The sequence below is a fragment of the Aeromonas sp. A35_P genome (genome assembly GCF_002259925.1).
GTDB lineage: Bacteria > Pseudomonadota > Gammaproteobacteria > Enterobacterales > Aeromonadaceae > Aeromonas > Aeromonas dhakensis.
The window spans coordinates 1-45,846 of the sequence record NZ_NEVB01000077.1; the positions used below are offsets into that span (position 1 = coordinate 1).

Sequence of the window (45,846 nt, forward strand, 5' to 3'; positions counted from 1 at the left end):
TGTACAGATCTAGTTATCACCTGACACCGGCCTCAAACCGGTGTCTTGTTTACGCTACTTTAGTGCGCACTTCCTTCGGTATCAATTTCAGACCCTTCTTGAACATGCTGTAAGGCGTCTGTCCCTCCATCATCCTGCCCTGATGTGGCCGCTGGGTGTTGTAGTGCTCCAGGTAGCTATCCAGGTCTGTCTGCATCTGCTCTACCGATTCATACCAGGTCGTCCTCCCCTTGATACGGAAGTGTTCATCCAGCAGTGTGCGATGCAGCCGTTCGATAAAACCGTTGCTCTGCGGCCTGCGCACCTTGGTGGTTCTGTGCTCAATGCCCTCCAGTTGCAGGAACAGCTCGTAGGGGTGATGGTCAGGACGTCCGCAGAACTCGCGTCCGTTATCCGACAGGATGGTATAGACCCGTGCCTCATGGGCTTCGAAGAACGGCAGCACCGCTTCATTGAGCACATGAACCGAGGTCACCGGCAGCTTGCTGGTGTAGAGCCGTCCCCAGGCGTGGCGGCTGTAGCAGTCCAGCACGGTTTGCAGATACACCTTGCCAACCCCCTTGAGCGCCCCCACGAAGAAGGTGTCGACCGCCACCAGTTCCCCGGTGTAGTGGACCTCTATCTGGCGTTCTCGGAACTCGGGGCTGAAGCGCTCGAGCAGGCGAATTTGCTCGTCATTGAGCTCAATGCTCTGCTCCCGGTGGGTTTTCTCGAGGCGCAACAAGCGGTCATGTTTGGAGAGCAAGTCGTGACGTTGCCACACGCCACGCACACCGCCGGCACTGACGTTGATACCCTGCAAGGCAAGCTCCTGCGCCACCCGTAGCGGACCATGGGTAGGTCTGGTGAGGGAGTAATCGAGGATGGCCTGCTCAATCTCGGGAGCAACTCGGTTGGGATGCGCCCCTTTACAGCCCGGCAGTTTGTCGAGCAAGCCCTCGGCCCCATAGGTCTGGTAGTTGCGCCGGATTTCGTAGAACTGCTGACGGCTGTAGCCGATGAGCTTGCAGGCTTTGCTGACGTTATTGAGCTCTTTGGCGAGCTCTAGCAGGCTGAGTTTGCGACGTGCTACTTTCTCGTTGGTGGTCATACGGTGACTCCAGATAACACGGTAGGGGTACCGTTTTGTTATCCGGTTTGAAGCCGTATGACCACTCCCTTTTGTGGGCAACTGTCAGGTGAATACCATCTCCATACAGATGGAGGGCAGAGAAGGGGGCTCACAGGCTGAAAGCCTTTCAATCAGCGGAGGAGCCGCTCCGCCAATTGCATGGTTGCTTGCCGCGTAAACAAGAGGGGAGCTATTCCTCGATCGACTCTTGTTCGTCGTCAATCACCTCATCGGCGCCAGCCTGATACCAGCCGGTCAGCGTCTGGGCCAGCTTTTCCACTCCGATGTTGTTCAGCGAGGAGAAGGCTTCCACCTGGATATGTGGGCCCAGTGCCGCCACGGCCTGACGTACCTTGATGACCTGATTGTTGCGCGGACCCGGACTCAGCTTGTCGGCCTTGGTCAGCAGCAGCATGACAGGCAGTGCGCGGTGGGCGCTCCACTCCAGCATGTTCATGTCAGTATCTTTGAGCGGATGACGGATGTCCATCAGGATCACCAAGCCTTTCAAAGACTCGCGACGCTGCAGATATTCAGCCAGGGACTTTTGCCACTTAAGCTTCATTTCCAGCGGAACTTGCGCATAACCGTAACCCGGCAGGTCGACCAGACGCTTGCCCGGCTCCAGCTCGAACAGGTTGATCAACTGGGTGCGACCAGGGGTCTTACTGGTACGCGCCAGGTTCTTGTGCTTGGTCAAGGTATTCAATGCAGATGACTTACCGGCGTTGGAACGGCCGGCAAACGCAATCTCGACACCCCCATCATTTGGCAGGTGACGGATGTCGGGTGCGCTGGTCACAAAATGCACCTTATTGAAATTCAGAGTTTGTGTATCCAACGTAAATTCCCCATAGAGATAGAGGGTTATAGAGTTACTTTTTTGTGAAATCGTGTAAAATGGCGTCGCTTAAACGCGTTTATTTTAACATGCCTTCAGCGGCATGGGATCTGGAAGCCTAATAACGAGAAGTTGGAACGCCATGAAGAACCTAGTCATTACTCTTGCTCTGATGGTTGGCGTAACGGGGATGGCACAAGCCAAGGGCGATGCCGCTGCGGGACAAACCAAGGCTGCCGTTTGCGCGGCCTGTCACGGACCGGACGGAAACAGCCTTGTCGACATGTATCCCAAGATTGCTGGTCAGCACGCATCATATATCAAAAAGCAGTTAGTTGAACTGAAGGCTGCAGCTTCCGGCCAAACTGGTCGGGTTGCTCCCATCATGGGGCCGATGGCGCTTCCCCTGTCCGAACAGGATATGGAGGACCTGGCTGCCTACTTCTCCAGCCAGAAGGTGACGCCGATCGCCGTGCCCGATGATGCTGTGGCGGCAGGCAAGGCGCTCTACATGGGGGGCGACATGAGCCGCGGTCTGGCTGCCTGTACCGCCTGTCATGGTCCTCGCGGTTCCGGGGTCGAGCAGGCCAAATATCCGAGCCTCTCCGGCCAACACCCCGCCTACATCAAGGCTCAGCTCACCGCCTTCCGGGCTGCTGCTCGTGACAACGATCCGAACGGCATGATGCGGGACGTGGCCAAGATGCTGACCGATCAGGATATCGAAGTGCTGTCCAAATATGTGGCGGGTCTGCACTGATTGCGGTCGTTTATCCAATCCGTTGATATTGACGAGGAGCCAGCGGCTCCTCGTTTCTTTTTGGCCTTTAACACCATTTGGCCAATTTTTTCTCGCATTGTTGTAAGAGATCTCCCATTCATGAGCCTGGCCAGGGCTTAAAAATTTCGGGAATAATGCTTAGTAATTCATTAATTTCAATATGTTAAATGACAATAGATGGGTTATCCCCATTTGAAAACGTTCCCGGTGGATTGAGCCACTTTATTTAATTGATACAGTGGATGCATGGAGTGGCCCGCAGGGCAGTTCACGACAGGGATGACGTGAAAGACAGGATGTCGAGGCGGCAGGACGCCATGGAGCCATGCAAGTGGCAGGCAAAGGATTGAAAAACCAGGATGGTGACCGTTCAGGAAGAGCGGGGCTGCGGGAAGCAACCACCCCAGAAGATGACTGGACGTCGTCGGCATGGGTCAGGCAAGCACACGCACATTCAGGATCGACCAATTAAGGTCAGGACGACCACACAAAGATATGATGCGCAGACGTATCACCACGGACAGGGTGATTTGCAGCCAGGGATGGGACTCGCATAAACATATCAAGGCAGCTTCGGCTGCCTTTTTTCTTTTGGGTCATTAACCCGCCCGGTCATTCTGTGTCAAAATACCAGCAACATGCCCAGAGGATGCCGATCCTGCGGTATTTGGCGGTCATTCATGGCCGGATGGGTGCGGGATCCCACTTTTTGTTTCTCGTCCATCACTCCCGGTATCAGCATCCTCCTCGGCCCACATCAGGCCGGGAACGGGTTTCAATCCAGTTATTTGTCGGAGTCAGTCATTCATGTCGGCTAAACAACCCAATCGCAAGCCCGCCGGTAAGCGCAAAGAATCAGAGGCCAGTGCCCAGGAAGGCCGTGAGCGCAAGCGCGCCGCCAAGCGCAAGGGCTTGAAGGCCGGATCCCGCCAGCAAGTCGAGCAGAGCGGCAAGAAAGGCGGTACCAAGCAGGCTAAGGACCCGCGTATCGGTTCCCGCAAGCCCGTCGCCCTGATCGTGGAAGATAAGGGTGGCAAGCCGGTGGCGCCCAAGCCGGCCAAAGAGAAGAAGCTGGTGATGACCCCCGAGCAGGAGCTGGCCTCCATCGAGAATGATGATCGCCTCAATGCCCTGCTGGATCGTCTGGATGCCGGTGAAACCCTGGAAGCGACCGAACAGGCCTGGGTCGATCAGCGGGTCGATCGCTATCAGGAGCTGATGGACGAGCTTGGCATCATCGACAACGATGACGACGAAGACGACATGGACTTTGATGATGCCGACTTTGACGAGCCAAGCCAGCCAGCCTCCGAAGAGGAGCTGTGGGATCGTTTCACTCAGGTTGACTATCAGCCGGAGCCCAAGCCCGAGCCGAAGAAAAAGTGATGAGTGGATGGATGCTGGCCGCCCTGTTGGGCGGCCTGATTTTGTTGGGGCTGGCCTTCTATGCCGGTTCCCTTCTGGCCCGTCTCAAGCGCCAGCACGACAGCCAGCAGCAGGCCATCGCGGCCCGCAATGAGCGTATTCTCGAGAGCGTCAGGGTCATTGCCCACGCGGTACGAGATGGCCAGTGCGACTACTCCGAAGGTGCCATCCGGCTGACCAACCTGCTGGATGCACTGCAGATCAAGGGCGGTCGTGCCTTTGCCGGTGAATTTCCGGGTCTGTACGGTCTCTACGAGAAGGTGAAAGAGATGCCGACCCATGAGGCGAGGCGGGCCCTCAAGCGCAATGAAATCATGAAGATGGATCTCGAACGCAGTGGCTATGAGGCCGAGTTGGAGGCGCAGATCCTCAAGGATGTGGCCCGACTGAAGGATTTTCAGTTAAGCCGGTGAGCCAATAACAACAAGAGGAAGCAAGCGTGCAAGCAGAACAGATTGTGTGGGATCAGGCCCTGATCGAAAAATATAATTACAGCGGCCCGCGTTATACCTCCTATCCCACTGCGCTGGAGTTCAACGAGGGCTTCGGTTATCCGGACTTCGTCCAGGCCGCGAGCCAGTATCCGGCGCGCAACCTGTCGCTTTACGTGCACATCCCCTTCTGTCACAAGCTCTGCTACTACTGCGGCTGCAACAAGGTGATCACCCGTCACCGCCACAAGGCTGACCAGTACCTCGATTACCTCGAGCAGGAGATCAAGGCACAGGCCCCGCTGTTCAAGGAGCGGCTGGTGACCCAGCTGCACTGGGGCGGCGGCACGCCCACCTATCTGGATGAACCCCAGACCCGCCGACTGATGACCATGTTGCGGGAGCACTTCCATTTCGCCGAAGAGGGAGAGATCAGCATCGAGGTGGATCCCCGCGAGATCGAGCTCTCCATGCTGGACGTACTGCGGGAAATCGGCTTCAACCGCATCAGCCTCGGCGTGCAGGATTTCAACAAGGAGGTCCAGGTCGCGGTCAACCGCGAGCAGGACAACGACTTCATCCGCGCCATGCTGGAGCGGGCCCGCGAACTGGGTTTTCGTTCCACCAACCTGGATCTCATCTACGGTCTGCCGCACCAGAACCGTGAGAGCTTCCATCACACCCTGGAAGAGGTGCTCAAGACCGACCCGGCGCGCCTCTCCATCTTCAACTATGCTCACCTGCCGAGCCGTTTTGCCGCCCAGCACAAGCTGAAGGAGACGGACATGCCGGCGCCGCAGGAGAAGCTGGCCATGCTGCAGGACACCATTGCCTTCCTGACTGGCCGCGGTTACCAGTTCATCGGCATGGATCACTTCGCCAAGCCGGACGACGAACTGGCGGTGGCCCAGCGTGAGGGCAAGCTGCATCGCAACTTCCAGGGCTATACCACCCAGGGGGATTGCGACCTGCTGGGGCTGGGGGTCTCCTCCATCAGCATGATCGGCGACGCCTATTCCCAGAACCAGAAAGAGCTCAAGGCCTACTACGCCCAGGTGGAAACGCTGGGGCACGCCCAGTGGAAGGGGTGTTCCCTCAACCGGGACGACCTGATCCGCCGCGAGGTGATCAAGCGCCTCATCTGCGATTTTTCCCTGAACTTTGCCGCCGTCGAGCAGGCCCATGACCTGGTGTTCAAGGAGTACTTCGCCGAGGATCTCAAGCTGCTGCAGACCTTCATCGATGACGGACTAGTGCGCATGACCGAAGAGGGGCTGGAAGTGGTCTCCACCGGTCAGCTGCTGATCCGCAACATCTGCATGTGCTTCGATGTTTACCTGCGGAGCAAGGCGCGCCAGCAGCAGTTCTCCCGGGTGATCTAAGCCGGTTGATGCTGTTGGAAAACAAAAAAACCGCCGAGAGGCGGTTTTTTTGTTGGGCCTGGCAGTACTCAGCGCTGGGCTGCGTGGGCGCTCAGCTCGGCCTTTTCGCTCTCGCTCAGGAAGGCCAGGGTCAGACCATTCTGCTGGGCGGTGCGGATCTCGCTGGCGGTCATGCCGGCGGCTGGAGCGGCTACTTCATATTCGTGGGGCAGGTCGATGCCTTCTACCGCCGGGTCGTCGGTGTTGAGACAGGCCAGCACGCCGGCGGCCAGGAACTGGCGGATCGGGTGCTCGCTTAGGCTCGCCACCGTAGTGGTCTGAACGTTGGAGGTGAGGCAGGATTCGATGCCGATGCGGTGCTCGGCCAGATAGGCCATCAGGGCCGGATCCTGAATCGCCTTGACGCCGTGGCCGATACGCTCGGCCCCCAGCTCGCGAATGGCCTGCCACATGCTTTCGGGGCCAGCGGCTTCACCGGCGTGCACGGTGACGCGCATGCCCGCATCACGCACCCGGCGGAAGTGCTCGGTGAACAGCTCGCCCGGGAAGCCCAGTTCGTCACCGGCCAGATCGATGGCAACCAGCTTGTCGCGATGAGCCAGACAGGCATCCAGCTCCTGCTTGCACTGCTCGGTGCCGAAGGTGCGGCTCATGATGCCGATCAGGTTGGTCTTGATGCCGAAGTCACGGCTACCGGCCGCCACGCCATCGATGATGGCTTCGACCACGCCCTGCGGGTGCAGCTTGTGGGCCATCGCCATGTAGGCCGGGCTGAAGCGCAGCTCGGCATAGTCGATACCGGCGCGCAGCAGATCTTCCACGTTCTCGTAGGCCACCCGGCGGCAGGCATCGTAGTCGGCCAGCACAGCTACGCCCCAGTCCAGTTTCTTCAGGAAGGCGACCAGGCTCGGCTCGTTCTCGACGATCTGCACGTGCGGGCGCAGCGCTTCGAGTTCGTCTGCCGGCAGCTGGATATTGTGCTGACGTCCCAGCTCGAGGATGGTCTGCGGACGGATGTTGCCGTCCAGATGGCGGTGCAGGTCGGTCAGGGGAAGAGATCTGTCAATCATGATGGCGCCTTCTTCGAGTCGGGTTGGAAAGCCTGCCATTCTAGGCGGGGCTTCCAAAAAAGATACCCCGTTTGAAATCAAACGGGGCCTTATTGGTCGGCGATTTGCCAAGGCGTGATGGGAATCGTTTTTCCTCGGGACTCAGGAGAGGTCGAGTTCCTTCAGCTTGCGGGTGAGGGTATTGCGTCCCCAACCGAGCAGCCGTGCCGCCTCCTGTTTGTGACCATGGGTGTGATCCAGCGCGGTTTCCAGCATGATCCGCTCGAACTGGGGCTGGGCATCGGCCAGGATGTCGGTCTCCCCCAGCGCCAGCTTGGCGGCGACCCAATCCTGCAATTGCTGTTGCCAGCCGCCGGACAGCGCCGGCTGGCCCGGCTCGGCGGTGCTGGTGATGGGGGTCAGCAGCTCGGTGGGCAGGTCGCTCACCAGCACCTCCTGCCCCGAGGCCATCACGGTGAGCCAGCGACAGACGTTCTCCAGCTGGCGCACGTTGCCGGGCCAGGGCAGGCGGCTGATATAGGCCTGGGTATCCGGATGCAGGCTCTTGGCCTCCACGTTCAGCTCCTTGGCTGCCCGCAGCAGAAAGTGACGGGCCAGTTGGGGAATGTCTTCGCGCCGCTCCTTGAGGGCGGGAATGTGGATGCGGATGACATTGAGGCGGTGGAACAGGTCTTCCCGAAACTCGCCGTCGGCCACCCGCTTCTCCAGGTTCTGGTGGGTGGCGGCGATGATCCGCACATCCACCTGCACCGGCTGATGGCCACCGACCCGGTAGAACTGGCCGTCGGCCAGTACCCGCAGCAGTCGGGTCTGCACGTCCAGCGGCATGTCGCCGATCTCGTCGAGAAACAGGGTGCCGCCGTCGGCCTGTTCGAAGCGGCCGTGGCGGATGTTGTTGGCACCGGTGAAGGCCCCCTTCTCATGACCGAACAGTTCCGATTCGATGAGATCTTTCGGGATGGCCGCCATGTTGAGGGCGATGAAGTTCTTGTGGGCGCGCGGGCTGTGCTTGTGCAGGGCGTGGGCTACCAGCTCCTTGCCGGTGCCGCTTTGGCCGTTGATCAGCACCGAGATGCTGGAGCGTGACAGCCGGCCGATGGCGCGGAACACCTCCTGCATGGCCGGCGCCTCGCCGATGATCTCCGGGCTGCTGGCCGGATCCTGCTGGCGTGCCTTGCGCTTGGTACGCTGCTCCTTGAGGTGATCCTCGGCGCGGCGCACCAGGGTGACCGCTTCGTCGATATCGAACGGCTTGGGCAGGTATTCGAAGGCACCGCGCTGGTAGGCATTGACCGCACTGTCGAGATCCGAATGTGCGGTCATGATGATGATAGGCAGGTCGGCCTGGCGGCGATGGATCTGCTCAAGCAGGCTGAGGCCGTCGATGCCGGGCATGCGGATGTCGGAAAGGATCACGTCCGGCGAGCGCATCTCCAGCGAGCTCAGCAGCGCCTCGCCATCGGCGAAGCTCTCGCATTCGAAACCTTCACTGCCCAGGGTGCGCTCCAGCACCCAGCGGATAGAACTGTCGTCATCGACGATCCACACTTTTGCTGTCATGACGTTCCCTTATTTGCGAAGCGGTAGAAAGATGGTGAATTCGGTGTGACCTGGCCAGCTGATGCAGTCGATCCGCCCCTTGTGCTGGTCGATCAGGTTCTGGGCGATGGAGAGGCCGAGCCCGGTGCCCCCCTCCTTGCCGGTGATCATGGGGTAGAAGAGGGTGTCGCGGATGGCATCCGGGATGCCGGGGCCGTTGTCGATGATCTTGATCTCGGCCGCCAGCCGGTAGCGCTGGCCGTGGATGGTGATCTGGAACGCGGTGCGGGTCTTGATGCGGATGAGGCCGGTCTGCTCGCCGATGGCCTCGGCGGCGTTGCGCACCATGTTGAGAAAGGCCTGCTGCAGCTGGTCCGGCTCCATCTCGAACTCCGGGATGCTGGGATCGTAATCCCGCTCGATGCGTACCGTCGGCGGCAGCTCCAGCTCCACCAGCCGACGCACCTGCTCCAGCACCGAGTGCACGTTGTGCATCTGGTGGCGACCGGGGCGCTGGGGGCCGAGCAGACGGTCGACCAGCACCCGCAGCCGATCGGCCTGTTCGATGATGATGCCGGTATATTCGCGCAGGGCGGGGTCGGGCAGCTCCTTTTGCAGCAGCTGGGCCGCGCCGCGCAGACCGCCGAGGGGATTCTTGATCTCGTGGGCCAGGCCGCGTACCAGCTCCTTGGCCGCCTGCTGCTGGGCATGTTGCTGCAACTCCTGGCTGATCTTCTTCTGCTGGTCGATCTTGCGCAGCTCCACCACCATCAGCCGCTGTTCGTGGTCGGCCAGCGGGCTGACGCTCATCTCCACCAGTCTGGGCTCCCCTTCCACCACCAGGGTGACTTCGCTGTCGGTGAAGCCCTGCCCCGAACTGAGGCACTGCTTGAGGCGCTGTAGATCGAGGGAGATATGTTCCAGCAGATGGGGCAGCTCGATGCCGATCAACCGGCGTTGACTGAGGGAGAGCAGCTGCTCGGCGGCGGGGTTGACGAACTGGATGCAGAGCCGTTCATCCATCAGGATGACGGCAGTCAGCAGGTTGTCGAGCAGTATCCTGGCTTGATCCGGGCGGGTTGGCACTGGTTTCTCCCTAAAACGGTGCTATACACCAGCTATGCACCAATGTGGTGCATTTAGTCTACCCGTATCGAGGCACAGGATCACCCCTTGTTGTTGAGCGGGGTCGCTTTGGGGGCTGAATTGATGCTGGCACGGTGCAGGTAGAAGGTGACTGCCTTGGATTTAGCAAGGATCGTACCGTCTTTGGCGAGCAGCTCGAGCTGGGCCTCGTGGGCACCGCGATCCAGGTTTTCGACCCGGATGGCGAGGGCGTTGTTGACGAGGGGGGCCGCCTTGCCGTCCAGGGTGAGGCGCACGTCATACTGGGTGGGCGGCTGAGGCCTGACCTGGCCCTGGAACACCACGTTGCCTGTGTTGTCGCGCAGGGTGCTGCCCTGTTCGGGGGAGAGCAGTTCGATCACCAGCTTGGCCGCTTCCTTCTCTTTTTTGGCATCGACACCGGTCAGGCTGTTGAAGTTGTCCACCTGGACCGAACGGGGGGCAGTGCCGATGAAGGGGGCAACGCGCAGATCGACCTCCTTGGCCTTCTGTCCCGGGGGCGGTGCATCCGTGTAGTGGACGACCCCCTGGTTGTCGGTCCAGGAGTATACCTTGGCGGCCTGGGCTGCACTGGTGGCCAGCAGCAACAGGCTCAGCATCCATACTGGGTAGGCGGTTTTCATCCATCTCTCCTTGACGGGATTCTGCTTAATCCTATCAGAGAAAAAACCCGCCTGTCGGCGGGTTTGGTCAAGTTCTGAGCTGAGATCCGGATTAAACGGAGTAGTACAGTTCAAATTCCAGCGGGTGCGGGGTCATGCGCACGCGGTCAACGTCCTGCTGCTTCAGCTCCAGGTAGGAGTTGATGAAGTCGTCGCTGAACACGCCACCGCGGGTCAGGAACTCGCGATCCGCATCCAGCGCGGCCAGGGCTTCGTCCAGAGAGCCGGCCACGGTCGGTACTTCGGCAGCCTCTTCCGGCGGCAGATCGTACAGGTTCTTGTCCATGGCATCGCCCGGATGGATCTTGTTGATGATGCCGTCCAGACCGGCCATCAGCTGGGCAGCGAAGGCCAGGTACGGGTTGGCAGCCGGATCCGGGAAGCGGACTTCGATGCGGCGCGCTTTCGGGCTCGGTACCACCGGGATACGGATGGAGGCAGAGCGGTTGCGGGCGGAGTAGGCCAGCATGACCGGTGCTTCATAACCCGGTACCAGACGCTTGTAGGAGTTGGTGGTCGGGTTGGCGAAGGCGTTGATGGCCTTGGCGTGCTTGATGATGCCGCCGATGTAGTGCAGCGCCATCTCGGACAGACCGCCGTACAGGTCGCCGGCGAACAGGTTGACGCCGTTCTTGGCCAGAGACTGGTGGCAGTGCATGCCGGAGCCGTTGTCACCGAACATGGGTTTCGGCATGAAGGTGACTGTCTTGTTGTAGGCGTGGGCCACGTTGTGGATCACGTACTTCAGCACCTGTACTTCGTCAGCCTTCAGGGTGAGGGTGTTGAAGCGGGTGGCGATCTCGTTCTGACCGGCAGTGGCCACTTCGTGGTGGTGAGCCTCAACGACCTGGCCCATCTCTTCCAGCACCAAACACATGGCGGCGCGGATGTCCTGAGAGGAGTCGACCGGGGCAACCGGGAAGTAACCGCCCTTCACGAACGGACGGTGGCCTTTGTTGCCGTGCTCGTAGTTGGTACCGGAGTTCCAGGCGGCTTCTTCGGATTCGATCTTCACGAAGCTGTGACCCATGGTGTTCGAGAAGGTGATGTTGTCGAACATGAAGAATTCCGGCTCCGGCCCGAACAGCACGGTATCGGCGATGCCGCTGGCTTTCAGGAAGTCTTCGGCACGCTTGGCGATGGAGCGCGGATCGCGGTCGTAACCCTGCATGGTCGCGGGTTCCAGCACGTCACAGACGATGTTCAGAGTGGTCTCTTCGGTGAACGGGTCCAGCTTGGCGGAGGCGGGGTCCGGCATCAGCACCATGTCGGATTCGTTGATGCCTTTCCAGCCGCCGATGGAGGAGCCGTCGAACATCTTGCCGTCTTCGAAGAAATCTTCGTCGACCTGGTGGGCAGGGATGGATACGTGCTGCTCTTTACCCTTGGTATCGGTAAAGCGCAGGTCGACAAACTTGACTTCGTGTTCCTGGATCAGGGCCAAAACGTTCTGGGCTGACATGCTAAGTAACCTCCGGTGTTAAAACTCTTAGGGTGAATGCGTCATCACATTCACATAAGCCAGTATCGTGCCAAGTTTGTGACAGCTTGATTTCAGGGCATTTGCGACTACGGGCCTGCCCCAAGACTCGCTATCTCAGCGCGTTACGCCTCAAAGTAGTGCAACCTTGGATCGTTTTGGTGCACTAAAATGGTGCGTGGTATACGGTCGGCCCCTATCTAAGCAGGCTTTGATGAGAAGGTCTATGATCCTGATCCCCTGTTATGCGCGAATGTACTGCAATTCTGCTAGGCAGATCACAAAGGCGAGAGTACAATTAGCGCCCAATTTTACCCGGTGATTTGAGGCGAGAATGTTAGAGAATTTACGCAATATTGCGATTATTGCGCACGTTGACCACGGCAAAACCACGCTGGTGGACAAGCTGCTGCAGCAATCCGGCACTCTGGATCGCACCAGCGAAGGTCAGGAACGGATCATGGACTCCAATGATCTGGAACGGGAACGTGGCATCACCATTCTCGCCAAGAACACTGCGATCCGCTGGAACGACTACCGCATCAACATCGTAGATACCCCGGGTCACGCCGACTTCGGTGGTGAAGTTGAGCGCGTGCTCTCCATGGTTGACTCCGTATTGCTGCTGGTTGACGCCGTTGACGGCCCGATGCCGCAGACCCGTTTCGTGACCCAGAAGGCGTTCGCCCAGGGTCTGAAGCCGATCGTGGTCATCAACAAGATCGACCGTCCGGGTGCTCGTCCTGACTGGGTAATGGATCAGGTCTTCGATCTGTTCGACAACCTGGGCGCCACCGATGAGCAACTGGACTTCAAGGTTGTTTACGCCTCTGCACTGAACGGTTGGGCCACCCTGGATCAAGACGTCGAGTCCGAGAACATGGAACCCCTGTTCCAGGCCATCGTCGACAACGTGGAAGCGCCTGCCGCGGACACCGACGGTGCCTTCCAGATGCAGATCTCCCAGCTGGACTACAACTCCTACGTGGGTGTTATCGGTATCGGCCGCATCACCCGTGGTCGCGTCAAGACCAACCAGCAGGTGACCGTGGTGGGTGCCGATGGCAAGACCCGTACCGGCAAAGTTGGCCAGGTGCTGGGCTACCTGGGTCTGTCCCGTACCGAAGTGGCCGATGCGCAAGCTGGCGACATCATCGCCATCACCGGTCTGGGCGAGCTGAAGATCTCCGACACCATTTGCGACAACGGTGCCGTTGAAGCGCTGCCGCCGCTCTCCGTTGACGAGCCGACCGTGAACATGACCTTCCAGGTCAACACCTCTCCGTTCGCCGGTAAAGAGGGCAAGTTCGTGACCTCCCGCAACATCCTGGAGCGTCTGAACCAGGAGCTGGTCCACAACGTGGCCCTGCGTGTTGAAGAGACCGACGATCCGGACAAGTTCCGTGTCTCCGGCCGTGGTGAACTGCACCTCTCCATCCTGATCGAAAACATGCGTCGCGAAGGCTACGAGCTGGCGGTATCCCGTCCGGAAGTTATCCTGCGCACCGTGGATGGCGTTCTGCAAGAACCGTTCGAAACCGTAACCGTGGACGTGGAAGAAGCGCACCAGGGTTCCGTGATGGAGCAACTCGGCCTGCGTAAGGGCGAGATGACCAACATGACCCCGGATGGCAAAGGTCGTGTCCGTCTGGACTTCATGATCCCGAGCCGTGGCCTGATCGGCTTCCAGACCGAGTTCATGACCCTGACCTCAGGTACCGGTCTGCTGTACCACACCTTCGACCACTACGGTCCGCACAAGGGTGGCAGCATCGGTGAGCGTCAGAACGGCGTGCTGATCTCCAACGCTACCGGCAAGGCGCTGACCTATGCCCTGTTCGGTCTGCAAGACCGTGGTCGTCTGTTCATCGGTCACGCGACCGAAGTGTACGAAGGCCAGGTGATCGGTATCCACTCCCGTTCCAACGACCTGACCGTCAACTGCCTGAAGGGCAAACAGCTGACCAACATGCGTGCCTCCGGTACCGACGAAGCCCAGGTGCTGACTCCGCCGATCCGCATGTCGCTGGAACAGGCTCTGGAGTTCATCGACAACGACGAACTCGTTGAAGTCACTCCGAAGAGCATCCGTATCCGCAAGAAGCTGCTGACCGAGCTGGACCGCAAGCGCGCCGGTCGTGCTTGATCCGCTGCATCAGCGATGAAAAGAGGCCTGCGGGCCTCTTTTTTATGGTCGCTTCCAGCAGAAGGGGCCACATTCGCGCCCGGACGAGTCGCATCCAGCCGGCTCGCGGGTGGTCAAACGGTGACGGGATCTGACACAATGTCGACATGATGAAGACATCGGGAAGCACAATGCAGCTGAAATCCGGTGGCCGTCTCGGTCACGCCCTCTCTTTCTTGCGCCATGATGGGCGCCATTTCGCCCAGTTCGTCTGGGGCCGTTTCCAGCAGGACAGGCTGACGGTCACCGCCGGCTATCTGGCCTATGTCACCCTGCTCTCCCTGGTGCCCATGATCGCCGTGGTGTTCGGCATGATGTCGGCCTTTCCGGTGTTCCAGAGCCTGAAGCAGGCGATGGAGCAGTTCGTCTATCACAACTTCGTGCCCACCGCCGGCGAGATGCTCAAGGAGTACATCGACGGCTTCGTGGCCAACGCCACCAACACCACGGCGGTCGGCATCGGCGCCCTGATCGTGGTGGCGCTGATGCTGATCTCGGCCATCGACAAGAACCTCAACTATATCTGGCGTTCGACCCGGAGCCGGCCGCTGGCCCAGGCATTCGCCATGTACTGGATGATCCTGACCCTGGGCCCCGTGCTCATCGGGGCCAGCATCGCCATCTCCTCCTATATCTTCTCGCTGCGGCTGTTCGGGGCCGAAAGCCTGTTCGGTATCGGCTACCTGCTGCTGCGCGGCCTGCCGTTCCTGTTCTCGGTACTGACCTTCCTGTTGGTCTATACCGTGGTGCCCAACTGCAAGGTACGGCTGACGCACGCCTTCATCGGGGCCCTGGTGGCGGCCACCCTGTTCGAACTGGCCAAGCGCGGTTTTGCCATCTACATTACCCACTTCCCCTCTTATCAGGCCATCTATGGCGCCCTGGCGACCATCCCCATCCTGTTTGTCTGGGTCTACCTGAGCTGGTTGGTGGTCTTGCTTGGCGCGGAAACCACCGCCTGTCTCGGCGAATATGAGCGACCGGGTACCGATGAGTTGGCCTGATCCGGCCTCTTGCTGTTAGCATCGACGACCATGCTGTTTGTCTGGGCCTATGCGGACGACCTGAGCTGGTTGGTGGTCTTGCTTGGCGCGGAAACCACCGCCTGTCTCGGTGAATATGAGCGACCGGGTGCCGATGAGTTGGCTTGATCCGGCCCCTTGCTGTTAGCATCGACGACCGCCCCCATCAGCAGATGGGGGCGGTCGTTCCGTTTTGAGAGGAGAGGGATGTGATTGCACTGATTCAGCGGGTCAGCGAGGCCAGCGTAACGGTAGAGGGCGAGGTGACCGGGGTCATTGGCCAGGGTCTGCTGGTGCTGCTCGGAGTGGAGCAGGGGGATGACGAGGCCAAGGCCGACAAGCTGCTGCACAAGGTGAGCGGCTACCGCATCTTTTCCGATGAGAACGGCAAGATGAACCTCAACGTAAGCCAGGCCGGCGGCAGCCTGCTGGTGGTCTCCCAGTTCACCCTGGCGGCGGATACCAACAAGGGGATGAGACCCAGCTTCTCCGGCGGCGCTCATCCGGTCGAGGCCGAGCGGCTGTACGACTACTTCGTGGCGCGAGCCGCCGCCAGCGGCATACCGACCGCCACCGGCCGCTTCGCCGCCGACATGAAGGTGGCGCTGGTCAACGACGGCCCGGTCACCTTCTGGCTACAGGTCTGACGCCAGCGGATCGCGCGGGCTGGTGTGCAGCAGTATGTTGCGCAGCCCCGGCACCGGGTAGGGGATGGTGGGGCCGACCCACTGCTCCAGCAGCATCAGCACCCGGGTCAGCTCGAGGCGGGTGCGCGGCAGCAGGTTGATGATGAGCTCGCCGTTGAGGCGGGGGGCCAGCGCCTGATAGATACGCTCCTAGAACAGCAGCGGCGGATTGCCGTCCTGGCTGAACAGATCGAGCAGAATGAGGTCGTACTGCGCCTCGCTCTGCTCCAGAAAGGCGAGGGCATCGGCCTGGTGCAGGGTCGGCGTACGCTGGCTGCCTTGTTCGGGCTGAAAGAACAGCTGATAGAGGGTGATCACCTCTTCATCGAGGTCGACGCACTCGTGGCGGGCATCGGGCCAGCGTCGGCGCAGATGGCGAGTGAGATCGCCGCCCCCGAGCCCAAGTTCGAGAATGCTGACGGCCTGTTCGGGCAGCAGGCAGGCGATCACCTGCTGGTGCGGCAGGCAGAGGGTGGCTGGCTCGGCCAGGGACATGGCCGATTGCACCACGCCGTCGATCTCCAGCCAGCGGTGATGGGCATTTTCCTGCACGGTGAGCCGGCGCTGGGGCTTGGCGCTGAGGTGCAATAAGTGGTCGGCTTGGTACGCTTGCAGATTGAAGTCCATGAATTTGCACGGCAAGATGGTTTTCGACCAGTGTAACTCAAGGATGGAACTATGTACCGGGTGGTCACCCCCCAGACGGCAGCCGAGCTGGATGCCCATTATCAGTTGAGCTGGGAGGCCTGGGTGCGCAAGCCCTTCACTCTGTCCGTCGGCGCCAACTCAAGGATCGCTTTATGTACCGGGTAGTCACCCCTCAAACCGAAGCCGAGCTGGATGCCCATTATCAATTGAGCTGGGAGGCATGGGTGCGCAAGCCCTTCACTCTGTCCGTCGGCGCCAACTCAAGGATCGCTTTATGTACCGGGTAGTCACTCCTCAAACCGACGCCGAGCTGGATGCCTACTACCAGTTGCGCTGGGAACTACTGCGTAAACCCTTCAATCTGCCTCTCGGTTCCGAGCGGGACGAATACGATACCGTCGCCATTCACCGGCTGATGCTGGCCCCTGACGGCACGCCCATCGCGGTGGGGCGGCTGTTTGTCGGCGGTGACGAGGCCCAGATCCGCTTCATGGCGCTGCGCCCCGAATTTCGCGGTCAGGGGCTGGGTGCCCGCATGGTGCAGGATCTCGAACAGCTGGCCTGCAGCGAGAAGGTGAAGCGACTGGTGATGAATGCCCGCCAGGAGGCGGTGGAGTTCTACCGCAAGTGCGGCTTTCTCGAGGTGGGGGAAGGCCCCGTCTCCTTCGGCCGCATTCCGCACCGCCAGATGATCAAGTCTCTGAGCCCGCTGCAGACCATCCAGTACCGCCCCGAGTGGTGCCAGGATCTCACCACCCGCTGGTCGCAGGGCATTCCCATCAGCGAGAAGATGGGGGTGCACATCACCCACTACGACGGTCAGACCTTCCACCTCAAGGCCAATCTGGCGGCCAACCTCAACGTGCATGACACCATGTTCGCCGGCAGCATCTACAGCCAGTGCGTGCTGGCGGGCTGGGGCCTGATCTGGCTGCAGCTCAAGGAGGCGGGGCTGGTGGGGGATACGGTGCTGGCGGAGGGCAACATCAAGTACTACCGGCCGGTCAAGGAAGAGCCGGAGGCGCGGGTGGCTCGCGAAGGCATGCCCGCCGTGCTCGAGCCGCTCAAGGTCGGTGAGTCCGCCAGGTTCAGCCTCAAGATCAAACTGTTCAGCGGCGACAAGCTGGCCGCCGAGTTCCTCGGTCACTACGTGGTGCAGCCGGTCAAGCGGCCGGGCCAGTAGCGGCGCGCGGGATCCCATCAAGCAACAAGGCCTCATCACGAGGCCTTGTTGCTTTTTGCCGGTTAGCCGTTGGCCGCCTGTGCGGCCGGGGCCTTCGGCGCCGGTCGCCAGAGCGGGCTGCTGTTGCCCTGGGGCGGGTAGCGCACCCCTGTCTCCCAGCCACAGCCGTCCGGCTTCTGCTTGAAGTCCCAGCTGAGGGTCGGTTCGGCGAGCGGCCCGCGCCACTGACCGAGCAGCTCGGCACAGTGCTGACCGTTGAGGACGCCCAGATCCAGCTGCCACTGCTCATTGACCAGATCGACGCTGCCCTGCACTCCCAGCAGGTGGGTGATGGTAGAGGCGCCGGCCTGTTCGATCTTCAGCTGGCCCTGCGCCACCTTGCCCTGCAGCTTGATGCGGTAGAAGGGGGTGTCGCCCTCCTGCATCGCCTGCCAGAGTTCGGCCGGGGTGAGGGTCGGCGCCGCCGCCTGCTTGAACCACTGATCCAGCAGCGGATCTATCTTCACCTTGTCCCAGAAGGGCTCGGTGGCATCGAGGGCAACATTTCCCTGCAGGGAGCTGCGCCAGGCGCCCGGGGTGCCGCCGTGCAGCGCCTGTAGATCGGCGCTCAGATCCAGCTTGCCGGCGAAGGAGACGGGGGAGTGGAGGATCTTGCCCCACAGCACCAGATCCAGCTTCTCGCCCTTGAGCTGCACGCGGCTGGTCTGGCCCGGCTCGCGTCCCCACTGGCCGCTCAGGCTGAGGCTGCCCTCATCCGGCAACGAGCTGGTGAGCTTGTTGAGCTGCCAGGAACCGGCCGTCAGCTCGCCATCCAGCTCGCCATTGCGGGCGCTGAGGCCGTCCCACACCAGCTCGAACCAGGCGCTCTCGAGGCGGGCTCGGCCCAGCAGCGGTCCCGGCTGGTTGCCGCGCAGGCTGAGGTCGGTGAGATAGAACTGCCAGCCGGTCAGGGAGAGGGGCAAGGTATCGTCAAAGGAGAGCACCTTGAGCTTGTCGAAGGCCAGCTTGCGGATGTCGATCTGCTGCGGGCGCCAGCGCTGCCAATCCTGCCACCACCCTTCCGGCAGGCTGATGTCCATGCCGCTCAGCGCCATGTCCTTCAGGGTCAGCTTCTGCTGCAGGGGATCGAAGGATAGCTCCAGGTTGAACTCCCCTTCATAGGCCTTGCCCTGCAGCTCCGCATCCAGCTGCTGGGGCGAGAAGGCGACTTTGCCCTGAATGGCCTCCAGCTGGAACAGGCCGCGGCCGAGATCGCCGAGGGTCCCCGAGAAGTAGCCACTGGGCGTGCTGCCAGCCTGCCAGTTGAAGGCGGTCAGCTGGCCGCTGAGGTTGTTGAGGGCCAGCTCCTGCTCGATGTCGTTGAAGCTGAGATCCCGGATCTGGCCGAGATCCAGGCTGACCTGGCGCAGGGGGGATTCGGCTTTGGCAAGGGTGCCCCACTCGATGCGCATGCCTTGAGTCTTGAGGTTGTTCAGCCGCAGGCTGCGGGCGGGCCAGTCCAGCACCATGCCGGTTTCGAGCAGACCGTCGAACAGGTTGGCGGTCAGCTTGTCGGTACTCAGCACCTGCCCCTCCAGTCGACCGGCCAGGTTGAGGCGGGAGAGGGCCCAGGCCGGGGTAGCCAGCTCAGTGATGTTGAGGGTCAGGTTGGCCTGGGGCGGGCGCACCGGGTTGAGCAACTGCCAGTCGCTCAGGGTGGCGTTGAGGCCGCGCAGGGTCAGCCCGTCGCTCTCCAGGCTGAGCCTGTCTATGGTGCTGTCGGCGATGGTGAGGGAGTGCACCGGCAGGCTCGGCAGCTGGTTGGGCAGCGGCAGCTTGATGGCCGGGCGAATGAGGTCGAGATGGGCGATGCGCACGTCCCGGTTCAGCCAGTCGATGCTCTCTATCTCGAGATAGATCTTGTCGAGGGTCACGGCGTTGCCGTAACTCACCTGCTCCGCCAGCAGGGTGTAGGGGTGGAGCGGGTTGAATACCAGCCGGCCTATGGTGACGGGCACGCCGGTCTGCTGGCTGAGCCAGCCGGCGATGGGCCCCTTGGCCCGCTCGGCGTCGAACAGGCCGAGCCCGACCCAGACAAAGAGCAACAGGAAGGCAAGGGTGTAGAGCAGGCCGCGCAGCCAGGAATTCATCAGTGCTTTCCTCCTGTTTCTGTTGTTTGGTCAAGCAGTGGCGTAGTGATCCCGCAGGCCGAGCCAGCGCCGTATCAAGGGTTCGACATGGCCTGGGTGTCTATCCAGCAGGCAATGCGCCCATCTTTTGCCTCTGCCTTGGTCAGGCATTGGAGTAGTGATCTCGCAGGCCGAGCCAGCGTCGTATCAAGGGTTCGACATGATCTGGGTGGCGGTCCATCAAGAAGCGCGCCATCTTCTGCACCTGCGGGATGAGCGATTGGTCGCGTACCAGATCGGCGATCTTGAGGTCAGCCAGGCCGGTCTGGCGGGTGCCGAGCAACTCGCCTGGGCCGCGCAGCTCCAGATCCCGCTGGGCGATGAGGAAGCCGTCGTTGGTCTCCCGCAGCACCCCGAGCCGGCTCTGGGCTGTCTTGGACAAGGGAGCATGATAGAGCAGCACGCAGTGGGAGGCCACCGAGCCGCGTCCGACCCGGCCACGCAACTGGTGCAGTTGCGCCAGCCCCAGTCGTTCCGGGTTTTCGATGATCATCAGGCTGGCGTTGGGCACGTCCACCCCCACCTCGATGACGGTGGTGGCGACCAGCAGTTGCAGTATGCCGGCCTTGAACTCCTCCATCACCCGCTGTTTCTCGACCGGCCGCATCCGGCCGTGCACCAGCCCGATGTGCAGGCCGGGCAGCCGATTTTGCAGTTCGGTGGCGGTGTCCTCGGCGGCCTGGCACTCCAGCACCTCCGACTCCTCGATCAGGGTGCAGACCCAGTAGGCCTGCTTGCCCTCCTCGCAGGCCAGTCTGACCCGCTCGATCACGTCCTGGCGGCGACTGTCCGGCAGCGCCACCGTGGTGATGGGGGTACGGCCCGGTGGCAGCTCGTCGATGATGGAGGTGTCGAGGTCGGCATAGGCGGTCATCGCCAGGGTGCGGGGGATGGGGGTGGCGGTCATGATGAGCTGGTGGGGATGTACCCCCTCCCGCTCTCCTTTTTCCCGCAGGGCGAGGCGTTGATGCACGCCGAATCTGTGCTGCTCATCGATGATCACCAGGGCGAGGCGCTGGAACACCACCTGCTCCTGGAAGATGGCGTGGGTACCCACCACCATCTTGACGCTGCCATCTGCGATGGCGGCCAGCGCCTCCTCCCGGGCCTTGCCCTTCTGCTTGCCCGCCAGCCAGCCGACCCCGATGCCGAGCGGTTCCAGCCACTTGGCGAAGTTGATGGCGTGCTGCTCGGCCAGCAGCTCGGTCGGCGCCATCAGCCCCACCTGACAGCCGTTGCCGATGGCCTGCAGGGCGGCCAGCGCCGCGACCAGGGTCTTGCCGGAGCCCACGTCCCCCTGCACCAGCCGCATCATGGGGTGGCTCTGTTGCAGATCCCGGCCGATCTCCGCCACCACCCGGTTCTGGGCACCGGTCGGGGTGAACGGCAGGGCGCCGAGCAGCTGTTCCACCAGCGCCGGCGCGGGCTTGAGGGCGCGGGCCAGCTGGGTCTGTGCCTGGGCCCGCACCTTCAAGACCGAGAGGTTGTGAGCCAGCAGCTCCTCCAGCACCAGCCGCTGCTGGGCCGGGTGCTGGCCGCTCTCGAGCAGGGCCAGTGCCACCGAGGGGGGCGGACGGTGCAGCAGCTTCAGGGCCGCGGCCAGATCGATCTGCTGGGGATAGAGGCCGGCGGGCAGCAGCTCCTCTACCCCGTAGAGGTCGAGCTGGGCCAGCGCCTGATCGGTGAGGCTGCGCAGGGTGAGCTGGCGCAGCCCCTCGGTGGTCGGGTAGACGGGGGTGAGCGCCTCTTCGGTCTGGCCGGCCTGCTCCTCGCCGAGCAGCTTGTACTCGGGGTGGGCCATCTCCAGCCCATATTTGCCGGGACGCACCTCGCCGAAGCAGCGCATCAGGCGGCCAGGGCTCAGGCTGTTCTTCTGGGCGGCGGTGAAGTTGAAGAAGCGCAGGGTGAGGGTGCCGGTGCCGTCGCTGATGCGGCAGACCAGCATGCGGCGCCGCCCCATCACCAGCTGAGTGTCCTGGATCTCCCCTTCGACGGCGCCATGCAGGCCGGGCGGCAGATCGCCGATGGGCCACACCTGGGTGCGGTCCTCGTAGCGCAGGGGGAGGTGGAACAGCAGATCCTGCACCGTGGCCAGCCCCAGCCGCTCGAGCTTTTCCTGCATCTTGCTGCCGATGCCCTTGAGGCTGTCGAGGGAGATTTTATCCAATTTCATCAATTAGATGCCCGAAAATACTGTAAATATGTCCAGATGATAGGGCTTATTGCCGTCCCGACGCAAGCCGCGTCGCGCGGTTGGGGGGCGGCCAGCGGGATCGGGGGCTGGAATGAAAAAGGCCTGCCGATGTGCGGCAGGCCCTTGTGAGGATACCCGAGGGCGCGATGCGCGGTCAGATGATGCGCTTGAGCAGGATGTGGGCCTTGACCCTGTGGATCCGGGCCAGCAGCTTGCGCACCTGATCCGGGTAGTCCTGGATCTGCTCGATCTGATCGAAGTGGCTGATGCGCTTGGTGTTGGTCAGGATGTTCTCGCACTCGGCGTTGAACTGGGGCCGCAGCAGGTGGCGGCGATCATAGACCAGCAGGCCGTTCTCCAGATCCAGTGCCCAGGCGCGGGGATTGAGATTGTTGCCGGTGAGCAGGGCCCACTCGTCATCCACGAAGATCCCCTTGAGGTGGTAGGAGTTGCGCTCGCAGCACCAGAGCATCAGGTTGAGACGGCCGGCATCGATATGATGCTGGTTGCGCTCGGCGAACTTGCGCAGGTTGGTCTCGTACAGATAGGGCAGACCGCCGATGGTGGAGAATTTCTCCTCCGGCGGAATGAAAAAGTCGTTGGCGGTCTTGTCGCCTACCACGATCGTCACCTTGCAGCCGCGCTTGAGCAGGGCCTCGATATCCTTGTTCAACTCCTTGGGCGGGTTGAAGTAGGGGGTGCAGATGAAGATTTCCCGCTCGGTGGCCCGCACCAGGGTGCGGATCATCTTGTTGAGCAGGTTGCCGCGCTTGCCCAGGCCGCTCATCGGGGTGATGGCCACCTCCTGGCTGTTGACCGGCATGGTGTCGAAGCGGTACTGGCCGAGGCGCAGGTTGTGCTTGAAGCGGCGGATCGGTCCCTTCAGCTGCTTGGCACTGGGGATGTCGGTACGATCCAGCCGCTGCACCGCCTCGCTGCGCAGGAACAGGTCATCCACGTAGTTGACCATGCTGCGGGTCAGCTCCGGGCTGGTGATCTGGTGATAACGGTCGAAACGGTAGCGATCCTGCTGGTGCAGGTAGATGTCGTTGAGGCTGGCACCGGAGTAGAGCAGGGTGTCATCGAAGATGAACCCCTTGAGGTGCAGCACTCCGAGCAGTTCACGACCTTTCACCGGCACGCCGTAGATGGCGATCTGGTGCTCGTGGCGAGCGGCCATCTCCTGATACATCAGGTGGTTGCCACCCTGCTTGCCCTTGCCGATCAGGCCGCGCTGGGCACGATGGAAGTCGACGAACACCTTGACGTCGAGGGCCGGGTTGCGCTGTTTGGCGGCATAGAGGGCGGAGAGGATCTCCCGTCCCGCCTCGTCATCCTGCAGATAGAGCGCCACCAGATAGATGCGGCGGGTCGCGCTGGCGATGAGCGAAAGGATCCGGCTCTTGAAGTCCTTGGCGCTGCTGAGCACTTCAAACTGGTCTGCGGCGACGGCGATCTGGGGCAGGCGCGCCAGCAGCTGTCGATAATGTGCCGATGAATGCATAGAGAAACCTGAAATCACTGCGTTAAGCGTTCCACTCGGAGCGATGGATAGGCGATTCTAGCAATCTCGCCCTGTTAGCCAAAGAAAGAATCGTCATAAAGATGAAAAAGGCCTCACATCGGAGGCCTTTTTCTGCACGGTCGCGATCAGAGGAAGCTGTAGATCAGCATGGCCATCACGCCGCCCGTGGTACCTATGATGGTTTCCATAACGGTCCAGGTTTGCAGGGTCTGCTTCTCGGTGAGACCGAGGTAGCGGTTGGCCAGCCAGAAGCCGGAGTCATTGACGTGGGAGAGAACTATGGCCCCGCCGCCGATGGCGATGGTGACCGCCGCCAGCTGGGCACCGCTGAGGCCGAGCGGCTCCAGCATCGGCAGCACTAGGCCACAGGCGGTCAGCATGGCGACGGTGGCGGAACCCTGAATGACCCGCACCGCGGCGGCCAGGATGAAGGCCAGCGCAACGATGGGCAGGCCGGAGTCCGCCAGCATGTTGCCGAGGGCGGCGCCCACACCGGAATCCACCAGCACCTGCTTGAACACGCCACCGGCACCGGTCACCAGGATGATGACGCCGGCCGGCTGGATGGCGCTGTTGCAGACGCTCATCACCTCGTCACGGGACATGCCGCGGCGGATCCCCAGCAGGTAGAAGGCGGCCAGGCAGGCGACCATGATGGCGGTGAAGGGGTGGCCGATGAACTCCAGCCAGCCGTGCAGGGGCGTGCCGGCCTCAACGAAGCGGCCGACGATGGTCTTGAGACCGATCAGCAGCAGCGGCAGGCCGATGAGGCCCATGGCCAGCCCGAAGGAGGGCAGGTTCTGGCCGTCGTCATGGGCACTGCTCTGGGCGTCGGCCGGCAGCGGCACGTCGACCACCTTGCTGATCAGCTCGCCAAACAGCGGGCCGGCCAGGATCAGGGCAGGAACGGCGGCGATCAGGCCGAACAGGATCATGTAGCCGAAGTCGGCCCCCAGCTGGGACGCCACCAGGATGGGGCCCGGCGCCGGGATCAGGAAGGCCTGGCAGGTGGCGATGCCCGCCAGCAGGGCGATGCCGATCTTCACCAAGCTGCCGCCGCCGCGGCGGACGATGGCGAAGGCGACGCCGATCAGCAGCACCACCGCCACGTCGAAGAAGAGCGGCAGTGCGCAGACGAAGCCGGTCAGCGCCATGGCCCAGTTGGCGCGCTTGACGCCGAACTTGCCGAGCAGGGTGTGGGCCACCCGGTCGAGGGCGCCGGTGACTTCCATCACCTTGCCGAACATGGCACCCAGTGCCACCACCACGGCGACGAAACCGAGGGTGCCTCCCATCCCTTTCTGGATGGTGGCGGCGATGTCGGCCGGGTTCATGCCGGCGGCGAGCCCCGCCACCATGGAGACCAGGATGAGGGAGACGACCGCGTGCAGGCGGGCCTTCATCACCAGAAAGAGCAGCAGCACGATGGAGCCGGCGGCCGTCATGATCAGGGAGAGGTCAGACATTGTTGTGCATTCCTTGTTCCAAGTTCAGTATCGACACCCTGCCGATCCGTCGGCAGACCATATCTTTATGATTTATTTAGATTTATGGCCAGGGCTCAAACTCGCTTGCCCAGGTGACTATGAGTGCGCTCAGTCTGTGGCAGACTTCACAATTCTTGTTGTTACCGGTAACATGTTACCGGTAACGTGCTAAGTTAGAACCCATCGGCAGCACGTTTTTTGAAAAATGAGATAGAGGTCAAACAATGGCGGGTAAGAGCATTATCGTGATGGGTGTGTGTGGTAGCGGCAAGTCCAGCGTGGGCCTCAAGGTGGCCAGCGTGCTGGGCGCCAAGTTCATCGACGGTGATGATCTGCACCCCAGGGCCAACATCCAGAAGATGGCCGGTGGCAACCCTCTCAACGACGAGGATCGCGCCCCCTGGCTGGAGCGGATCCGCGACGCGGCCTACAGCCTGGAGCAGAAGAACGAGGTGGGCATCATCGTCTGCTCGGCCCTCAAGAAGCAGTATCGCGACCAGATCCGCGAGGGCAACGAGTCGGTCAGCTTCCTCTTCCTCGACGGCAGCCAGCCGCTGATCCTCGAGCGGATGCGGGCCCGCAAGGGCCACTTCATGCGCGAAAGCATGGTACAAAGTCAGTTCGATACCCTGGAGCGCCCGGACGGCGAAGCCGGTGTATTCCACATCGATATCGACGGCACCTTCGAACAGGTGGTTGATCGCGCCGTCACCGCATTGGAGCAAGCCCAATGATCCATCAGGTTATTTCCAGCGTCACCGCCCGCATTCGCGAGCGCAGTGCCGCCCGTCGCCAGGCCTTCCTGGCCCGCATCCAGCGCCAGGCCGATCAGGGCAAGACCCGAGCCGCGCTGGCCTGTGGCAACCTGGCCCATGCCGTGGCAGCCTCCAGCTGTGACGAGAAGGGTCGCATCCTCGACATGACCCGCGCAAACGTCGGCATCGTCACCGCCTACAACGACATGCTGAGCGCCCATCAGCCCTATCAGGGCTATCCGGACATCATCAAGGCCGCGCTGGCCGAGCTCGGCCACAGCGCCCAGGTGGCCGGCGGTGTGCCCGCCATGTGCGACGGCGTGACCCAGGGCCAGCCGGGGATGGACATGTCCCTGTTTTCGCGCGATCTCATCGCCCAGGCGACCGCGTTGTCGCTCTCCCACAACACCTTCGATGCCACCCTGCTGCTCGGCATCTGCGACAAGATAGCGCCGGGCCAGATCATGGGAGCGCTCTCCCACGCTCATCTGCCCACCGCCTTCGTGCCGGCCGGCCCGATGGCGAGTGGCATCAGCAACGACGAGAAGGTGAAGGTGCGCCAGCAGTACGCCGCCGGCGAAGTGGGTCGCGATGCCCTGCTCAAGATGGAGTGCGGCGCCTACCACGCGGCCGGCACCTGCACCTTCTACGGCACCGCCAACACCAACCAACTGGTGTTCGAGGCCATGGGTCTGATGTTGCCGGGCTCCGCCTTCGTGCACCCGCACAGCGAGCTGCGCCGCGCCCTCACCGAGGAGGCGGCCCGCCGCATCAGCGCCATGATCCCCGGCTCCCCGGCCTATCGCCCCCTGAGTGCGGTGATCGACGAGCGCTCGCTGGTCAACGGGCTGGTGGCCCTGCTCGCCTCCGGCGGCAGCACCAACCACAGCATCCACATGGTGGCGCTGGCCCGCGCCGCCGGTCTGGTGCTGACCTGGGACGACATCAGCGATCTCTCCGACGTGGTGCCGCTGTTGGTACGCATGTACCCGAACGGCCCGGCCGACGTGAACGCCTTCGAGCAGGCGGGTGGCGTGCCCGGCCTGATGCGCCGGCTGGCACAAGAGGGGCTGATCCACCTGGATGCCACCCCGGTCTTCGGCGAGATGCAGGATTACCTCAGCCGTCCGGCACTGGTGGATGGCAAGCTGGTATGGCAGCCGGTGGGCGAGAGCAGTGATGCGAGCGTGCTGTCGCCTTCCGGTAGCCGGTTCCAGGCTACCGGTGGCACCAAGCTGCTCTCCGGCAATCTGGGCCGCGCCGTGGTCAAGGTCTCTGCCGTGGCCCCCGAGTATCGGGTGATTGAAGCTCCGGCCCGGGTCTTCTCCTCCCAGCATGCGGTGGAAGCGGCCTACAAGGCGGGGGATCTCAATCAGGATGCCGTCATCGTGGTGCGTCACAATGGCCCGGCCGCCAACGGCATGCCGGAGCTGCACAAGCTGATGCCGGTGCTCGGCAACCTGCAGAAGGCGGGTCACAAGGTGGCACTGGTCACCGACGGCCGCCTCTCCGGCGCCTCCGGCAAGATCCCGGCCGCCATCCACGTCACCCCGGAAGCGCTGCACGGCGGGGCCATCGGCCTGCTTGCCGATGGCGACCTGCTGCGGGTGGATGCGGTAACCGGCAGCCTCGACTGCCTGACCGATTTGAGCGGCCGTACCCAGGCCGAGATCGACCTCACCCTGGAACAAGAGGGGTGGGGTCGTGAACTGTTCAGCGTGATGCGTCGCGCGGTATCGAGCGCCGAGTGTGGCGCCACCATCTTTGACTAAGGAAGAGCTATGCAGAACTGGAAAGTGACCCCGGCCGAGGTGTTTGCCGCCTCCCCGCTGGTACCCGTGATGGTCATCAATGAGCTGGATCAGGCCCTGCCGATGGCCAAGGCGCTGCTGGCCGGCGGCATCTCGGTGTTCGAAATCACCCTGCGCACCCCGGTGGCACTCGATGCGATCGCCCTTATCGCCAAGGCGATGCCGGAGGCCATGGTCGGTGCCGGTACCGTGCTCAACTGCGCGCAGTTTGACGCCGCCGTGGCCGCCGGTGCCCGCTTCGTCATCTCCCCGGGGATGACGCCGGCCCTGCTGGCCCACGCGGCCAAGAGCACGGCGCCGCTGATCCCGGGCGTGGCCACCCCGTCCGAGGTGATGCAGGCGCTGGAAGCGGGCTACGACCACCTCAAATTCTTCCCGGCCGAGGCGAACGGCGGCACCAAGGCGCTGGCCGCCATCGCGGCGCCGCTGCCCCAGGTGAAGTTCTGCCCCACCGGCGGTATCGGCCCGAAAAACGTGGCCGACTACCTGGCGCTCAAGTGCGTCGCCACCGTTGGCGGCTCCTGGATGCTGCCGGCCGAGGCCGTCAAGAACGGTAACTGGGAAGAGGTGACCCGCCTCTCCCGCGAAGCCGTCGCCCTGGTCGCATCCTGAGTTGGCGTCGGCGTGAGCCGGACCTTCCGTTTGCCAGGCAAGCAGGCCACCCTAGGGTGGCCTGCTCTGTTTTGGTTGAACGGCGGGGGTCTGGCCCTCAGCCCAGGCTGTCCCCCTCGTACAGGGAGAAGCCCATGTCTTGCCGGGTGTCGGCCAGCGGTTGGCCATTGAGGCGGGCCAGCAGCATGGTGGCTGCCGCCCGGCCGATCTCCTTGCGCGGCGTGACGATGCTGGCCAGCTTGGGGGTCATGGCGTGGCCGATGTCGAGGGCGTTGCTGCCGGCGATGGCGATCTGCTGGGGCACGGGTATCCACTTGGCCTGACACTGCAGCAGGGCACCCACCGCCAGGTCATCGTTGGTGCAGAACAGGCCGTCCAGATCGGGATAGCGCACCAGCGCCTGCTCCAGTAGCTGGCCACCGAGGGTGAAGCTGGAGGACTGCTCGGTCAGCAAGTGCTGGCCGGTGAGACCGAAATCCTGCATCGCCTGGTAGTAGCCTTCCATCCGCAGCTGGGTGCGCACGTCGAGCCGCGCACCCAGGTAAACCAGCTTGCGTCGGCCCCGGCGCAGCATCTCTGTTACCATGGCCCGGGCGGCTGCCCGATGATCCATGCCGACCACCATGTCGATGGGGCTCTGCGGCAGATCCATGGTCTCCACCACCGGAATACCGGCGGTGGCGATCATCTTGCGGGTGCGCTCGGTGTGCTGGCTGTCGGAGAGGATCAGCCCATCCACGTGATAGGAGAGCAGGGAGGCGACCTGCTCCTCTTCCCGCTCTGGGCTGTAGCCGTAGTGAGCCAGCAGAGTCTGGTAGCCGGCGGGTCGGGTCACCGATTCGATGCCGTGTACCACGGCGGAGAAGACCTGGTTGGAGAGGGAGGGTATCAGGATGCCGATCGCCTTGCTGGTGGCGTTGGAGAGAATATCCGGCGCCCGGTTTGGGATGTAGCCGAGCTCCTCCACCGCGGCGGCGATCCGCTCGCGGGTGCCCTCGGCCACGGCTTGCGGGTCGCGCAGGTAGCGGCTGACGGTCATCTTGGTGACCCCGGTCAGGTCGGCTATGTCCTGCAGGGTAGGGCGGCGCTTGCGGGTGTCGTTCATCTCGGGATCCGGCAGAAATGTTACACGTAACATTACCGTTTTTGTCTAACAAAGTCAGCATATGACGCCATCAACAGGGGGAGTCGCGGGATGATCAAGGACAAGTGCTTCGAGGGCGTCCGCTTCGAGCAGCGGGACCTGGAGGGGGAGCAGTTCCAGGGTTGCCGTTTCATCGGCTGCAACTTCTCCTGGCTCGATCTGGCCGAATGCCGCTTCGTCGACTGCAGCTTCTATGACCGGGAGAGCGAGCAGAGCTGTCTGCTGCAGGGTTGCGACCTGCGCGAGGCCAGCTTCCTGCGTTGCGATCTCACCATGGCCGACTGCAGCCAAAGCCAGTGTCTGGGGCTGGAGCTGCGCGACTGCCAGGCGCTGGGGATCAACTTCTCCCGCGCCAGCTTTGCCAACCAGATCACCGTCAAGAGCTACTTCTGCGAAGCCCATCTGACCGGCAACAACTTCAGCTACGCCAATTTTGAGGGCTGTCTGCTGGAGCAATGCGAATTGAGCGGCAATCGCTGGCAGGGGGCCAACCTGTTCGGTGCCTCGCTGGCGGGCTCCGATCTCAGCGGTTCCGAGTTTGGCCAAATAGACTGGGCCAGCGTCAACCTGCAGGGTTGTGACCTGCGCCAGTGCGATCTGCCGGGGCTGGATCTGCGGCGGGTCAATCTGGATGGGGTGCAAATCAACGAAGATCAGCAGCAGGCCTTGCTGGAGCAGATCGGGCTGGTCGTCTTCCCCTGAGCCGGCCGGAAAAGAGGTAATTTTTCGTCATCTGCCGCCATGCCCTATACCGGCGGCGAACAAAAAAGCCTGCATGATGCAGGCTTTTTTGGATGGCAGGGTTGGCGGCCGGGTGGCGATGATCAGCGCTTGGCCAGCCACTTGGTCGGGTTGATGGCCTCGCCCTGATAGCGAATTTCGAAGTAGAGACCGGGTCTGTCCTGCCCGCCCGAATCGCCAACCAGCGCTACCGGTTCACCCTGTTCCACGTTCTGGCCCACCTGGCGCAGCAGCGACTGGTTGTGACCGTAGAGGCTCATGTAGCCGCGGCCGTGATCGATCACCAGCAACATGCCGAAGCCGTCCAGCCAGTCGGCATAGACCACCTGGCCCGGCGCCACTGCCTTGACCTGGGTGCCTTCGCTGGCGCCGATCAGGGTGCCTTTCCACTTCAGCTCGGCGGTGCGCGGCGAGCCGTAGGCGATGAGGATTGGCCCCTGCACCGGCCAGCGCAGGCTGCCATTGGTCTTGAGGCCGCTGTAGTAACCGGCGCTGCCGATCCCCGAACCTCGCTCGGGCTTGCTGCTGGCCACTTCCTCGGCCGGCTGCTGTTGTTGGGCTGCCTTGTTTTGAGCTGCGAGCCGTTCCTGTTCGGCACGGCGCTGCTCTGCCAGCTTGCGTTGCCGCTCCTGTTCCGCCTTCAGCTTGGCAAGGCGCTCCCGCTCGCGGCGCTCCTGCTCTTCCCGCTGGCGGCGCAGCTCTTCCAGCCGGGCCTTCAGCGCTTTCTCCGCCTTGACCAGCTTGGTCAGCTTCTGTTCGTCATCCTGCACCGACTGCTGCAGCTGGTTGCGCACCTTGGCGCGGCTCTGCTGGCTGGCCAGCAGACTTTGATGGTGCTGCTGCTGTTCGGTGAGCAGGGATTGCAGCCGGCTTTCGGTCTCTTTGGTGGCCTGCTGGTTTTTGGCCAGTTTGGTGCGGGTGGCCCGCAGGGCTTCGATGGCCTCGATGCGTGCCTTGTTGAGGTAGTCGTAGTAGTCGAGGGAACGGCTCAGTTTGGCCGGATCCTGCTGGTTGAGCAGCAGTTTGAGGTAATCGTGGTTGCCGGCGGTAAAGGCGCTCTCCGCCTGTTTGGCCAGCAACTGCTTCTGGCGGCTGGCCTGCTGCTCCAGATCCAGCTTGTCCTGCTGCAGTCCCACCAGCTTCTGCTGGTTCTCTCTGAGCTGCTGCTTGGTCTGGTCGAGCTTGGCGGCGGCGGCCGAGATGGCCTGCTCATCGGTCTTGAGCTGGGTGTTGAGCTTGGCTAGCTCCTGCTTGCTGAGCTTGATGGTCTGCTGCTGTTCCTTGATCTGGGACTGCATGGCGCCCAGCTGCTGGTTGGCAGCCCAGGCCGTGGCCGGCCCGAACGACAGACAAAAAAACAGCGCGCCGGCCAACAGGCCGACGCGACTGGTTTTGGTTGAAATCACTTCGCATCCCCGCATGGGGAAGGATTATTTCAGAATCATCAGGGGCTTGCCAGTCATTTCCGGTGGCACAGGCAGACCCATCAGAGTCAGCATGGTGGGGGCCAGATCGGACAGTTTGCCGCCTTCCAGCACCTCGGCCTTGCGACCGAAGTAGATGAGCGGAACCGGCAGATTGGTGTGGGCGGTATGGGCCTGACCAGTCTCTTCGTCCATCATCTTCTCGGCGTTGCCGTGGTCGGCGGTGATCAGGCACTCGCCACCCACTTCGGCCAGGGCCTCGGTGACGCGACCGATGCAGTGGTCGACCGCTTCACAGGCTTTGACGGCCGCATCGAACACGCCGGTGTGGCCAACCATGTCGCCATTCGGGTAGTTGCAGATGATGACATCGTACTTGCCGCTCTTGATGGCGCCGACCAGCTTGTCGGTCAGCTCTTCGGAGCTCATCTCCGGCTGCAGGTCGTAGGTGGCCACTTTCGGGCTGGCAACGATCTCGCGATCCTCGCCAGTGAAGCAGGCCTCTTCGCCGCCGTTGAAGAAGAAGGTGACGTGGGCGTATTTCTCGGTCTCGGAGATGCGCAGCTGGGTTTTGCCCTGCTTGGCCAGCCACTCACCCAGGGTGTTCACCAGGGCGGTCGGCGGGTAGGCACAGGCGGTCTTGATGTCGGCTGCGTACTCGGTCAGCATCACGAAGTTCAGCGCCGGGGTAGCGGTGCGGGCGAAGCCGGTGAAGTCGCTGTCGACGAAGGCGCGGGTGATTTCACGGGCGCGGTCGGCACGGAAGTTCATGAAGATCAGCGCATCGCCATCCTGCATGGGGGCGGCGGCACCGATGCGGGTCGCTTTGACGAACTCGTCGTTTTCGTCGCGAGCGTAGGCTGCTGCCAGGGCTTCGCTGGCGCTGTCGGCGGTGAACTCGCCCTTGCCCTGAGTCATCAGGTCATAGGCTTGCTGTACGCGATCCCAGCGGTTGTCACGGTCCATGGCGTAGTAACGGCCGATCATGGAGGCGAAGCGACCCTTGCCCAGACGGGCGAACAGGGCATCGAACAGCTCGATGGAGGACTGGGCGGAACGCGGCGGTACATCGCGGCCATCCAGGAAGGCGTGGAAGTAGATCTGCTCGGCGCCACGCTTGGCGGCCATCTCGATCATGCCCATGATGTGCTCTTCGTGGCTGTGTACGCCACCCGGGGACATCAGGCCCATGATGTGCACGGCTTTGCCCTTGCTTACTGCTGCGTCAACAGCCTTGGCCAGCTCAACGTTCTCGAAGAAGGGGCCGTCCTGGATGTCTTTGGAGATGCGGGTCAGTTCCTGATAGACGATACGACCGGCGCCGATGTTGACGTGGCCCACTTCGGAGTTCCCCATCTGACCGTCCGGCAGACCCACGTCCAGGCCGGAGCCGGAGATCAGGGTGCTGGTGTAGTCACGGGCGAGACGGTCGAGGTTGGGAGTCTTGGCGGCAGCGACGGCGTTGTGCTCTTGCTTGGTGCTGTAGCCCCAACCGTCCATGATGACCAGAACCAAAGGTTTCTTAGCTGTTGACATAAGGCTATGTCCTCTCGGATAGGAATGAATTGCGGGAAGTGAAACTAGCGTAATATTACTACATCTGCCGAAATAGTCACCTGATAGCCAAGCCCCGTCCGGCGGGGGCTACACGCTGTTGCCGACCTGTTTCTCCTTTGTCGCCGGCTTGTCGCATTGCACAACGAATCCTCGGTCAGGCCTGCCAGATACCACTTTTTATATTGCTGTCGCATCCCGTATCCAGCCGATGGGAGCCGGCTCCCGCTTTGCCGCCAAGATGGCTGATCTTGGCTGGGTCCCCATGTATACTCGGGCACTTGTCTTGGTCCCTGGATAGTAGAAGATGCAAGAGTATTTGGATTTTGCGGCCCGCAACCCGCTGCTGACCGCAGCTTGGTTCGGCCTGGCGGGCACTCTGGTTTACACCACGGTGCGTGCCCGTTTTTCTCCGGTCAAGTCGGTGAACAACCACACCGCCACCCTGCTGATCAACCGTGAAAACGCCACCGTGGTGGACATTCGCAGTCAGGAAGAGTTTGCCAAGGGCCATCTGGCCGGTGCCCAGCACCTGCCGCTCAGCCAGATCCAGAGCAATAACCTGGGCCCGGTTGAAAAGCATAAAGATGCCCCCATCATAGTGGTGTGCGAGTCGGGGATGACCGCTGGTGGCGCGGGTCGCCAACTGAGCAAAGCCGGCTTCAAGCAGGTGTATGTGCTCAGCGGTGGCATGGCCCAGTGGCGTGCAGAAAATCTGCCGGTGACCAAAAAACGCTGATTTAAGGGCCTGCGCCCACCTATTTTCATAAAAAGGAATCAAACAAAATGGCTGAAGAGATCAACAACCAGGAAGTACAACCGGAATTCCACATCCAGCGCGTCTACACCAAGGACGTCTCCTTCGAAGCGCCAAACACCCCGCACATCTTCCAGAAAGAGTGGCAGCCGGACGTCAAGCTGGACATGGACACCAAGACCAACATCCTGGCCGACAGCGTCTATGAAGTGGTACTGACCCTGACCGTCACCTGCAAGCTGGAAACCGAGACTGCCTTCCTGTGCGAAGTACAGCAGGCCGGTATCTTCACCATCGGCAACCTGCCGGAGCCGCAACTGGCCCACTGCCTGGCTGCCTTCTGCCCGAACATCCTGTTCCCGTACGCCCGTGAAGCCGTGGCCAACCTGGTGAGCAAGGGTTCCTTCCCGCAGCTGAACCTGGCACCGGTCAACTTCGATGCCCTGTTTGCCCAGCACATGGCGCAGGCTCAGGCCCAGCAGGCGACTGCGGAAGCCTGATAATGGCCGACCAGATCGCTATCTCGGTCTTGGGGGCGGGGTCTTACGGCTCCGCCCTTGCCATTTCTCTGGCGCGCAACGGTCATCCGACCCTGCTGTGGGGTCACGACCCTGCCCATGTCGCCGAGCTGGAACAGGATCGCTGCAACAAGGCATTCTTGCCGGATGTCCCCTTTCCCGCCGATCTGCTGCTGACCGCGGATCTGCAACAGGCGGTGCAAGCCGCCCCCGTACTGCTGCTGGTGGTGCCGAGCCATGTGTTCGGCCAGGTGTTGGCCCGGGTCAAGCCCTTCCTGCGCCCCGATACCCGTATCGCCTGGGCCACCAAGGGGCTGGAGCCGGACAGCGGCCGCCTGCTGCAGGACGTGGCGCGCGAGGTGCTGGGTGACGAGATGCCGCTGGCGGTGATCTCCGGCCCGACTTTCGCCAAGGAGCTGGCCGCCGGTCTGCCGACCGCCATCTCGGTGGCGTCGACCCACGACGACTTCGCCGACGATCTCTCCCTGCTGCTGCACTGTGGCCGCTCGTTCCGGGTCTATACCAATCCGGACTTCATCGGTCTGCAACTGGGCGGGGCGGTCAAGAACGTCATCGCCATCGGCGCCGGTCTCTCCGACGGGCTGGGGTTTGGCGCCAACGCCAGGACCGCGCTCATCACCCGCGGCCTGGTAGAGATGCAGCGCCTCGGTGCCGCGCTCGGGGCCGATGCCAAGACCTTCATGGGGATGGCGGGGCTCGGGGATCTGGTGCTGACCTGTACCGACAACCAGTCGCGCAACCGTCGTTTCGGTCTGGCGCTGGGCGCCGGCAAGGACGTCGATACCGCCATGACCGAGATCGGTCAGGTGGTGGAGGGCTCTCGCAACACCAAGGAGGTGCATCTGCTGGCGGCCCGTTGCGGCGTCGAGATGCCCATCTGCGAGCAGATCTTCAAGGTGCTGTACGAAGGCAAGAATCCGAAAGAGGCGGCCATCGCCCTGCTGTCGCGAGACAAGAAGGACGAATAATCCGCCCGCCGCAGAATGCAAAAGGCCCCGCCAGCTGGCGGGGCCTTTTCTTTGCCGAAAAAGAGCAAATCAGTAGTAGGAGTGATCGCCGCGCTGGTGCTCGGTGGCATCCTTGACGCCGTTGAGCTCGCCCGGGAATTTCTCCAGCAGCTGCTTCTCGATCCCCTCTTTCAGGGTGTAATCGACCATGGAGCAACCGTTGCAACCACCGCCAAACTGCAGGATGGCCAGCTTGTCCTCGGTCAGTTCGACCAGGGTGACCTTGCCGCCGTGACCGGCCAGCATGGGGTTCACCTCGGACATCAACACGTACTCGATACGGTCGATCAGGGGGGCGTCATCGGCCACTTTGCGCATCTTGGCGTTCGGGGCTTTCAGGGTGAGCTGGGAGCCCATCTGATCGGTGACGAAGTCGATGGTGGCATCCACCAGGAAGGGGGCGCTCAGGGGATCGACCAGGCAGTCGAAGCCGCTGAAGGGCAGGTGTTGATCTTCCGGATCGACCGCGTCGGGTGGGCAATATGATACGCCGCACTCGGCATTCTGGGTTCCCGGATTGACCACAAACACCCGGATATTGGTGCCATCAGGCTGTTTTTCCAGCAGTTTACGGAAATGGGCCTGGGCGGTGTCGGAAATGCTGATCATCACTATCCTCATAAACCTGAGTGTACGACTAGGGTATTCATGATAACTCTGTTGGCAAGGCTTGGGTAGCGTGCCGTTGGCTACTTGAGGTGCTTGAGGGTACGACAGACGGCCCACACTTCCACCTTTGTGACTCCGCTCTCATGGAGCAGGCGGGTGAGATGGCCGGCGGTGGCGCCCGTGGTGACCACATCATCGAGCAGCGCCACGTGCTGATAATCATGGGGGCGGATCAGGAAGGCGCCGCGCAGGTTGCGCCGCCGCTGGCCCGCACTCAATTTGGTCTGCTGCGGGGTTGCCCTGACCCGGCGCAGCAGCCGATTATCGCAGGGGATGCCGGTCAGCTCGCCGAGGGCGCGGGCTATCTCTTCTGCTTGGTTGAAGCCACGCCACCACTGGCGCCACCAGTGCAGGGGGACCGGAATGATGGCCTCTGGTGGCTCGCGGCAATCCAGATGATCTGCCAGCACTCTGGCGAGCAGCGGGGCCAGCAGGATCTGGCCGGAATACTTCAGCCGTGGGATCAGCATGGGGTAGGGGGGGCGGTAGTCACCTATGACCTGCAGCCGCTCCCATGGCGGCGGCCTGCGCTGGCAGCGACCGCAGATCGGCTCGCGCGCTTCATCCAGTGCCGGCAAGGGGGCAGCACACAAGCGGCAGGTGTGGTCAACCTGCTGCAGGGCCTGTCGGCACCAGCTGCAAAGCAAGGGGTCAGCATCGCAAGGTTGCTGGCAGAGCAGGCAGCTGCCCTGCCAGTCGGCATGGCTGCCGAGGATCGGACTTGCTTTGGCGAGCAGCCGCTTTAACATGCTGACCCCAACAGAGTGAACAGGATCTTGAGTCTAGATGAGCGTATCGGTAGAGCGGTTTGGTCAGGGGCCCGATCTGGTGCTGTTGCACGGATGGGGAATGAATGGCGCGGTCTGGCACGGCATTGTGCCGGCCCTGGCGGCTCGCTATCGCGTCCATCTGGTGGACCTGCCCGGCTTTGGCAACAGCCCGCTGGCGGGTGAGGCCGAGTACAGTCTGCCCTGGCTGGCGGAACAGGTTGCTGCCATCCTGCCGGATAAGTGCCATTTGTTGGGTTGGTCCCTCGGTGGTCTGGTGGCAAGCCGATTGGCCTTGAACCATCCCGAGCGACTGCACTCCGTGATCACGGTGGCCAGCTCACCCTGTTTCATGGCCCGCGACGAGTGGCCCGGGATCGCCCCCAAGGTGCTGACCGGGTTCAACCAGATGCTGGCGGGGGACTTCAAGCAGACCATAGAACGTTTCCTGGCGATCCAGGCCATGGGCAGCGAACACGCCAGAGATGACATCCGCCAGCTGCGCCACTGGCTGGCGGAGCGGCCCGCTCCACAGCTGGCCGCGCTGGAGGCGGGGCTTGGTTTGCTGGCCGATGTCGATCTGCGCGATGAGCTGGTGCAGTTGAACCTGCCCTGGCTGCGGGTCTACGGTCGGCTGGATTCGTTGGTACCCAAAGCCTCCATTCCTCTGCTGGACGAGCGCTACCCGGCCAGCCGCAGTGTGGTGCTGGAAAAGGCCTCACATGCGCCCTTTATTTCTCATCCACAGCAGTTCATTGAAATCATTGAACATTTTGTAGGTTGAAAAATAGCCAATTTGCTTCATTAATCCTCTGGGGTGAAGGATAATTAATCCAGTGTCAGAGGAGAATTGTCATGCGTATAGATTCTGCGTTGAACAGCGGTGTACAGGGGTTCCAGCGTGCGGAGCAGATCGCCGACAAGGCATCCAATCAGATCGCCAGGCTCAACACCCCGAGCGGTGACAAGGTACAGTTGCCCGAGGAACTGGTGAACCTCAAGAGTGCCGAGGTGCAGGCCGGTGCCTCCGCCAAGGTGATCCAGACCGCCAGCGACATGATGGGAACCCTGATCGACATCCGGGTGTGACATGAACATCAATGTCAGTCTGCCGACCATCATTCCCAATCAGCTGCAACCGCAGACGGAATCGGCACGTACTGACAATCGCCGCGCAGCCCTCATCCCCCAGAGCCGCCAGACCGAGGCCTTCAATGCCGAGCCCGAGGTCGGCTCCCAGAAAGACAAATCCAGATCCACTCAGGCCAACGCCAATCAGACCTCCCAGCAGGCACGGGAGGGCTCCCAGACCGGCAACCCGCAGGCTGCCGTCGACAACCGTTTCGTCGAGGCCACCGGTGAAGACGGCCAGCGCAACAATGCAGCAGGATCCCAAACAACAAGAACAGCAGCAGAAACAGGAGCTGCAGATCAAGGCGCTGGCAGACAGGGATCAGGAGGTGCGAACCCACGAGCAGGCGCATCAGAGCACAGGCGGTCAGTATGCCGGCAGTCCGACCTACCAGTTTGCCATGGGGCCGGATGGCAAGCGTTATGCCACCGGTGGTGGTGTTTCCATCGACATAAGTGTCATTCCCGGCGAGCCCAGGGCCACCATCGCCAAGATGCAGCAGGTACGTGCCGCCGCACTGGCGCCGGCACAACCCTCCTCTCAGGATCTGAGCGTGGCAAGGAGTGCCGCGGCCAAGGAGGCCCAGGCCCGCAAGGCGCTGATCTCTGCCGATCCTGGCTCCGAGTTGAAGGCAGATGGCAGTGCCAAAACCGGAGTGCTGAATGGCTACATGGAGCAGCGCAACCAGGTCATTGCCCAGCGCTATCAGCAGGCGGTCAAGCCTGCGACTCCACAGAGCTTCAACCTGAGCGTCTGAGCTCGGCAATTCCCCTGTTTTTCCCCCGCAAGCGGCTATTTGCAACTACTCTGAGGGGTAATCCCATCCACATTCACAGGAGTCGTCATGCACTTTGATGAAGTCAAACCGGAAGATTTTGCCACCTTCTCCCGTGTCCCTCCGCCGTACCTCCAGATGGAGCAGTTTTTGATGCAGCTCGGTGGGGGCGGTACCGAAGGTACCCATTTCAAGAAAAAGGTGATGCTGGCGGCAGGGTGGAGCCATACCGGCGTCGTCTCTTATGGCAAATATCCACAAGAGGCCTGCAAGGCATTCAACCGGCTGCGGGAGGTGCTGGCGGCCCATCAGGAGGCCGACGCTATTCTGAGCGCACTGGCCGAGTGAGGCGGCTGCACCACCGGCACAAAAAAGCCCCTCGCGGGGCTTTTTGCATTCTGGGGACTTATTTCTTCAGTTTGGAGAGGGCGGCGGCGAAGGCGTTGCCCATGGCGCCGTCGGTCGGGGCGTTCTGACGGGGGGCCTGTTTCGGCTTGGCGTTGTTGCCAGTGTGGTGCGGCTCGGCTGGTTTGCGCGCTGGCTGGCCGGCCTTTTCATCCAGACGCATGGTCAGGCTGATGCGCTTGCGCGGTACGTCCACCTCCAGCACCTTCACCCGGACAATGTCACCTGCCTTGACCACCTCGCGGGGATCCTTGACGAAGCGATCGGTCAGAGAGGAGATATGCACCAGGCCGTCTTGATGGACGCCGATGTCGACGAAGGCGCCGAAGTTGGTGACGTTGGTGACCACCCCTTCCAGTATCATCTCGGGTACCAGATCGCTGATTTTCTCCACCCCTTCCTTGAAGGTGGCGGTCTTGAACTCGGGGCGCGGGTCACGGCCCGGCTTGTCCAGCTCGCCAATGATGTCGGTGACGGTGGGTACCCCGAACTGCTCATCGGTGTAGTCGGCGGGCTTGAGGGTGCGCAGCAGGCTGCTGTTGCCTAGCAGGCTGTCGACGGTCTGTTCCAGTCTGGCGAGGATCCGCTCCACCACAGGGTAGGATTCCGGATGCACCGCCGAACCATCCAGCGGGTTGCTGCCGCCACGAATGCGCAGGAAGCCGGCGCACTGCTCAAATGCCTTGGGGCCGAGCCTGCTCACTTTCAGCAATTGCTGGCGGTGTTGGAAGGCGCCGTGCTCGTCCCGGTAGGCGACTATGTTCTGGGCCAGGGTCTGGGAGAGGCCTGATACTCGGTTGAGCAGAGCGACCGAGGCGGTATTCACATCCACCCCGACCGCGTTCACGCAATCCTCGACTACCGCATCGAGCCGGCGGGCCAGCTGGCTCTGGCCGACGTCATGCTGATACTGGCCGACGCCGATGCTCTTGGGGTCGATCTTGACCAGCTCGGCCAGCGGATCCTGCAGGCGGCGGGCGATGGAGACGGCGCCGCGCAGGGAGACGTCGAGATCCGGGAATTCCTGGGAGGCGAGTTCGGAGGCGGAGTAGACCGATGCCCCGGCTTCACTCACCACGATTTTCTGGGCCTTGGCGTCCGGGTAGCGCTCAAACAGGTCGCTCACCAAGCGGTCGGTCTCCCGCGAGGCGGTGCCGTTGCCGATGCTGATGAGCTCGACCTTGTGCTTCTGGCACAGCTCGCTCAGGGTCTTGAGGCTCTGGTCAATCTGGCGCTTGGGTTCGAACGGATAGATGGTCGCGGTATCGACCAGCTTGCCGGTGGCATCCACCACGGCCACCTTGACCCCGGTGCGGATGCCGGGATCCAGCCCCATGGTGCAGCGCATGCCGGCCGGTGCCGCCATCAGCAGATCCTTGAGGTTCATGGCGAACACCTTGATCGCCTCCTCTTCCGCCGACTCGCGGATGCGGCCAATGAGCTCGGTCTCCATCTGCAGGGAGAGCTTGATCTTCCAGGTCCAGCTCACCACCCCCTGCAGCCACTTGTCGGCCGGGCGGTTTTGCAGGTTGAGCCTGAGGTGATGGGCGATGATCCCCTCGCAGGGGCTGACGCTCTCGTCGTCACCGGTGACCAGCGCCAGGTTGAGCACGCCCTCGTTGCGGCCGCGCAGCATGGCCAGCACCCGGTGGGAGGGGGCCTTGTGCAGCGGCTCGTCGTGCTCGAAGTAGTCCTTGAATTTGGCCCCTTCCTGCTCCTTGCCGGCCACCACGCGGGCGCGCAGGGTGGCGTTGTGCCACAAATAGTCCCGCAGCTTCTCAAGGAGATCAGCCTGCTCGGCGAAGCGCTCCATCAGGATGTAGCGGGCGCCGTCGAGGGCGGCCTTGCCGTCAGTGATCCCCTGCTCGGCATTGAGGAAGCGAACTGCCTCCTGCTCGGGATCTTTCATGGAATCCCCCAGCAGCAGATCCGCCAGCGGCTCCAGCCCCATCTCGATGGCCATCTGTCCCTTGGTGCGGCGCTTGGGCTTGTAGGGGAGGTAGAGATCTTCCAGCCGGGTCTTGCTGTCGGCCTCGTTCAGCTCGCGGGCCAGCTCGGGGGTCAGTTTGCCCTGCTCTTCGATGGAGCGCAGGATCACCTGGCGGCGATCCGCCAGTTCACGCAGGTAACCGAGGCGGCTCTCCAGGGTGCGCAGCTGGCTGTCGTCCAGACCGCCGGTCACCTCTTTGCGGTAACGGGCGATGAAGGGGACGGTGGCGCCTTCGTCCAGCAGGCGAACGGCGGCCTGCACCTGTTCCGGGCGGGCATTCAGCTCACCGGCAATCTGATGTTCTATAACGTGGCTTTGCATCGAGGGTCTCTGTAGTCGGGTCCAGAACAACGGGCTGGCGCGAGGGCGATGTCGCCGGGCAAGAGGCTGTCAGGGCGGTGCTCAAGGTAACAGCCAGGCCACTGCCGCGCGGGCCGGTTGGCGCCGCAAGGCGCCGGGTGTGAGCACTATATGGGGTCGGGCGGCGGGATGCCACCCCGGCAGAAATGACACTTGTCATACCCGGTAGGCGGGCATGCTGGCTTCGTCAGCCGATTTGGCAGCCAGGGCCGGCGCCGGCTTATTTGGGATAGCTGATCTCATTGATGTACCAGCAGGCGTCACCGACTGGCGTACGCACTATGGCCTCATCGCCTACCTCTTTCTTGAGCAGGGCGCGGGCCATGGGGGAGTCGATGGAGATGTAATCCTTGCGCTCGAAGATCTCGTCATAGCCGACGATGCGAAATCGCTTGGTCTCTCCCTCCTCGTTTTCCACCTCGACCCAGGCGCCAAAGAAGACCTTGCCCTCCTGGGCGGGGGAGTAGTCGACGATCCCCAGCTCCTCTAGGCACTTGCGCAGGTAACGGACCCGGCGGTCGATCTCCCGCAGCCGTTTCTTGTTGTATTGGTAGTCGGCATTCTCGCTGCGATCACCGAGGCTGGCCGCCCAGGCCACTTTGCGGGTGGTCTCGGGGCGCTCCTCGCGCCAGAGGAAATCGAGCTCCTGCTTGAGCTTGTTGTAGCCTTCACGGGTGATCAACTTGGTCTTCATGGAGGGTCCCTGTGTCGATGGGGCGGATGAGCCTCTTATGGCCCGGCAGATCTTATCCGCTGTCGCCTTGCTGTCGAGCAAAAACTGGCGGGCCAGATGACGCTGGGGGCAGGGGAAAAGTGGCCTCATGCCGGCAGCGCGGGCAATAACCGGTAACATATTTATGCTTTGCCGTTACGAGTCCGGGCTCTAGTATTGGCAGCATATCGAGAGGAGAGGCAAGCAATGAGTCAGCAATACAAGGTTCTGGTCGTCGACGATGATTTGAAATTACGTTCCCTGCTGGAGCGCTACCTGACCGAACAGGGGTTCGTAGTTCGGGGCGTCGCCAATGGCGAACAGGCCGACCGCCTGCTGACTCGTGAAAATTTCAGCCTGATGGTGCTCGATCTGATGCTGCCGGGGGAAGACGGCCTCTCCATCTGTCGCCGCCTGCGCGAGGCCGGCAACCAGATCCCGGTGCTGATGCTGACCGCCAAGGGGGACGAGGTGGATCGCATCGTCGGCCTCGAGATGGGAGCCGATGATTACCTGCCCAAACCGTTCAACCCTCGTGAGCTGCTGGCCCGGATCCGCGCCGTGTTGCGCCGGCACACCGTCGAGTTGCCGGGTGCCCCCTCTACCGCCGAGAAAGTGGTGAGCTTTGGCAGCTACCAGCTCAACCTGGCGACCCGAGAACTGAGCCGCGATGGCGATCCGGTGGCACTGACCAGCGGTGAGTTCGCCGTCCTCAAGGTGCTGGTGAGCCATCCGCGCGAGCCTCTCTCCCGCGACAAGCTGATGAACCTGGCCCGCGGTCGCGAATATACCGCCACCGAGCGCAGCATCGACGTGCAGGTCTCCCGCCTGCGCCGCCTGCTGGAGCAGGACCCGGCACAGCCCCGTTATCTGCAGACCGTCTGGGGTCTGGGCTATGTATTCGTGCCGGACGGTGATGGCGAATGAAGAAAGTGAGCAGCATGTTTTCCCGCATGCTCTGGTTTTTGGCCGCCGTGCTGGTGGTCTATCAGTTTGTCTCCTATGCCACCTTCTACAACTACCTGCTGGCGCCGACCGTCAAGCAGATCAGCCACCTGCTGGCCAATCAGGTCAAGCTCATCTTCCCGGTCGAGAGCAACCAGCTGGCGCTGAGTGAAGATGCCGAGGCGCTGGTCTACGTGGCGACCGGCAGCGACATCTATACCCAGACCGAGGCGGAGCAGCACGGGCTCAAGGAGTCCAAGCCCTACACCTATCTGGAGGAGAGCATCAGTCGCGAGCTGGGGGGCAAGACCAAGGTGCGGGTCGAAATCCAGGATCACTACATCATCTGGATCCAGCCGCCCCAGGCCAACAAGGTGTGGGTGCGCATCCCGCTGACCGAGATCGAGGACGACGACATAGAGCCGCTGATCCTCTACATGAGCGTGCTGCTGGTGGTTACCCTGTTCGCGGCCTGGCGGTTTGCCCGCCAGCTGGTGCGGCCGCTGGAGGAACTGGAGGCGGGGGCCGTGGCGGTTGCCCGTGGTAACTTCCCCGATGCGCTGGGGGAGCAGGGTTCGCGGGAGGTACGCCGGCTGACCCGCACCTTCAACCACATGTCGAGCTCCATCAAGAACCTCATCGAAGAGCGAAACATGATGATGGCGGGGGTTTCCCACGATCTTCGTACGCCGTTGACCCGTATCCGGCTGGCGACCGAGATGATGTCCTCCGGAGATGAGTATCTCAAGGAGAGCATCAACGCGGACATCGACGAATCCAACGGTATCATCGATCAGTTCATCGATTACATTCGTCCAGATGAAGGACTGGATACCCAGCCGGTGGACCTGACCCAGCTGATCCACGATGTGCTGCTGGTGCAGACCGAGCAGGGGCTGGAAGTGGAGCTGGATCTGCCGGCCGAAGCGGTGCGGGTGGCCTGCAATCCCATCAGCATCCGGCGCATCCTCAATAACCTGTCGGGCAATTCGTTGCGCTACGGGGCGAGCCGGCTACAGGCCGAGCTCAAGGATGACGGTCACTGGGTCCGGTTGCGCTTGTCGGATGATGGCCCCGGCATTCCGGAACAGGATTACTACCGGGTGCTCAAGCCCTTCACCCAGGGGAACGAGGCCCGTACCGGCAGCGGCAGTGGGCTGGGGCTGGCCATCGTCGCCAAGATCGTCTCCCAGCACCACGGCACTATCAGACTGGGGCGTGCCGAGCAGGGGGGCTTGCTGGTGGAGATCCGGCTGCCCAAGAACCAGCCGCTGGAGTGGATTGATTGAACGAAGGGCGCATCCGTGGATGCGCCCTTCTGCATTGTCAGGCCTGCGGCTCGGTTGCCTTGCGGTAGCGCCTGCCGTACTTCAGCTGCTGGATCAGCAGAGCGGCGACGATGAGCGCCAACCCGATGGGGGTGGCCGGGTGGATGGTCTCGCCGATCAACAGGTTGAGCAGGACCAGCGAGGCAAAAGGCGAGATGAAGATGAGGTTGCTGATGGGTGCCGTGTTGGTGGCGTGGCGCAGTGCCATCAGCCAGAGCACGAAGCCGAAGCCCATCTCGAACAGCCCGACATAGATGGCGCCGGCCCATCCCTGCCAGGCGGTCATGGCAAAATCGGAGAGCAGCCAGGTCGCCACGACGATGAAGGGCAGGCTGATGATGAAGCCGAGCAGCAGGCTGACGATGGGATCCCCCTGATTGCGGGTGTTGAGGATCCAGTAGCCGGCCCAGATGAGGGTCGACACCAGCGCCAGCGTCACGCCGAGGGGGCTGTCGAACTGCAGACCGAACACATCCCCCCTGGTCGCGATCACCAGCGCACCGAAGTAACCGAGCACGATGGCCACCCCGTCGCGGCGGCGCAGCTTCTGGCCGAGGAAGGGGACGGCCAGCAGACTGAGGGTGATGGCCCAGGTGTAGTTGAGGGTCTGCGCCTGCTGGGCTGGCAGCAGGTCATACGCCTTAAACAGCAGTAAGTAATAGAGGAAGGGGTTGAGCACCCCCAGCGCCAGATAGTAGAGGGGACGCCCTTTGATGTAGCTGAGCAACAGCGGCAGTTTGCCCTGACAGGCCACTATCACCCCCAGCGCCAGGGTCGAGGTGCAGGCCGCGACTAGGCTGCGTTCTCAAAATGCTGGTTTTCTGTCCACCAATAGTTCCCGTAAGTAACGAAGGCAGAAAGCCAGCTTGATAAAAGCAGCAAAACTTCCCGCCAGCTTTTCATACCTCGTTGAGAATCGGCGAAACTTCTTCAGCCATCCGAAGCACCGTTCGACCACATTTCTCCTACGATAACGAGCTTTGTCTAACACCAGTGGACGTCCCTTATGGTGCCGTTGCTGGTCGCTGCGTTGCGGGATAACCGCTTTTATCTTTCTGCGCCGGAGTTCTGCCCGCAGAGCCCTGCTGCTATAGGCCTTATCTGCGGCAAGATGAGTTGGCCGAGTGCGATAACGGCCTGATGAAGTCGGGATCCTTGCCATGGCCAACGCACTTGTCGCATATCTGATTTCCGCTGATTGCCCCGGCGAAAGGCAGAACCCCAGCGGTAAACCATTACCATCAGTGACCAAGTGAATTTTGCTGCCAAAACCACCACGAGAGCGACCAAGGGCTTGATTCACCGGAGAGTTTTTTTACGCGCTCCGGCAGCATCTTTGGATGCCCTGACATTGGAGCCGTCAATGCACCACAGGTCGAAGTCGATAAGCCCTTCTTCATTGAGATGCAGTTGCAACGCAGCAAGGATGGCATCGATACGACCTGTACTCAGCCAACGTCGAAAGGTGTTATAA

40 protein-coding genes and 5 pseudogenes are annotated in these 45,846 nt (G+C 62.1%); 24 read left to right on the forward strand and 21 right to left on the reverse strand.

Translation table 11 applies throughout. The annotated features are described in order from the left end of the window. Nucleotides 1-49 precede the first annotated feature (49 nt). Nucleotides 50-1,090, reverse strand: a complete 1,041-nt coding sequence (locus CAK78_RS06020; RefSeq protein WP_094696492.1) for an IS481-like element ISAs19 family transposase — start codon at nt 1,088-1,090, stop codon at nt 50-52. A 211-nt stretch (nt 1,091-1,301) separates the two neighbouring features. Then, on the reverse strand, nt 1,302-1,952 hold the full coding sequence (gene yihA / locus CAK78_RS06025) for a ribosome biogenesis GTP-binding protein YihA/YsxC (RefSeq protein ID WP_005307794.1): 651 nt from the start codon (nt 1,950-1,952) through the stop codon (nt 1,302-1,304). A gap of 142 nt (nt 1,953-2,094) precedes the next feature. Here yihA and CAK78_RS06030 point away from each other — a divergent pair, with 142 nt between their 5' ends. The 4 genes from CAK78_RS06030 (at nt 2,095) to hemN (ending at nt 5,971) form a co-directional block, all read left to right on the forward strand. After that, nucleotides 2,095-2,712, forward strand: coding sequence for a c-type cytochrome (locus tag CAK78_RS06030; RefSeq protein WP_176452698.1), 618 nt, complete (start codon nt 2,095-2,097; stop codon nt 2,710-2,712). Nucleotides 2,713-3,540: 828 nt separating this feature from the next. Beyond that, nucleotides 3,541-4,119, forward strand: coding sequence for a Der GTPase-activating protein YihI (gene yihI / locus CAK78_RS06040; RefSeq protein WP_094696696.1), 579 nt, complete (start codon nt 3,541-3,543; stop codon nt 4,117-4,119). An 11-nt stretch (nt 4,120-4,130) separates the two neighbouring features. Next, nucleotides 4,131-4,571 (forward strand): DUF2489 domain-containing protein, encoded by a 441-nt coding sequence (locus CAK78_RS06045; RefSeq protein WP_005307801.1) that lies wholly within the window; start codon nt 4,131-4,133, stop codon nt 4,569-4,571. Between the two features lie 26 nt (nt 4,572-4,597). Next, the gene (gene hemN / locus CAK78_RS06050; protein WP_094696697.1) at nt 4,598-5,971 is read left to right on the forward strand and encodes an oxygen-independent coproporphyrinogen III oxidase; all 1,374 of its coding nucleotides are present in this window, start codon (nt 4,598-4,600) and stop codon (nt 5,969-5,971) included. A gap of 68 nt (nt 5,972-6,039) precedes the next feature. Here hemN and add read toward each other — a convergent pair whose 3' ends face one another. The 5 genes from add to glnA form a co-directional block, all read right to left on the reverse strand. Beyond that, a complete protein-coding gene (add, locus tag CAK78_RS06055; RefSeq protein WP_094696698.1) occupies nt 6,040-7,041 on the reverse strand; it encodes an adenosine deaminase in 1,002 nt (333 codons plus the stop codon). A gap of 141 nt (nt 7,042-7,182) precedes the next feature. Next, nucleotides 7,183-8,601, reverse strand: a complete 1,419-nt coding sequence (glnG, locus tag CAK78_RS06060) for a nitrogen regulation protein NR(I) (protein WP_094696699.1) — start codon at nt 8,599-8,601, stop codon at nt 7,183-7,185. 9 nt (nt 8,602-8,610) lie between these two features. Beyond that, on the reverse strand, nt 8,611-9,666 hold the full coding sequence (gene glnL / locus CAK78_RS06065; RefSeq protein ID WP_005307805.1) for a nitrogen regulation protein NR(II): 1,056 nt from the start codon (nt 9,664-9,666) through the stop codon (nt 8,611-8,613). Nucleotides 9,667-9,746: 80 nt separating this feature from the next. Next, the gene (locus CAK78_RS06070) at nt 9,747-10,328 is read right to left on the reverse strand and encodes a DUF4124 domain-containing protein (protein WP_005307806.1); all 582 of its coding nucleotides are present in this window, start codon (nt 10,326-10,328) and stop codon (nt 9,747-9,749) included. A gap of 91 nt (nt 10,329-10,419) precedes the next feature. Next, nucleotides 10,420-11,829, reverse strand: a complete 1,410-nt coding sequence (glnA, locus tag CAK78_RS06075) for a glutamate--ammonia ligase (protein WP_005307807.1) — start codon at nt 11,827-11,829, stop codon at nt 10,420-10,422. A gap of 352 nt (nt 11,830-12,181) precedes the next feature. On the opposite strand from glnA, the gene typA reads away from it, so the two are divergent. From typA to dtd, 4 genes and pseudogenes are all read left to right on the forward strand, one after another. Then, nucleotides 12,182-13,993 (forward strand): translational GTPase TypA, encoded by a 1,812-nt coding sequence (gene typA / locus CAK78_RS06080; protein WP_005307808.1) that lies wholly within the window; start codon nt 12,182-12,184, stop codon nt 13,991-13,993. Nucleotides 13,994-14,163: 170 nt separating this feature from the next. Continuing rightward, a complete protein-coding gene (locus CAK78_RS06085) occupies nt 14,164-15,036 on the forward strand; it encodes a virulence factor BrkB family protein (protein ID WP_094696700.1) in 873 nt (290 codons plus the stop codon). Nucleotides 15,037-15,051: 15 nt separating this feature from the next. Beyond that, a pseudogene (locus tag CAK78_RS06090) lies at nt 15,052-15,183 on the forward strand (virulence factor BrkB family protein); the annotation flags it as partial. A gap of 80 nt (nt 15,184-15,263) precedes the next feature. Further along, entirely contained in the window at nt 15,264-15,701 is a 438-nt protein-coding gene (dtd, locus tag CAK78_RS06095) for a D-aminoacyl-tRNA deacylase (protein ID WP_094696702.1), read from the forward strand. Here the strand turns inward: dtd and CAK78_RS06100 are convergent. Continuing rightward, a pseudogene (locus CAK78_RS06100) lies at nt 15,690-16,466 on the reverse strand (spermidine synthase). The gene dtd and the pseudogene CAK78_RS06100 sit on opposite strands and share 12 nt — an antisense overlap. On the opposite strand from CAK78_RS06100, the gene CAK78_RS23060 reads away from it, so the two are divergent. From CAK78_RS23060 to CAK78_RS06105, 3 genes are read left to right on the forward strand one after another with little or no spacing between them, the layout of a single operon-like run. Next, a complete protein-coding gene (locus CAK78_RS23060) occupies nt 16,419-16,553 on the forward strand; it encodes a hypothetical protein (protein ID WP_010635437.1) in 135 nt (44 codons plus the stop codon). The pseudogene CAK78_RS06100 and the gene CAK78_RS23060 overlap by 48 nt on opposite strands. Next, on the forward strand, nt 16,541-16,675 hold the full coding sequence (locus tag CAK78_RS23065; protein WP_254924717.1) for a hypothetical protein: 135 nt from the start codon (nt 16,541-16,543) through the stop codon (nt 16,673-16,675). Before CAK78_RS23060 ends, CAK78_RS23065 begins: the two co-directional genes overlap by 13 nt. Next, nucleotides 16,663-17,571 (forward strand): bifunctional GNAT family N-acetyltransferase/hotdog fold thioesterase, encoded by a 909-nt coding sequence (locus tag CAK78_RS06105; protein WP_094696703.1) that lies wholly within the window; start codon nt 16,663-16,665, stop codon nt 17,569-17,571. The genes CAK78_RS23065 and CAK78_RS06105 overlap by 13 nt, the downstream gene beginning before the upstream one ends. A 62-nt stretch (nt 17,572-17,633) precedes the next feature. Here the strand turns inward: CAK78_RS06105 and CAK78_RS06110 are convergent, their stop codons facing one another. The 4 genes from CAK78_RS06110 to gntU all read right to left on the reverse strand — a co-directional run bounded on the left by CAK78_RS06110 (nt 17,634) and on the right by gntU (nt 24,924). Then, nucleotides 17,634-19,700, reverse strand: coding sequence for an AsmA-like C-terminal region-containing protein (locus tag CAK78_RS06110; RefSeq protein WP_094696704.1), 2,067 nt, complete (start codon nt 19,698-19,700; stop codon nt 17,634-17,636). Between the two features lie 142 nt (nt 19,701-19,842). Continuing rightward, nucleotides 19,843-21,912 carry an ATP-dependent DNA helicase RecG gene (gene recG / locus CAK78_RS06115; protein ID WP_026141688.1) on the reverse strand — a complete coding sequence of 690 codons (2,070 nt, stop codon included), beginning with the start codon at nt 21,910-21,912 and terminating at the stop codon, nt 19,843-19,845. Between the two features lie 175 nt (nt 21,913-22,087). Continuing rightward, nucleotides 22,088-23,437 carry a CDP-diacylglycerol--serine O-phosphatidyltransferase gene (gene pssA, locus CAK78_RS06120; protein WP_176452699.1) on the reverse strand — a complete coding sequence of 450 codons (1,350 nt, stop codon included), beginning with the start codon at nt 23,435-23,437 and terminating at the stop codon, nt 22,088-22,090. 146 nt (nt 23,438-23,583) lie between these two features. Continuing rightward, a complete protein-coding gene (gene gntU, locus CAK78_RS06125) occupies nt 23,584-24,924 on the reverse strand; it encodes a gluconate transporter (RefSeq protein WP_094696706.1) in 1,341 nt (446 codons plus the stop codon). Nucleotides 24,925-25,169: 245 nt separating this feature from the next. On the opposite strand from gntU, the gene CAK78_RS06130 reads away from it, so the two are divergent. The 3 genes from CAK78_RS06130 to CAK78_RS06140 are packed head-to-tail and all read left to right on the forward strand — an operon-like array spanning nt 25,170 to nt 28,123. Continuing rightward, the gene (locus CAK78_RS06130; protein WP_094696707.1) at nt 25,170-25,679 is read left to right on the forward strand and encodes a gluconokinase; all 510 of its coding nucleotides are present in this window, start codon (nt 25,170-25,172) and stop codon (nt 25,677-25,679) included. Next, a complete protein-coding gene (gene edd, locus CAK78_RS06135) occupies nt 25,676-27,472 on the forward strand; it encodes a phosphogluconate dehydratase (protein ID WP_017766243.1) in 1,797 nt (598 codons plus the stop codon). The genes CAK78_RS06130 and edd overlap by 4 nt, the downstream gene beginning before the upstream one ends. Nucleotides 27,473-27,481: 9 nt before the next feature. Beyond that, a complete protein-coding gene (locus CAK78_RS06140) occupies nt 27,482-28,123 on the forward strand; it encodes a bifunctional 4-hydroxy-2-oxoglutarate aldolase/2-dehydro-3-deoxy-phosphogluconate aldolase (RefSeq protein WP_025202383.1) in 642 nt (213 codons plus the stop codon). 97 nt (nt 28,124-28,220) lie between these two features. Here CAK78_RS06140 and CAK78_RS06145 read toward each other — a convergent pair whose 3' ends face one another. Further along, a complete protein-coding gene (locus CAK78_RS06145) occupies nt 28,221-29,228 on the reverse strand; it encodes a substrate-binding domain-containing protein (protein ID WP_094696708.1) in 1,008 nt (335 codons plus the stop codon). Between the two features lie 90 nt (nt 29,229-29,318). On the opposite strand from CAK78_RS06145, the gene CAK78_RS06150 reads away from it, so the two are divergent. Beyond that, nucleotides 29,319-29,969, forward strand: coding sequence for a Qnr family pentapeptide repeat protein (locus tag CAK78_RS06150; RefSeq protein WP_094696709.1), 651 nt, complete (start codon nt 29,319-29,321; stop codon nt 29,967-29,969). 122 nt (nt 29,970-30,091) lie between these two features. Here the strand turns inward: CAK78_RS06150 and envC are convergent, their stop codons facing one another. Together envC and gpmM are read right to left on the reverse strand one after the other, a co-directional pair. After that, nucleotides 30,092-31,429: a murein hydrolase activator EnvC gene (gene envC / locus CAK78_RS06155; protein ID WP_094696710.1), complete on the reverse strand. Its 1,338-nt coding sequence runs from the start codon at nt 31,427-31,429 to the stop codon at nt 30,092-30,094. 9 nt (nt 31,430-31,438) lie between these two features. Beyond that, on the reverse strand, nt 31,439-32,968 hold the full coding sequence (gpmM, locus tag CAK78_RS06160) for a 2,3-bisphosphoglycerate-independent phosphoglycerate mutase (protein WP_094696711.1): 1,530 nt from the start codon (nt 32,966-32,968) through the stop codon (nt 31,439-31,441). A gap of 325 nt (nt 32,969-33,293) precedes the next feature. Between gpmM and CAK78_RS06165 the strand changes: the two genes are divergently transcribed. The 3 genes from CAK78_RS06165 to gpsA are packed head-to-tail and all read left to right on the forward strand — an operon-like array spanning nt 33,294 to nt 35,250. Then, complete coding sequence (locus CAK78_RS06165; RefSeq protein ID WP_005307875.1) at nt 33,294-33,725, forward strand: rhodanese-like domain-containing protein; 432 nt, start codon at nt 33,294-33,296, stop codon at nt 33,723-33,725. A gap of 47 nt (nt 33,726-33,772) precedes the next feature. Beyond that, nucleotides 33,773-34,243, forward strand: a complete 471-nt coding sequence (gene secB / locus CAK78_RS06170; RefSeq protein ID WP_005307878.1) for a protein-export chaperone SecB — start codon at nt 33,773-33,775, stop codon at nt 34,241-34,243. Between the two features lie 2 nt (nt 34,244-34,245). Continuing rightward, complete coding sequence (gpsA, locus tag CAK78_RS06175; protein WP_094696712.1) at nt 34,246-35,250, forward strand: NAD(P)H-dependent glycerol-3-phosphate dehydrogenase; 1,005 nt, start codon at nt 34,246-34,248, stop codon at nt 35,248-35,250. 69 nt (nt 35,251-35,319) lie between these two features. On the opposite strand, the gene nfuA is transcribed toward gpsA, so the two are convergent. Together nfuA and CAK78_RS06185 are read right to left on the reverse strand one after the other, a co-directional pair. Beyond that, complete coding sequence (gene nfuA / locus CAK78_RS06180) at nt 35,320-35,898, reverse strand: Fe-S biogenesis protein NfuA (RefSeq protein WP_011704302.1); 579 nt, start codon at nt 35,896-35,898, stop codon at nt 35,320-35,322. Between the two features lie 80 nt (nt 35,899-35,978). Then, a complete protein-coding gene (locus tag CAK78_RS06185) occupies nt 35,979-36,707 on the reverse strand; it encodes a ComF family protein (protein WP_094696713.1) in 729 nt (242 codons plus the stop codon). Nucleotides 36,708-36,744: 37 nt separating this feature from the next. Between CAK78_RS06185 and bioH the strand changes: the two genes are divergently transcribed. The 4 genes and pseudogenes from bioH to CAK78_RS06205 all read left to right on the forward strand — a co-directional run bounded on the left by bioH (nt 36,745) and on the right by CAK78_RS06205 (nt 38,980). Continuing rightward, nucleotides 36,745-37,509 (forward strand): pimeloyl-ACP methyl ester esterase BioH, encoded by a 765-nt coding sequence (gene bioH / locus CAK78_RS06190; RefSeq protein WP_094696714.1) that lies wholly within the window; start codon nt 36,745-36,747, stop codon nt 37,507-37,509. Nucleotides 37,510-37,580: 71 nt separating this feature from the next. After that, nucleotides 37,581-37,814 (forward strand): flagellar basal body rod C-terminal domain-containing protein, encoded by a 234-nt coding sequence (locus CAK78_RS06195; protein ID WP_005307918.1) that lies wholly within the window; start codon nt 37,581-37,583, stop codon nt 37,812-37,814. Between the two features lies 1 nt (nt 37,815). Next, nucleotides 37,816-38,614 (forward strand): annotated as a pseudogene (locus CAK78_RS06200) (putative metalloprotease CJM1_0395 family protein). 87 nt (nt 38,615-38,701) lie between these two features. Then, nucleotides 38,702-38,980: a hypothetical protein gene (locus CAK78_RS06205; RefSeq protein ID WP_094696715.1), complete on the forward strand. Its 279-nt coding sequence runs from the start codon at nt 38,702-38,704 to the stop codon at nt 38,978-38,980. Between the two features lie 58 nt (nt 38,981-39,038). On the opposite strand, the gene CAK78_RS06210 is transcribed toward CAK78_RS06205, so the two are convergent. Continuing rightward, nucleotides 39,039-41,348 (reverse strand): Tex family protein, encoded by a 2,310-nt coding sequence (locus CAK78_RS06210; protein WP_094696716.1) that lies wholly within the window; start codon nt 41,346-41,348, stop codon nt 39,039-39,041. Nucleotides 41,349-41,607: 259 nt separating this feature from the next. After that, a complete protein-coding gene (gene greB, locus CAK78_RS06215; RefSeq protein ID WP_011704309.1) occupies nt 41,608-42,081 on the reverse strand; it encodes a transcription elongation factor GreB in 474 nt (157 codons plus the stop codon). 225 nt (nt 42,082-42,306) lie between these two features. Here greB and ompR point away from each other — a divergent pair, with 225 nt between their 5' ends. Together ompR and envZ are read left to right on the forward strand one after the other, a co-directional pair. Continuing rightward, the gene (gene ompR, locus CAK78_RS06220; RefSeq protein ID WP_005307934.1) at nt 42,307-43,026 is read left to right on the forward strand and encodes an osmolarity response regulator transcription factor OmpR; all 720 of its coding nucleotides are present in this window, start codon (nt 42,307-42,309) and stop codon (nt 43,024-43,026) included. Next, complete coding sequence (envZ, locus tag CAK78_RS06225) at nt 43,023-44,333, forward strand: two-component system sensor histidine kinase EnvZ (protein ID WP_176452700.1); 1,311 nt, start codon at nt 43,023-43,025, stop codon at nt 44,331-44,333. The genes ompR and envZ overlap by 4 nt, the downstream gene beginning before the upstream one ends. A 37-nt stretch (nt 44,334-44,370) precedes the next feature. Here the strand turns inward: envZ and CAK78_RS06230 are convergent. Together CAK78_RS06230 and CAK78_RS06235 are read right to left on the reverse strand one after the other, a co-directional pair. Next, a pseudogene (locus tag CAK78_RS06230) lies at nt 44,371-45,168 on the reverse strand (DMT family transporter); the annotation flags it as partial. 9 nt (nt 45,169-45,177) lie between these two features. Further along, nucleotides 45,178-45,846 (reverse strand): annotated as a pseudogene (locus CAK78_RS06235) (IS5 family transposase); the annotation flags it as partial.

Coding starts and splice junctions, on each gene's coding strand:
- CAK78_RS06020 (WP_094696492.1), bottom strand. CDS start 1,090: ATGACCACCAACGAGAAAGTAGCACGTCGCAAACTCAGCCTGCTAGAG.
- CAK78_RS06030 (WP_176452698.1), top strand. CDS start 2,095: ATGAAGAACCTAGTCATTACTCTTGCTCTGATGGTTGGCGTAACGGGG.
- yihI (WP_094696696.1), top strand. CDS start 3,541: ATGTCGGCTAAACAACCCAATCGCAAGCCCGCCGGTAAGCGCAAAGAA.
- CAK78_RS06045 (WP_005307801.1), top strand. CDS start 4,131: ATGCTGGCCGCCCTGTTGGGCGGCCTGATTTTGTTGGGGCTGGCCTTC.
- add (WP_094696698.1), bottom strand. CDS start 7,041: ATGATTGACAGATCTCTTCCCCTGACCGACCTGCACCGCCATCTGGAC.
- glnG (WP_094696699.1), bottom strand. CDS start 8,601: ATGACAGCAAAAGTGTGGATCGTCGATGACGACAGTTCTATCCGCTGG.
- CAK78_RS06070 (WP_005307806.1), bottom strand. CDS start 10,328: ATGAAAACCGCCTACCCAGTATGGATGCTGAGCCTGTTGCTGCTGGCC.
- glnA (WP_005307807.1), bottom strand. CDS start 11,829: ATGTCAGCCCAGAACGTTTTGGCCCTGATCCAGGAACACGAAGTCAAG.
- typA (WP_005307808.1), top strand. CDS start 12,182: ATGTTAGAGAATTTACGCAATATTGCGATTATTGCGCACGTTGACCAC.
- CAK78_RS06085 (WP_094696700.1), top strand. CDS start 14,164: ATGCAGCTGAAATCCGGTGGCCGTCTCGGTCACGCCCTCTCTTTCTTG.
- CAK78_RS23060 (WP_010635437.1), top strand. CDS start 16,419: ATGTACCGGGTGGTCACCCCCCAGACGGCAGCCGAGCTGGATGCCCAT.
- CAK78_RS23065 (WP_254924717.1), top strand. CDS start 16,541: ATGTACCGGGTAGTCACCCCTCAAACCGAAGCCGAGCTGGATGCCCAT.
- CAK78_RS06105 (WP_094696703.1), top strand. CDS start 16,663: ATGTACCGGGTAGTCACTCCTCAAACCGACGCCGAGCTGGATGCCTAC.
- CAK78_RS06110 (WP_094696704.1), bottom strand. CDS start 19,700: ATGAATTCCTGGCTGCGCGGCCTGCTCTACACCCTTGCCTTCCTGTTG.
- recG (WP_026141688.1), bottom strand. CDS start 21,912: ATGAAATTGGATAAAATCTCCCTCGACAGCCTCAAGGGCATCGGCAGC.
- pssA (WP_176452699.1), bottom strand. CDS start 23,437: ATGCATTCATCGGCACATTATCGACAGCTGCTGGCGCGCCTGCCCCAG.
- gntU (WP_094696706.1), bottom strand. CDS start 24,924: ATGTCTGACCTCTCCCTGATCATGACGGCCGCCGGCTCCATCGTGCTG.
- CAK78_RS06130 (WP_094696707.1), top strand. CDS start 25,170: ATGGCGGGTAAGAGCATTATCGTGATGGGTGTGTGTGGTAGCGGCAAG.
- edd (WP_017766243.1), top strand. CDS start 25,676: ATGATCCATCAGGTTATTTCCAGCGTCACCGCCCGCATTCGCGAGCGC.
- CAK78_RS06140 (WP_025202383.1), top strand. CDS start 27,482: ATGCAGAACTGGAAAGTGACCCCGGCCGAGGTGTTTGCCGCCTCCCCG.
- CAK78_RS06145 (WP_094696708.1), bottom strand. CDS start 29,228: ATGAACGACACCCGCAAGCGCCGCCCTACCCTGCAGGACATAGCCGAC.
- CAK78_RS06150 (WP_094696709.1), top strand. CDS start 29,319: ATGATCAAGGACAAGTGCTTCGAGGGCGTCCGCTTCGAGCAGCGGGAC.
- envC (WP_094696710.1), bottom strand. CDS start 31,429: ATGCGGGGATGCGAAGTGATTTCAACCAAAACCAGTCGCGTCGGCCTG.
- gpmM (WP_094696711.1), bottom strand. CDS start 32,968: ATGTCAACAGCTAAGAAACCTTTGGTTCTGGTCATCATGGACGGTTGG.
- CAK78_RS06165 (WP_005307875.1), top strand. CDS start 33,294: ATGCAAGAGTATTTGGATTTTGCGGCCCGCAACCCGCTGCTGACCGCA.
- secB (WP_005307878.1), top strand. CDS start 33,773: ATGGCTGAAGAGATCAACAACCAGGAAGTACAACCGGAATTCCACATC.
- gpsA (WP_094696712.1), top strand. CDS start 34,246: ATGGCCGACCAGATCGCTATCTCGGTCTTGGGGGCGGGGTCTTACGGC.
- nfuA (WP_011704302.1), bottom strand. CDS start 35,898: ATGATCAGCATTTCCGACACCGCCCAGGCCCATTTCCGTAAACTGCTG.
- CAK78_RS06185 (WP_094696713.1), bottom strand. CDS start 36,707: ATGTTAAAGCGGCTGCTCGCCAAAGCAAGTCCGATCCTCGGCAGCCAT.
- bioH (WP_094696714.1), top strand. CDS start 36,745: ATGAGCGTATCGGTAGAGCGGTTTGGTCAGGGGCCCGATCTGGTGCTG.
- CAK78_RS06195 (WP_005307918.1), top strand. CDS start 37,581: ATGCGTATAGATTCTGCGTTGAACAGCGGTGTACAGGGGTTCCAGCGT.
- CAK78_RS06205 (WP_094696715.1), top strand. CDS start 38,702: ATGCACTTTGATGAAGTCAAACCGGAAGATTTTGCCACCTTCTCCCGT.
- CAK78_RS06210 (WP_094696716.1), bottom strand. CDS start 41,348: ATGCAAAGCCACGTTATAGAACATCAGATTGCCGGTGAGCTGAATGCC.
- greB (WP_011704309.1), bottom strand. CDS start 42,081: ATGAAGACCAAGTTGATCACCCGTGAAGGCTACAACAAGCTCAAGCAG.
- ompR (WP_005307934.1), top strand. CDS start 42,307: ATGAGTCAGCAATACAAGGTTCTGGTCGTCGACGATGATTTGAAATTA.
- envZ (WP_176452700.1), top strand. CDS start 43,023: ATGAAGAAAGTGAGCAGCATGTTTTCCCGCATGCTCTGGTTTTTGGCC.